Raw genomic sequence first — 55,656 nt, forward strand, 5'->3', positions numbered from 1 at the left:
GGTCGCGGAACGCCTCGCCGCGGACTTGGTCGGCGGTGAGCCGTTGCCCGGTGGCTGGGTCGGTCCACCCGCCGGCTTGGTCGCGGCGTCGGGGTGAGGACTTGGCGTCGATGACGGTCTTGAGGATCGCGCCCTCGACGGGGGGGAGGACCCCGGAGTACTCCAGGGACCCGTCGGGTCTGGTCTTGTAGGTCAACCGCGTCCTGGTTTCGGCTCTGCGTTCGGCGGCCTCCAACGCCTTCAGCTCCTGGGCGTCGGCGACCTGGGGGGCGACGTAGGCGAGGATCCGGTCACCCAGCTTGACCAGCTCACGCGGCCCGAAGTCGTCAGCGAACTCGAGCAGTTGTTCCTCGGCGAGACGGCGGACCTCGGGGCCGATCTGGGGTGGGAGCTGGTCGAGCGCCCTCACGATCACTCGGGCCTGGTCGAGGTGCACCCGCCCGGAGGTCACACCGCCGCCGATGCGTGCCCACCGTGCGTCCAACGCTTCAGCGAGGCTCTGCTGGGCATGGGCGGCGCGTTTGTCGCACCTGGTCTCCCTGGCGACCCAGTCCGCGACCCTCTTGTCGGCGTGCTCGGCGGCCACGTCCTCGGAGGCTGCGACGACGCGGAGGCGTACGCCTTCGGCTTGTGAGACGAGCGGAGTGAGCCGGCGCAGCAGATCTGACTTCTGCTCAGTGGACAGGTAGGCCGGGTCGACATCGACCACTTCCGCGAGCGCCTTCTCCAAGACGTCGGCGAACTCCACCAACGGGTGGCGCGGCGTGGGTGTGGAGTAGCTCATCCCGAACAACGGTAGAGGTGGCCACCGACAACCGAGAGTCTCAGGAACCCCTTGTTCACAGGGCCTCTAAGGTTTTGTTGTGTGACGCTCACCTCACAGATGGCTGCACTGGCCGGCGCGTAGTCACCGTTCGGTGGTCGAGGACGTTGCGCTAGCAACCAACGCCGCTTGCGGCGTGGGGTGTCTGTCGACCGAAGTGTCCACGGCGGTCAGGTTCGGGTCGGCCGGTGTGGCTTGATAGGAGCGTGTGGCGCTCTGCTCGGCTGAGGCGTGTCCACTGGCCAACCCGTGCGGTTCATGTCCCCTCGATCACGGTGCCGGCCACCGCGGCCGGGCAGCTCAATCTGACCCGATGGGCCGCGACCAGGTACCCGCGGCTGCGTTGGGCCGTCGAGGACGACCGGCACGTGTCCGGGCGGCTGTTACGCGTCTTGATCGGCGCCGGAGAAACAGTGACGTGTGTCCCGACCAAGCTGATGGCCGATGCCCGCCGGAGCTGGTCGTGAAGGTCCGCGACGGCGGACACGTACGGACCAAGGCCGCGCACATCGCCGTGGGCGTCGACGTCGAGGGCATCAAGCTCCGTGCGGGATCCTCGACCACCCGGGGTGGTCTCGACTCTCCGCTCGCAAGCTCGCTGCTCGACCACCGGGGACGCTGCGACCTCCTCGACCACCGGGGACGCGGCGCGACCCCCTCGACCACCGGGGACGCTGCGCGGCCTGCTCGACCACCGGGGTCGGCCGCACCTAGAAGCGCACGCCTTCATCGAAGGTCTGCTTGTGGATCTTGAGGTAGCCCATGCTCTCGATGGAGCTCACGCACTCGGTCGAACGAATGCGCTCGAGCGCCTCGATCATGTGGTCGTCGCTCTCGCAGACGACTTCGGCGATCAGGTCGTAGCGACCCGAGACCACGACGACGTAGCAGACGTCCTCCATGACCCGCAGGGCCTCGGCCACGTCGTGGATCCGATGGGTGACCCGCACGCCCACCATGGCCTGGCGGGCGAAGCCCAGCTGAGAAGGATCGGTCACCGCGACGATGTTGATGATGCCGCTGTCCAGCAGGCGCTGCACGCGGTTGCGCACCGCCGCCTCCGAGAGGCCGACCTCCTGCGCGAGGTCACGGTAGGACCGCCGCCCGTCTCGCTGCAGGGCCTCGATCAGGAGCGCGCCGGGTCCGTCGAGCGCGACCTTGTCGACCCCCGGCTTGCTGGACATGGGCGAAACCTACGCGCTGTTCGGAAGGACGGTGCGCGACGGGCTCACGCGGGGCGGAAGGAGTCGTGCTCGGGCGGCGCATCGTGCCGGATCATCACGTGGTGCGTGACGGTGTACTCCGCCAGCGACTCCTGGCTCATGTCCTTGCCGAAGCCACTGGCCTTCACGCCCCCGTGCGGCGCCTCGGACGCGATGGGGAGGTGGTCGTTGACCCAGGTGACCCCGGCGTCGATGCGGTGCGCGACCCGGAGCGCACGCTGCCCGTCACGGGTCCACACCGACGAGGCCAGTCCGTAGGCGGAGTCGTTCGCGAGGGCGACGCCCTCGTCCTCGCCGTCGAACGGCAGCACCACGACCACCGGGCCGAACACCTCCTCCTGCACGATCTCGGAGTCCTGGTTCGCGCCGGTGACGAGGGTGGGTGGGTAGTACGCCCCCGGCCCGTCGGGGACGACCCCGCCGGTGACGACGGTGGCGCCCGCCTCGACGGCGCGCGTCACGAACCCGTGCACGCGGTCCCGGTGCTCGACGCTGACCAGCGGGCCGATCTCGGTGTCCTCGTCGAACGGCTGACCGACCTTGATGGCCGACAGGGTGTCAGCGAGACGGGCGACCAGGTCGTCGTACGCCGGTCGCTCGACGTAGATGCGGGTCAGCGCCGTGCAGTCCTGACCCGAGTTGTATGTCGCCCCCATGGCCAGGCCGCGCACCGCGGTCGACAGATCGCTGTCGGCGAAGACGACCGCGGGCGCCTTGCCGCCGAGCTCGAGGTGCACCCGCTTCGTGGCCGACGCGGCCGAGGCCATCACCTCACGCCCCGCTCGCGACGACCCCGTGATCGACACCATCGCCACCGTGGGATGCGCGACCAGCGCCGCACCGACCTCGGCGCCACCGGTCACCACGTTGAGGACGCCGTCGGGGAGCCCCGCTGCGTGCGCGATCTCGGCGAGCCGCAGCGTCGAGGAGGGCGTGGTCGGCGCGGGTTTGAGCACCACGGTGTTGCCCGCTGCGAGGGCGGGGCCCAGCTTCCAGATCGCCATGATCAGAGGGAAGTTCCACGGCGCGATGCCGGCCACGACACCGACCGGTCGGCGCACGAGTAGCGAGGTGTAGCCGGTGCTGAGCCGGCCCGCCCCCGTCCCCTCCAGGGAGCGCGCGGCCGCGGCGAAGAAGCGCAGGTTGTCGACCGCGAACGGCAGCTCACCGTCGGCGAAGACCGCCCGCGGCTTGCCCGTCTCGCGCACCTCAAGGTCGACGAGGTCGGTGGCCTCGCCGATCTGCTGGGCCAGCGCGTCGGCGACGCGGGACAGGACGAGCGCCCTCTCCCCCGCGGTCCGGGCCGCCCAGGCAGGGAGCGCTGCCGCCGCCGCGGCCACCGCCCTGTCCACGTCGTCGATCGAGGCCTGCACCAGACGGCCCGACACCTCCCCGGTCGCGGGATCGACCAGGTCGAGGGGTTCACCGTGCCCCGGCTCGCGCCTCCCATCGATGAAGGTGCCATCGATGAAGGTGCCATCGATAGAGGTGCCATCGAAGAAGGTGCCGTCGATGAAGGTGCCGTTGCCGTCCATGGGGATCCCGTCTGGTCTCAGGAGTTGAAGCCGATGCCGAAGCGGTCGAGCGTGCGCAGCCACGGGCCTCGGCGCCCCGTGCGGTCCTCGCGCGCCAGGGCTGCGCGGGTCGCCTGGACCCCGAGGAAGCGGACCGGCTCGGGCGGGAAGGGCACCGGCCGATCACCGAGGAAGGCAGGTACCGGCTGTCCCGCGAGGGCATCGAGGAGCGCGCCCGCGGCGAGGCGGCTGTAGGCGACGCCCAGCCCCGTGAACCCCATCGCGTGCCCGACGGTGCGCGTCCGATCGGTGCCGACGAAGGGCGTGAAGCGGCTCGTGGTGTCGATCAGGCCCGCCCAGCGATGCGTGAAGCGCAGGTCCATCAGCTGCGGGAAGGTTTGCCGGAAGTGCTCGGCGAGCAGGCGGTGCGAGGTGTCGCGCTGCTCGCGCGCCGCATCGGTGCGCGAGCCGTAGTAGTAGATGGCGTCGTAGCCGCCCCACAGGATCCGGCCGTCTGCGAGCGGTCGGTAGTAGTGGAACTGGTTCCCGGCGTCGGTCACGCCCTGCCGGTCCTGCCAGCCGAGCCGATCCCACTGCTCGGCCGACAACGGCTCGGTCACGAGCACGTGGTCGTAGACGGGGACGACGTACTTGCGGAGGCTGCGCCGCGGACTGGGGAACGCGTTGGTCGCCAGGGCCACCTGACGGGTCCGCACGACCGCGCGTGGGGTGACGACCCGGCCGCCGTCGAGATCCTGCACGGGCGTCTGCTCGTGGACACGCACTCCCAGCCGCAGCGCCCAGTCGCGCAGCCCGACCACCAGGGCGACCGGGTCCAGCACTCCCCCGCCGCTGCGCACCCGGATGCCGGCGAGGTACGTCGGCGACTCGACGTCGGCGCGCATGCCGGCGGCGTCGAGCAGGGTGACGTCCTCGCCGTACCGGTCCAGCAGCCCGGCCAGCCCGGCGAAGCCCGCGGCCTGGTGCTCGGTCGTCGCCACGATCGACTTGCCGACCAGGGAGAGCCCCGCGTCGATGCCGGCCTCGTCCAGGTCGGCAGCCAGCGCGGCCAGGTTGCGACGCCCGGCCTGCAGCAAGGCAGGGAGGTCGTCGGGCCACAGCGCGAGGCCGTGCGCGAGGCCGTGCGTCACCGAGTCGGAGATGAAGCCGCCGTTGCGACCGGTCGCCCCGAAGCCGACGTGCTCCGCGTCGAGCAGCACCACGTCGCGAGCAGGGTCGCGGCGCTTGGCCTCGATCGCCGTCCAGAGCCCCGTGAACCCGGCGCCCACCACGACCAGGTCGGCCTCGGTGCCCCGCGAGAGGGGCAGCGTCGTCGGGACGAGGTGGTGCACGTCGTGCCAGTAGGACCTGGGCGCGGCCTCGGCGAGCGGGTCCGTCGCCCTTGTCCTCCTGCCAGCAGTGCTCATGCGACGATGCGCGCGGCGTCGGCGCTCCAGGTCAGCTCGACCTCGGCCCCGCGGTGCACCGTCGGGAAGCCGGGCTGGGTGACCAGGACCGGCTGTCCCGCCACGGTGGTCGGGCCCTGCGTCGCCACCGCGATGGCGGTGCTGCCGCCGCTGAACTGCGTCTCGAGGACCTGGCCGCGGAGCACCCCACCTGCTGATCCGCCAGCAGGTCCACCCGAGGACTCGGCGGCGCGCTCCCGGATGTCGATGTCCTCGGGACGGACGACGAGATAGCTGCCGTGACCACGCCCCGGCAGCAGCGCACCGCCGGCGACCTCCAGGCCGTCCGGGCGAGCCGTGCCCTCGAAGACGTTGCTGCGCCCGATGAACTCGGCGACGAACCGGTTGACGGGGTTGCGGTAGAGCTCCTCCGGGCTGGCCACCTGGAGGACCTCGCCGTCGTTCATGACCGCGACCCGGTCGGCCATCGACAGGGCCTCCTCCTGGTCGTGGGTGACGACGACGAACGCGATGCCGACCTCGTGCTGGAGCCGCTTCAGCTCCAGCTGCATCTGGGCGCGGACGTTGCGGTCCAGTGCTGAGAGGGGCTCGTCGAGGAGCAGCAGCCGCGGCTGGTTGACGATCGCGCGGGCCAGCGCGACGCGCTGGCGTTGGCCGCCCGAGAGCTGGCTGGGCCGGCGGCCACCGAGGCCTTCGAGCCCGACGGTGCGGATCACCTCGGCCACCCGGGCCGCGACCTCCGACTTGGCCAGGCCCGCCCGCGACGGCCCGTAGCCGATGTTCTTCTCGACACTGAGGTGCGGGAAGAGCGCGTAGGACTGGAACATCATGTTCACCGGCCGCTTGTGCGCCGGCAGGGCGAGGAGGTCGGCGCCGCCGAGCGTGACGGTCCCGTCGCTCGGGTCCTCGAAGCCGGCGAGCGAGCGCAGCAGGGTGCTCTTGCCGCAGCCGGACGGGCCGAGCAGTGCGAAGAACTCGTTGTCGGCGACGTCGAGGTCGACGCCGCGGAGCGCCCGCACGGCGCCGTACGAAGCGCTCAGGCCCCTGATCTTCAGCAGGGGTGTCTGCAGCGGGGCGTCAGTCATCGTCCTTCTCCGTTCGTCGGAGGATGAGGGCACCGACCAGCACCGCGGCCACACTGACCGCCAGCAGGATCGAGGCCAGCGCGTTGATCTCCGGCGTGACGCCGAAGCGCACACGGGAGTAGATCTCGATCGGCAGGGTCGGGGTGTTCGGGCCGTTGGTGAAGAAGGCGATCACGAACTCGTCGAGCGAGAGCGTGAAGCTGAGCAGCGCCCCAGCCAGCACGGCAGGAGCGATGGAGGGCAGGGTGACCCGGACGAACGTGGCGAACCACCCCGCGCCCAGGTCCTGCGAAGCTTCCTCCAGCGAGCGGTCGAGCTGCACGAGCCGCGCGCGGACGACGGCCACCACGAACGCCGTCCCGAACGCGGCGTGCGCGAGCATCACCGTCGTCAGCCCGAGCGAGAAGCCCACCCAGGTGAAGAAGGACAGCAGCCCGATCGCGAGCACCAGGTCGGGCAGGATCGCGGGTGCCATCACCACCGCGTCCAGCGTCGTCGACCGCGTGTAGCGCACCAGCCCCACCGCGAGCATCGTGCCCAGCACCGTCGAGAACACCATCGCTCCGAAGGCGACGAGCAGCGTGTTGACCAGCGCCTCGCCCAGGTTGGAGTCGGAGAAGAGCTCGGGGTACCACTTCAGCGAGAAGCCCTTGAGGTTCAGCGCGGACCGGCCGCTGTTGAACGACAGGACCACGACCGTGGCGATCGGCACGTAGAGGAAGAAGAGGCAGCCGACCAACGGGATCCAGAGGACACCGAGACCCTGGCGGCGCTGACCCGGCCGCTGACTCGGCCGCTGACGGCTCATCGGGGGGCCTCGACGGAGAAGCGCCGGCTGACGGCGGACTGCAGCGCGAAGAGCAGCAGCAGGAGCACCACCATCACGAGCGCCAGGGTCGCCCCGAAGGGCCAGTCGCGCGCCTTGAGGAACTGGTCGCGCACCAGGTTGCCGACCATGACGGTCTTGCCGCCGCCGAGCAGCTCGGGCACGACGAAGTTCCCCAGGCTGGGCACGAACACGAAGATGCAGCCGGTGACCACGCCCGGCAGCGACAGCGGAAAGGTGATCCGCGCGAAGCCGGCGAAGCGGGACCCGCCGAGGTCGGCCGACGCCTCCGTGAGCTCGTCGTCCATCCGCGCCACCGACGCGTAGATGGGCAGGATCATCAGGGGGAGGTAGACGTAGACGAGACCGGCGATCACCGCGCCCCTCGTGTAGAGCAGGTCGAGGCGGTCGTCGACGATCCCGAGCCGGACCAGCACGTCGTTGAGCACGCCCTGGGTGTTGAGCAGCACGATCCACGCGTAGGTGCGGATCAGGAAGCTGGTCCAGAACGGGATCACGACGAGGACCAACATCAACGAGCGCCAGCGCGCCGGCAGCTTCGCGATGGCGTACGCGACCGGGTAGCCGACCACCAGCGCGACGAGCGTCGCCGCTCCAGCGATCCACAGCGAGCTGACCAGGACCCGGCGGAAGGTCGGCTCGAAGGCCCGGCTGAAGTTGTCGAGGGTGAACTCGTACTCGATGCCGCCGAAGCGCCCCCGGTCGAAGACGGTGTAGCTGAGCACCAGCAGCACGGGGACGACGACGAAGACCGCTGTGAACGCCAGCCCGGGGCCGAGGAAGATCGCGCTGACCGCCGGGCGCCCCCGGCGCCCGCTCGCCGTGTTGCCGGAGGGCCTCCGCGTCACGAGGCCGTGACGTTGGTGGTCAGCTCGGTGTACTTGGTCGACTCCTCGCCGAGGTCCACGAGCACCTCACCCTCCGCGAGCTGCTCGGGGGTGACGTCGAGCTGCGGGAATTGCTCCTTCAGCTCGGCCGGCACCAGCTCCGCGGCGGCCTGGTTCGGCACGTTGTAGTAGACGTTCTCGGTGACCCAGACGTGCATCTCGGGCTCGAGCATCATGTTGATGAAGGCGAAAGCGGCCTCCTTGTTCTTGGAGTCCTTCAGCACGACCATCGTGTCGGCCCAGAGGTCGCTCCCCTCGTCGGGCACCACGAACTTGATGTCGGGGTTCTCGGCCATGCCGTAGCCGCACCAGCCGTCCCAGGCCTCGGTCATCACGGCCTCGCCGGAGACGAGCTTCTCGTAGAAGGTGGTGTCGTCGTAGCCGAGCAGGCTGTCCTTGGCCGAGGTGAGCAGGTCGGCCATCTCGGCGATCTCCTCGTCGTCGGTGGTGTTGACCGAGTAGCCCAACGCCTTCTGCGCGGGCAGCGCGAGCCAGCGCTCGGTCGAGAGCATCGTGATCTTGCCGGCGTACTCGGGGTCGGGCTGGAGGATGTCGTTCCACGACGTCGGCGCCGGGTCGACCAGGTCGGAGCGGTAGCAGATGCCCGTGGTGCCCCAGGTGTAGGGCACGGAGTACTCGTTGCCCTCGTCGAAGGCCAGCTGGGTGGCCTCGGGGTAGAGGTTCTCGAGGTTCGGCACCAGGTCGGCGTGCATCGGCTCGAGGAGGCCGGCGTCGTTGAGCGCTTGCGCGTACTGGCCGGACACGAAGGCGACGTCGATGCCCGAGTCTCCCCCGGCGGTCAGCTTGGCCATCACCTCCTCGTTGGTGGCGTGCTCCGTCACGGTGAGACCGGCGCCGGTGGCGGCCTCGAACTGGTCGGCGATGTCCTCGGCCATGTAGCCGGCCCAGTTGGACACGGTGATCGACTGGCTGCTCAGGTCGGCGCTCGGGTCGAGCTCGTCCGGCTCGGCGCTGCTGCCCTCGTCATCGCTGCCCCCGCAGGCGGCGAGCGCCAGGACGGCCACCACCGATCCGACACTGAGCGCGGCGCGGCGAGGTGCCCGGCGCGTCGATCGGCGAGAGAGGTTGCTGGTGCGGGCCATGACGCCTCCTGAAATACCCGAGAAGGGATGTTGGCGGCCCACTTTGCATTGACCTTCAGATTTCGGCAAGGGGTTCGAGCCGTTGAAATGAGCCTGTAACCAAGATTTTTTGAAGGACTCTTCAACAAAGCTCGCAGTCGTGCCAAGGTTGCCCACGATGACCCGCTCAGCGAAACAAGCACGCCGCGACGCCCTGGTGGGCGCCGCGCAGCGCGCGATGCTGCAGCACGGCGCGGATGCCAAGCTGGTGCACGTCGCCGAGGCGGCCGGCCTCACCTCAGGGGCGGTGCTCTATCACTTCCCCGACGTGCAGGCCCTCCTGCTCGAGGCGAACCGAGCCGGCATGGAGCGCTTCTACGACCAGCGCGTCGCCGCCCTCGACCACCTCGACGACCCGGTCGAGAAGCTCGTCGTCACAGTTCGGACCGGTCTCCCCGTCGACGGCGACGACGCGTCAGTGCGGCTGCTCTGCGAGCTCGGTGGCGCCGCCGGACGGCAGCCGGTGTACGGCGCGCTGCTGACCTCGCTCTACGACCGACAGGTCGCGATGTACGAGGTGATCCTCGCCCAGGGCGCCGCGACCGGCGTCTTCACCCTCAGCCACGACGCGCGCACCATCGGCCGCAACCTGGTGGCACTCGAGGACGCCTACGGCTACCGCATCATGGCCGGGCACCCCAGCATCGACGGCGACACCGCGGCCGAGCTCATCCTCGAGTACGCCCGCGTCGCCACCGGTCACCCCCTCGACACCACGACGAGCAAGGACTCCCGATGACAGATCGACTGACCGTCCTGTTCCTGCCCGAGTCGGCGCACGGCCCGACCAACCAGTGCATCGGCATCGGCAAGGTGCTGCTCGACCGCGGCCACACCGTGGTCTTCGCGGCCGAGCGGTCCTGGGAGGGCAAGCTCGCCCCGCTCGGCTTCGTCGAGGCCCTGGTCGACCTCGCCGAGCCCCCCGCACAGGACGAAGGGTCCGACGCCAGTGACGAGGCCGCCGGCCAGTTCTGGATCGACTTCATCAACGAGACCGCGCCGGAGTTCCGCAAGCCGACCATCGAACAGCTGGCCTCCTTCATCCAGCCGACTTACCAGGCCCTCATCGACGGGGCGAAGTACGCCGAGCCGCACCTCAAGGCGATCATCGCCGAGCACCGGCCCGACGTCCTCGTCGAGGACAACGTCGTGGCCTTCCCGGCCCTGGTGACGTCGGGTGCGCCGTTCGTGCGGATCGTGTCGTGCAACCCCTTGGAGATCCGCGGGAGCGACATCGCGCCGACGTTCTCCGGGTACGCCGCCGCGGACCGCTCCGGCTGGGCAGAGTTCCTCGACGAGTTCGACAGCACCCACCAGGCCACGTGGGAGGACTTCGACGCGTGGGTGCAGGCGCAGGGCGCCCCGCCGCTGCGCCCCCGCGAGTTCATCCACACCTCAGAGGTGGCCAACCTCTACGTCTATCCCGAAGAGCTCGACTACGTCGCCGACCGGCCGCTCGACGCCACCTGGCACCGGATGGACTCGAGCTTGCGGCAGACCGACGGCGAGTTCGAGATGCCCGCCGCCTTCGCCGACCGTCCCGAGGGCTCCGCCGTGATCTACCTGTCGCTCGGCTCTCTCGGCGGGGCCGACATCTCCCTGCTGCAGCGGCTGATCGACGTGCTCGGCACCACGCCGCACAAGGTGGTGGTGAGCATGGGGCCGCGCGCCGACGAGATCCGCCTCGCCGACAACATGGTGGGCGACGCGATCGTGCCGCAGACCAAGGTGATCCCCCAGGTGGACCTGGTGATCACGCACGGCGGCAACAACACCACCACCGAGTCGCTGCACTTCGGCAAGCCGATGATCGTGCTACCGCTCTTCTGGGACCAGTACGACAACGCCCAGCGGGTCGAGGAGTCGGGCTACGGCCGCAGGCTGTCGACGTACGGATTCAGCGACGAGGAGCTGCTCGGCGCGATCGACGAGCTGCTGTCCGACACCGCACTCCGAGCGCGGGCGGAGGCCGCCGGCGAGGCGATCCGGGCGCGCGACGGGCTGCAGGTCGGTGCCGACGTCATCGAGCGGGTCGGCCTGGAGCACGTGGCGACGCGACAGTCGTGACGCCCCCTCGCACCATCGGATTGGCCTTCACCGTCGAGCAGGCGGACGGTTCGTGGTGGTGCCGACCGTCCGGCTCCGGCGCGAGCAGCCTCTTGATGGCCCTGTGGGCCGAGGGTGCGGACCTGCCGGAGGGTTTCCGCTGGGTCCCGGGCACACGCCCGGTGGGGTCGGTGCCTGAGGGAGAGACGTCCATCGACGTCGACCAGACCAACCTCTCGGTCGTCGTGGGCGACCGCGTGGTGGTCAAGTGGTCCACCACTCCGCTGGTCGGGCCGCACCCCGCATCGGAGCGGCTGCGGCGGCTGGTGGACGCGTCGTTCGAGGCGATGCCCGGGGTCTGGTTCCTGCTCGAGTGGTGCCATCCAGACGGCGGCTGGGTGCCCGTGGTGACCGCGACCGACCTGGTGCCGGACTCGAGCGACGGGTGGACGTGGTGCCTGCACGAGGCCCGCGTCGCCGTCGGGGTCGAACCGGGACCCGCGCGACCCTTCGCCGCCGACCTCGGCCGCGTGACCGCCGAGATGCACGTCGCGCTGGCCGACTCCCCCACAGGCCCGGTGGCCACGCACGGCGACTACCACGTCGGCCAGGTCCTGCGCGGCACGGCGGACGACCGGCTGCTCGTGATCGACTTCGACGGCAATCCCATGCTGACTCCCGAAGAGCGCGTCGCGCACCGACCGGCCGCCTACGACGTGGCCGGCATGCTGATGTCGCTGGAGAACGTCGGGCACGTGCTCAGTCACCACGACCCCGCGGTGCCGGCCGAGGCGGTCAGGGAGTGGGTCGAGCAGGTGCAGGCCGAGCTCCTCGACTCCTACCGTGCCGTCGCCGGCGACCTGCTCGACGAGTCCCTGCTGACGCCGTACGTCGACGACCAGATCCAGCGCGAGCTCGAGTACGCCGCGGCGTACCTGCCCCAGTGGCGCTACGTCCCGGAGGCCGCGCTGCGACAGAGGGGAAAGCTGTGACGCCCGACCTGTTCCTGGCGGACCTGTCCGAGAAGCCCGAGCGGCTGCGCGCGCTGCGGCTCGACGGCGCGTGGGACTTCGTGACCGCACCCGCCCGCGTGGTGCTGCTCGGCATGGGCTCCTCCCACTATGCGAACCTCGTGGCCGCCGCGCGGCTGCGGGCCGCCGGCGTCTCGGCGGTCGCCGAGCTCGCGAGCAGCGACCTGCTGCCCGCGCTCGGTCCGGGTGACCTGGTCGTCGCGGTGTCGGCCTCCGCCGGGTCGGTGGAGACCCTCGACGCCGTCGAACGACTGGGTCCCGACGTCGAGGTCGTGGCGCTCGTCAACAAGCCCGGTCCGCTCACCGAGCGTGCCGCACGCGCGGTCTCCATGGACGCGGGCGAGGAACGGGGTGGCGTCGCCTGCCGGTCCTTCCAGCACACCCTCGCGCTGCTCCTCGAGCTCGAGCGGCACCTCACGGGCGGACGTGCGGTCCCGCTCGCCGAGGCCGCCGCGGCCTCCGAGCACCTGCTCGCGACCGAGGCCGACTGGCGACCGCGCCTCGACGAGCTCCTGATGGGTCCGCACGGCACCCACGTCGTCGCGCCGGCGCGACGTGTCTCGTCGGCCTACCAGTCCGCGCTCATGCTGCGGGAGGGTCCGCGCCTGCAGGCCACCGGGTGCGAGACCGGCGACTGGAGCCACGTCGACGTCTACCTCACCAAGACGACCGACTACCGGATGCTGCTGCTCGGCGGCTCGCGCTGGGAGCCGCAGCTGCTCGACTGGACCCGGCAGCGAGGCAGCACCGTCGTCGCCGTGGGGGCACCGCTGGCCGAGGCGGCGTTCGAGCTGCGCTACCCCCACGACGAGGACGACGACGTGCGCCTGCTCACCGAGACGCTGGTGGCCGAGCTCGTGGCAGCGCGCGCCTGGCTCTCCGCCTGAGCCCACCGCTCGCCCTCGTCCGCGGCGGTACGCCGGGGGCCCGCCGAGGGAGCGGGCTAGAGCCGGTCGATGGCGAAGGCCAGCACGAACCCGATGGTGGCCAGCAGACCGGCGTAGAGGTGGGTTCTCTCGAACGCCTCCGGGATCATCGTGTCGGCGACCATGGCGAGGATGGCGCCCGCCGCGACGGCAGTGACGACAGCGATGGACGCGCCCGAGGCGCCGTCGAGGAGCACGACTCCCATCAGGCCGGCGCCGCCGGACGAGAGCGCGACCACCGCCCACACGCCGAAGACGTAGGACGCTCGCCGCCCTGCACGCCGCATTCCGGCCGCGCTGGACAGGCCCTCCGGCACGTTGGAGAGGAAGATGGCCACCAGGACGGGCACGCCGACGCCGTGCCCCGACAGCAAGGTCAGGCCGAGGACCATGGACTCCGGGATGCCGTCGAGGAGCGCACCGATGGCGATCGAGGTGCCGCTGCCGCCGACCTCCGACTCCGTCGGCTGCCCGGACGACCGTTTGCGGTGCCGGGCTCCTGCGGACGCGAGGGCGACATTGGCGCCGACGTAGGCAACGGCACCGCCGAGGAAACCGCCGGTCGTCGCAGCGAGGCCGCCCGCACGCTCCGCCTCGTCGACGAGGTCGAACGCCAACGCCGAGATGAGGACGCCGGCACCGAAGGCCATCACGCCGGCGACGACCGTGCGCGGGATCCGGAGGTACCAACCGAGACCGGCGCCGACCAGCAGTGCCGACCCCGCGAAGAGTCCCCACAGTCCCGCTGCGGCCCAGACGGGCACGTCGACCTCTCTTTCCTGCTTCCCTTCGAAGCGCGAACAGTCAGGCTCCAGCCGGTGCGGACGGCACCAGCACTGCGTCGACGATCGACGCGTCTTCTTCCAGCCGGCGCGCCAGCTCCTCCAGCCTGATCGCGATGCGGGACTCCGGTCGGTCTCCCGCCAGGTCGACGCTGGCGAGGAGGACGAGCTGCCGCGGTCCGACGAACTCCACGCGCAGGTGATCCACTGCAACGACGTCAGGCAGCTCCAGGAGCCGCTGGCGGATCGCGTCGCTGATGGCCGGATCGACGACCTGTCCGAGGAGGAACCTCCGGTTGCGGTCCACCAGCACCGCCGCCACCCCGCACAACAACACCCCGACGACGATCGAGCCGATCGCGTCGTACACCGCGTTGCCGGTGACCTCGTGCAGCGCCAATCCGGCAGCCGCGACGACGATCCCCACGACAGCAGCCGAGTCCTCGGCGAGGACCGCGCGCAACGTGGGATCCGACGTCGCCAGGGCGTGGTCGAGGAGGTCTCGGCCGAGCCCCGACGCCTCCCTGCGGGTCTGGCGCAAGGCCTGGGCGAGCGACACGCTCTCGAAGCACAGCGCGACAGCAAGGACGACGTAACCGACGAGGTAGTCGCCACCAGGCTCGTCGACACGCAGCTGGGTGATCCCGTGGTAGGCGGAGAAGATGCCGCCGGCCACGAAGAGGCCGAGCGCGGCCAGCAGGGACCAGATGTAGGCCTCGCGGCCGTAGCCCCACGGTCGCGACTCGTCAGGGCGTCGCTTGCTGCGCCGGTCTGCGACCAGGAGCAGGATCTGGTTGCCTGCGTCGGCCCACGAGTGCGCGGCCTCGGCCGTGAGGGAGGCCGACCCCGTCATCACGGCCGCGACCGTCTTGGCCACGCCCACGGCGAGGTTGGCCAGGAACGCGATGACGACGGTCACGAGCGACCGGTCCGGCCCACTGCGAGGTGCACGTCTCCGCGTACCCGTTCGGCGGGCAACACAGGCCTGGCTGGCGTTCGCACCTGGGCGTGCAGCCTTGGCGCAGTCGGACTGGACCACTGGAAAACCCCGGAACAGTTGTCAGCGGATGGTGGTTTGCTGTCGACAGTGGTCTCGGGAGCTGCAGCGAGCATCGAACCGAGGAGATCGATCATGAGCGAGCCCATCCCCACGCACGCGGCGTCCAGCAGTCCCGAGGCAACGACTCCCGATCCCGGCAGATGGTGGGCGCTGGTCGTCCTCGCGGCCGCGCAGCTGATGATCATCCTCGACGCCTCGATCGTGAACATCGCGCTCCCGTCGGCGCAGGCCGACCTCGAGATCACCAACGCCGACCGGCAGTGGATGGTCACCGCCTACACCCTGGCCTTCGGTGCGCTGCTCCTGCTGGGCGGGCGCATCGCCGACTACACCGGCCGCAAGCGCACCTTCATCATCGGCCTGCTCGGCTTCGCCGCCGCCTCGGCCATCGGCGGCCTCGCGCCCAACCAGGAGCTCCTCTTCGGCGCTCGCGCACTGCAGGGCGCCTTCGCCGCCCTGATGGCACCCGCCGCGCTGTCCATCGTCACCGTCACGTTCACCGAGCCCAAGGAGCGCGCCAAGGCGTTCGGCGTGTTCGGCGCGCTCGCCGGTGGTGGCGCGGCGATCGGCCTGATCGTGGGCGGACTGCTGACGGAGTACGCATCGTGGCGCTGGTGCCTCGGCGTCAACGTCCCCGTGGCCCTGATCGTGGCCGCGGCCGCCATCCCGCTCGTCCGCGAGAGCAAGGCTCACGGAGACACCAGGTACGACGTCCCCGGCGTCCTGCTCGCCACCGTCGGCCTGTTCGCGCTGGTCTACGGCTTCACCGAGGCCGCGCGCGCCGAGAACCCCGACGACCCACAGTCCCTGGCCGTCAAGGGTTGGCTCGACCCGAGCACGCTGACCTTCCTCATCGTCTCGATCGTGCTCCTGGTCGCGTTCGTCGTCTGGGAGGGTCGCGCCCGCAACCCGATGCTGCCGCTGCGCGTGGTCCTCGACCGCAACCGCGGCGGGTCCTTCCTGGTGTTCCTGCTCGTCGGAGCGGGGCTGTTCGCGATGTTCCTGTTCCTGACCTACTACTTCCAGGTCAACCTCGGCTACACGCCGCTCAAGGCCGGCTTCGCGTTCCTGCCGTTCAGCCTCGGAATCATCCTGACTGCCGGGTTCGTCTCGGCGCTGCTGCCACGGGTCGGCCCACGGGTGCTGATGATCCCCGGCCTCGCCATGGCCGTGGTGGGCATGCTGCTGCTGACGCAGATCGACCAAGGGTCGTCCTACTGGCTGCTGGTCTTCCCCTCGATGGTCATCATGTCCGCCGGCCTCGCCGGCGTCTTCATCCCGGCGGCCAGCACGTCGCTGGTCGGCGTCGGGAGCCACGACGCGGGCGTCGCCTCAGCGGTGCTCAACACCTCGCAGCAGATCGGTGGCTCGCTCGGCACCGCCCTGCTCAACACCCTGTTCGCGGGGGCGGTCACTGCCTACTTCACCGACAACCCACCGACCAGTCCCGGCGAGGCGGACCAGACACTGCCGCTCGCGTTCATCCACGGCTACCACGTGGCGTTCTTCTGGGGCGCGGTGATGTTCGCGGCGGCCCTGCTCGTGTCCCTCGCGTTCATCACCGCACACAAGGAGGACATCCCGAGCGAGCCCGGCGCCGCCGTCTAGCCCGCGAGATCAGGGCACGATCAAGGACGCGCGTTGAGGCGGGCGGCCTGCCGGGTCAGGTGCTCCCGCTCGGCGAGGTTGGGCGCGCGATGGGCCGCCTCGGCGTACAGGCGCGCCGCGAGAGGGAGGTCGCCGTCGCGCTCGTGCAGGTACGCCGCCACGGCGGTGTGGCGCGGCAGGTCCTCGTCGAGCTCGGCCAGCGCGGCCAGACCTGCACGCGGGCCGTCTGCCTCACCGACAGCCACGGCGCGGTTGAGCCGGACGACCGGGTTGTCGGTCAGGGCGCAGAGCTCGTCGTACCACTCGAGGATCTGCACCCAGTCGGTCTGCTCGGCGGAGAGCGCGTCAGCGTGCAGCGCCGCGATCGCCCCCTGCGCCTGGAACTCCCCGAGCTGGTCGCGCGCAAGCGCTGCCTGGAGGATCTCGACGCCCTCGGCGACGGCGGTCGTGTCCCACTGGCTGCGATCCTGCTCGGCGAGCGGGACCAGGCTGCCGTCGGGCCGGGTGCGGGCGGCGCGCCGGGCGTGGTGGAGCAACATCAACGCCAGCAGGCCGCGCACCTCGGGGTGCTCGATCGCGGCGGACAGCTGTCGTGTCAGCCGGATCGCCTCCTCGGCGAGGTCGACCTCTCCGGAGTAGCCCTCGTTGAACACGAGGTAGAGGGTGCGCAACACGGTCGACACGTCGCCCGGCGAGTCGAGGCGGACCTGGGCGACGGTGCGCTTCGCGCGGCTGATCCGCTGGGCCATCGTCGCCTCGGGCACCAGGTAGGCCGCCGCGATCTGACGCGTGGTGAGCCCACCCACCGCGCGGAGCGTGAGCGCGACGGCGGACGCCGGCGTCAACGACGGGTGCGCGCAGAGGAAGTAGAGCTGCAGGGTGTCGTCGACTCCCACCGCGGGCCCCGGGTCCGGAGTCTCCTCGACGAGGTCCTCGCGCCGGCGCCTCGCCGCGTCGGCCCGGGTCGCGTCGAGGAACCGGCGCCACGCCACCGTGACCATCCAGCCCTTCGGGTCGCGCGGCGGGTCGGTCGGCCAGGCGCGCAACGCCTCGACGAGCGCGTCCTGGACGGCGTCCTCGGCCGCCGCGAAGTCGGCTCCACGGCGGACGAGGACGGCCAGGACGCCCGGGGTGAGACTGCGCAGCTCGACACCGTGCACGGGATCCAACCCGCCCGGGCCGAGCGGCTCTGCGGTCATTCCTCGACGGTGGGCGGGTGGGCCAGGAACGGCCGCACCTCGAGCCACTCGTGGATCGGCCGGCCACCGGCACCGGGCGCGGCGGAGAGCTCGCCGGCCAGCGCGTAGGCCCGCTCCTGGCTGTCGACGTCGATGATCATCCAGCCCGCGATCAGGTCCTTCGTCTCGGCGAACGGCCCGTCGGTGACCGGCGGCCGGCCCTCGCCGTCGTACCGGACCCAGGCGCCCTCCGGCGCCAGTGCCTGGCCGTCGACGAACTCGCCGGTGCCCTCGAGCTTCGTCGCGAAGTCCTGCATGTACTTGATGTGCGCCGAGATCTCGTCGGGGGTCCACTTGTCCATCGGCACGTCATTCGTAGCCTCCGGTGCTCCGCGGTAGTGCTTGAGCAACAGGTACTTGGCCATCTCTCGTCTCCTCGATGTCTGCGACCCATTCTGGCCGCGCTCACACCAGGGTCGGAGCCGGGGAGCGGTTCTCGACATCCTGACGCCAGATCGCCGCGTCAAGCGGGTCGAGCTGTTGCAGGCGTCCTACCCGTAGGGCCTCTCGTCTAGCCGCGCAGGAAGTCGAGGGTGCGCGACCAGGCGAGCGTGGCTGCCTCCGCGTCGTGCTCGGTCCGGCTCGGCTCGGCGAACCAGTGGTCGGCGCCGGCGTAGACCTCGAGCCGGGCGTGGACTCCGGCCTTCTCCAGCTCGGACTGCATCGCCTCGGCGTCCTCCAAGGGGTCCATCTGGTCGCGGTCGCCGAAGTGGTGGAGCACGCGCGCCTCGATCGCGGACCAGTCGGCGTCCGAGATGCCGTAGTAGGCCACGACGGCGTCAACCTGCCCGGGTCGGGTCTCGGCGAGGTGGAAGGCCCAGGCCGCGCCCATCGAGGCGCCCACGATCCCGACCGCACCCCCTTCGCTGCGGCGCAGCAGCTCGTCGTGCGCGGACTCGACGATCGACTGGGTCTGCTCGACGCCGAAGTCGCCGCGCATCGCGTCGGCCTCCTCGATCGTCCTCGCCACCCGCCCGGCGCGGTAGTCCGGCGCGAGCGCGACGAACCCGGCAGCGGCGAGCTCGTCGCACCATCGGCGGAAGTCGTCGTTGAGTCCCCACCAGGCGTGCAGCACCAGGACACCGGGCCCGGTCCCGCCGGCCGGGGTGGCGACGTACGCCGCCGCCGGCCCAGCCGCGGTCTCCAGGGTGATCTGGTCGTGGTTCGCGTTCGCGTCGGTGTTCATGTCCATGTCCATGAGTCCATCATGAGCGGCGTTCCCGACATCCTCTGTCGGGAACATCCGCGACAATCGACCCGTGCGAGCTGCCCGGATGATGAGCCTGCTGCTGCAGCTGCAGGTGCGCGGCGAGCTCACCGGCGCTGAGCTCGCAAGGCTGCTGGAGGTCAGCGAGCGGACGGTGCAGCGCGATGCGAAGGCCCTGGCCGACGCGGGGATCCCGGTGCGGTCGACGCGCGGTCCGGCTGGCGGCTACCGGCTGGGCGGCGGTTACCGGACCAGGCTGACCGGCATCGGGCTCGACGAGGCCGGCGCGCTGGCCTTCCTGGGGCTCGGCGCCCCGGCCGAGCAGCTCGGGCTCGGCGACCTGGTCGAGGGTCTCCAGACCAAGATCCGGGCAGCGCTGACCACCGAGGCCAGGGACTCCGCGCAGCGCACCGCGGACCGGTTCCACCTCGACAACGTCAGGTGGTTCGCCCGCCCGGAGCCGGTCCCGTTCCTCGGCCCGCTCGCCGTGGCCGTCTGGCAAGACCGACGTGTGCGCCTGGACTACGAGCGGGACGGAAGGTCCACTCGGCGCACCGTCGACCCCCTCGGCCCGATCCTCGCCTCCGGCGAGTGGTACCTCGTGGCTCTGCGCCGCGGCGCCCGGCGTACCTACCGCGTCTCGCGGGTGCGGGCGGTCCACCCCCTCGACCAGGCCGTGTCCCGGCCGGCCGGCTTCGACCTCGCCGAGGACTGGCGGGCGAGCCGCCGTGAGATCGAGAGCGAGGCGATGGAGGTCGAGGTGACCCTGCGGGCGCGCGCCTCGTCGCTGCCGGCCCTCAGGCGAGTGGTGCCCGCCACCCGGCAGCACCTCGTCCCCACCCTGGTCAACGAGCCGCACATCGAGCTCACCGTGCCCTTCGAGAGCCGGTCCTGGGCCGTCTTCGCCCTCCTCGGGCTGGGCGGCGGCGTCGAGGTGCTCGCCCCGCCCTGGGTGCGCGAGAGGGTCGCGGACCAGAGCCGGTCGGCGGCCGCGCACTATCCGGCCGGCCCGACGCTGCCTGGCTAGCGGGACCGGCGCGCGCAGTCGATGCAGGTGCGCGTGAAGGGCCGCGCTTCCAGCCGCTCGGGAGCGATGACCGAACCACACACCTCGCACACGCCGTACGTCCCGGCGGCCAGGCGCTCGAGTGCGGCGTCGAGCTCGCCGAGGTGGTCGGCGGCCTGCTGGCGCAGCGCGACGACCTGCGCGCGCTCGAAGGCGATGGTGCTGCCCTCCGGGTCGTGCTCGTCGTCGGCGTTGGTGTCGCGCGAAGCGGCCACGATCTCGTCGAAGGACGCCTCGAGATCCGCAAGACGTCCGGCCGCTTCGGCGCGGGCCCGCATCAACGTCTCCCGGTGGTCGCTCATGACGAGGCCTCCGGTTGCGCGGACCAGTCGGGTACGACGGCGCGCAGGTCCGCCGGAAAGATCGGACGGTACTCCGGAGAGCGGTGCCACCAGCTCGCCGTGCCGCTGGAGATCAGCACCTGCTCGGCGTACGCCGCCGCGAGCTGGACCCGCAGGTCGGCCACCTCCTCCTGGCTGATCCGCGACGGGTGCCACCGCAGCACGTAGCGCGAACGCAGCCGCTTGCCCCGGACAGGCAGGACGCTCACGCCGTGCCGCACCGGGTAGGCGGGCGAGCACAGGCAGACGGCGCCGTGGTCTGTCACCCAGGTGAGGTAGAAGTCGAGGTCGGCGGGGCCGGTGGGCGAGCTCGGCTCGAAGCCCTCCTCACGGCAGGCAGCCGTCAGCATCGACATGGTGCCATCGGGGCGGCCGCGCGGGAGCAGCCAAGGGGATGCGCGCAGGTCGCTGAGTGCCACCTCGTCCTGGCCGGCTGCGGGATGGCGGTGGCCGAGGGCGACGAGATAGGGCTGCTCCTCGATGAGCACCGAGTGGCGTGCGCCGGCGACGGGGATGACGTCCCCGAACCCCGGGTGCACCGAGACGACGGCTACGTCGACCTCACCGTCCGCGAACCACTCGTCCACGGTCGCGCTCGAGGAGTCGGTGCGGCTGGAGAGCGGGCGCGGCTGGGTGGCCATCGCCCGCGCCAGGAAGCGGGCGAACCAGTTGCAGGTGATGCCCGCAACCCTGATCGCCGACGCGTCGGGGGCCAGTGTCGCGAGGTCGTCGGCGATGGTCTCGACCTGGCCGAGCACGCTGCGTGCCCGCTCGATGACCAAGCGGCCAGCCGTGGTCGGCTCGACGCCAGAGGGTCGGCGCACGAACAACGCGGTCCCCATGGTGCGCTCGAGTCGCGCCAGCTGCGCGGAGACGCCGGCCTGCGCCAGGCCGAGCGTCCGAGCGGCGGCGCCGATCGAGCCGTGATCGGCCACCGCCACCACGAGGCGGAAGTGCCGTAGCTCGAGGCTCACCCGCCGACGGCCACGCCCGACGTGCCGCCTGAGATCTTGCCCGCGCTGTTGCCTGATTTCTTGCGGGGGCTGCTGCCCGCGGTGTCCACCGTGGTCGGGGCCGAGAGCACAGCCATCATCACGTCCGCGAGGTTGGTGACGAACTGGTCCACGGGCAGCGGCTCGCGCGGGCGATCCTCAAGGTCGAGCAACCGGGCCTGCTCGGACATGCAGCGGATCACGAAGCCCACCATCGAGCTCACCCGCTCGGCGCGTATCGGCTCGGGCAGGTGGTCGACAGCAGGGGCGATCAGCGGCAGGCACCGCACGACGCTCGGGCTCGTGAAGACCGCCTGCCCCGCGTCGGCGACGAAGCGCGGGTGGTTGATCAGCTGCCCGAGCAGTCGCAGGTAGCGCCGTCCGCTCTCGTCGTTCAGCCGCTGGGCCATCGGTCCGATCGTCAGCTCGATGCCCTCGCGCACCCCGAGCGTGCGGCCGGCCAGCTCGGCCTGGTCGAGGAGCGCGTTCCGGTCCGCGTCGACGCCGCCCTTCCCCCGGTCGACCAGGGCGACGATGATCGCGTCGCGCGATCCGAAGTGGTAGGTCACCGCTGAGCGGTTGCGGTTGCCGCTCGCCCGGTTGATCTCGTTGAGCGACACATGGTCGATCCCGTGCTCGTCCATGAGCACGGCCGCGGCGTCCAGGATCGCCTCGCGGCCGCGCACGCCGGTCTGGCCCGCCCGGGGGCTGGATTCTGAGGTCGCCACGGTGCTTGCACTCTAGTAGGCCGATCCCGTGGACGTGCGATTGCCGCTCCATGTCCGTCGCGGAGCCGTGTTCCTGCTTGACCAGCAGCACGTCGCTGAGCACACTCCCCGATGGGACGGCGGCGGCCAGGGTCTATTGGCGTAGGTACTTGACGCAGTCGTCCCTCCCGGGTTCGTCGCGGCGGCGGCGAGCTCGGGGCAGCCCCCGACTGGGCCCCCGAGCGGACCCCCGAGCGGGCCCCCGAGCGGGGCCCGGCCGGCGAACGGTCCCGCCCAGCGTCGCCGAGGCGTATCCTGTGTCAGGACTGACTTGACGCTGGTAGGAGGAGGGCGAGGGTGGGCAGCACATGACGACGACGACTCCGCCGGGACTGGGTCCTGGCCCTGGACTCGGACCTGGATCGGGCATCGACCAGCAGCGCGAGGGCGCCGCCGCGCCGAGGGACGCCGCCTCGATCGAGGAGCTGCTGGCCACGCTCCCCGTGCTGGCCGCCGAGGCCCGACAAGCCGACGAGCGGCTGCGTGAGCGGGTCGCGCTGCTCAAGCAACGGCGAGCCACCTGGGCAGAGATCGGGTCCGCGCTCGACGTCACCCGGCAGGCCGCCTGGGAGAGGTTCGCGGGTCGGGCACGCCGCGCGCGCCTGTAGCGGACACCGGGCTGGATCCGACGCGGTACCGTTTCCCTCGGACGATCGTCCGGGGCGGACGCCACCGCCGCGAAAGAAAGGGCCTCACAGCCACATGGACTTCAGCGCCGGCAACAAGATCTGCTCGTTCTGCGGCAAGCAGGGTGAGCGGCGCAAGATGGCAGGCGGCCTCGGGGCGATGATCTGCATGGAGTGCCTGGAGTACTACCACTCCCTGGCCACGTCGAAGAAGAAGGTCGCGTCGATGTCGCGACCCCCCTGGGAGTCGATGTCGGACGCCGAGCTGCTGTCCCACCTCCCGCTGATCCTCAAGTCGGCCGAGCAGAACATGGGCTTCGCGCGCGAGTGGGTCGACCTGATCCGCGAGCGCAAGATCTCGTGGGCCGAGATCGGCAAGGTCCTCGGCGTGTCGCGACAGGCCGTGTGGGAGCGCTTCGGCAGCAACAAGCAGGCATCGCGCAGCGAGACCGCCTGACCCACCGCCGCGCCCGTGCGCTCGGCTGACGATCCACCCCGTCAGCCGGTGAGCGCGGCCGCCCGCACGCTGGCGGCCGCCACGTCGGCTGCCAGAAAGCCGGGCACCGCCGCGCACACACGGAGCTGCAACCCGCTCGGCAGCAGCGTCGTGCGCGCGTCCGGAGTGACGTCCCCTGCTCTCGTGACGTCGCCGAGCCGGACGATCGAGCGCAGCAGCGCCACCAGCGTGACGGTGGCCAGGTTGCTGCCGGGGCAGCGGTGCCGACCGGCACCGAACGGGACGTAGCCCTCCGGTGACGACTGCTGCGACATCCAGCGCTGCGGCCGGAACGTCGCCGGCTCCTCGAAGACCCGTGGGTCGCGATGCACCACGTAGGGGCTGATCAGGAAGTGGTGTCCCGGCGCGAAGGCGAAGCCGCCCAGCCGCACGTTCCTCGTCGCACGCCGCATGATCACCCACGTGGGCGGATAGAGCCTCAGCGCCTCGAGCACGACGGCCCTGGCCACCGTTTCGTCGTCCCGGGCGCGGGTCTGCCACTCGGGGTGGTCCGCGACGAGCATCGACATCCAGGCCGCCGCTGCCGCCGGCACGCGCTGCGCGGCCAGGAGCGAACCGATCAGCAGGTCTGCCACCCGGTCGAGAGGAAGCCGAGCCTCGTGCGCCGCGGCCCGAGCGGTGACCACACGCGCGGCCAGGTCGGCGTACCTCTCAGGACGGCGCGACCGAGCCTCGAGCCGACTGACGACCTCGCCGCGCAGCTCGAGATGACGCCGCCGGATCCGGCGCCGGGTGGGTGTCGGGAAGGACGCCGGCAGCGCCCACGGATTCCCGATCACCTGCGCCAGCGCATCGAGGAGCCGCCCGGTGAGCTCGGGCAGGCCGGCGCCCTCGTCGCCGAAGAAGTGGCGGGCGACCGCAGCCGAGATCACCCGCTCGAACACGGGTACCGGGTCGAACGCGACTCCTGCCGCCGCGCGCCCGGAGAGCTGCTCGTGAGCAAGCTGCACGACGTGGGGCGCCACGCCGAGCAGCGCAGCCGGCCGGAGACCCGGGTTGAGCAGCGACCGACTCCGGAAGACCTCGTCGACGGCGGCGATGGACAACCGCTGTTGCAGGAAGTTCTCATCGATCTCGAACGACCCGTCCCGGTCGCGCAGCACGGCCGAGACCAGCGCGGGTCCGTGCACGAGCGCCGTACGTCCGTCGAAGCCGACGAGGTCGCCGTGCTCCTCCCTCGTCGCCAGTAGGAACCCCAGCCGGTCGGTCTCGTACGCCGCCAGGTTGCCCACCCATCTCTCCCCCGTCGGGCCGGGCGGCCCCGCTGGGGATCGGCTCCTCATGGGCGGGTCACGGGCTGGACGACCGGGCTGGACGACCGGGCTGGACGACCGGGCTGGGGTCCGGACCGGTCAGTTCCAGAAGTAGCCGGACGGCACGCTTCGCCCCTGCATGGCCTGGAGGGCCCGCGCGACCGTGATCTTGATCCGCATCATGTGCTTCCCCACCTCATCAGAAATAGTCAGGTACTGCCTGACCGTTGCAAGGCTTACCTTGACACGAGAGGCCATAGCGAAGCAACCCGCTCCCACGGGCTGGGACGGCTCAGCCGAAGGCGCCGAGCGGGCCGTGCCGCTCTGGGCGAGCGAGACCGAGCACCACGCCGCGCGCGCCGTGGCGGGCCAGGGCGATCTGCTGCACGACGGGAGCGAGGAGCTCCCAGGCGCCGGAGGGGGCGACAGGTGCCCGCACACCGACGCTGGACGCCAGGTCATCGGTGTGCACCAGCAGCTCGACCAGGCGGGTGACGTAGTAGTCGCGGATGCGGACGACGACGCCGTCGAGCACCGCGATCAACCGGTCGGGGTGGAGATCGAGCGCACGCTGCGCGTCGAGGCTGCGCTCGAGGTCGGCGACCAGAGTGGCGTGCCCCGCCGCCGCGGCGGCCGCTGACCGCTGGCGCACGCCTCGGTGGAGGTCGCTGTCGACGGGGTCGGCGTCGCCGAGGACGGCGGCGTAGTAGCCGGCGGCGTCGAGGACCCCAGCAGCCGGTAGTGACGCCGGGTCCGGCTCCGGCTCGGCGAGGTAGATCTCGAGGGTGAGGACCGCCCGTCCGACGTGGGCGGCGAGCGCGCCCACGTCGTACTCGTCGAGAGCGGAGGGCAGGTCCCATGCGGAAGCGACCGCGTCGGAACGGACCAGCTCGATCGCGGCCGCGGCGGCGTCGAGGTAGTGCTGGCGGGGATCGCTCACGTGCACCGCCGTCAGCACGCGCGGTCGAGGGGCGCGACGGCGCCGTACAAGGTGGTGCGCTGCTGCACGGTCCGGCCCACGGAGGTCGCCAGGGCGCGCAGGTCGTCGACCGTGATCAGCTGGCCGTGGGCAGCACCGGCGGCACGGGAGATGTTCTCGTCCATCAAGGTGCCGCCGAGGTCGTTGACGCCCGCGGTGAGCAGCTGGCGGGCGCCGGACTGTCCGAGCTTGACCCAGGAGGCCTGGATGTTGTCGACCAGGCCGTGGTAGGCGATGCGGGCGACGGCGTGCATGAGCACCGACTCGCGCCAGGTCGGACCCCGGCGGGCACCACGCTTGAGGTACACCGGGGCGGCCATGTGCACGAAAGGCAGCGGCACGAACTCGGTGAACCCGCCGGTCTCCTTCTGCAGGTCGCGGGTGCGGATCAGGTGCCGCGCCCAGTGCAGGGGCCGCTCCACGGAGCCGAACATGATGGTGATGTTGGACCGCAGCCCGACCTGGTGGGCGGTGCGGTGGGCCTCGAGCCACTCCTCGGTGTCGATCTTGTCGGGGCACAGCACCGCACGGACCTCGTCGTCGAGGATCTCCGCGGCGGTCCCGGGCAGCGAGCCGAGGCCCGCGTCCCTGAGCCGGGTCAGGTACGAGGCCAGCGACTCGTCGAGGCGCCGGGCCCCCTCGGTGACCTCGAGCGCGGTGAAGCCGTGCACGTGCATGTCCGGGACCGCCGCCTTCACCGCGCGGGTGACGTCGACGTAGAAGTTGCCGTCGAAAGAGGGGTGGATGCCGCCTTGCAGGCACACCTCGGTCGCGCCGCGCGCCGCGGCCTCGACGGCCCGTTCGGCCACGTCGTCCAACGTCAGCAGGTAGGGCTTGCCGCGCAGGTTGAGCGAGAGCGGGCCCTTGGAGAACCCGCAGAAGGTGCACTTGTAGGTGCACACGTTGGTGTAGTTGATGTTGCGGTTCACGACATAGGTGACGGTGTCACCGACCGCCTCGGCACGCAGCTCGTCGGCCAGGGCGGCGACCGCGGCGACCTCGGGTCCCCGGGCACCGAACAGGGTGACGATCTCGGCCTCGCGGACCTCCTGGCCGAGCCGCACCCCCGCCAGCACCTCGCCGACAGCACCGGCCGCGCGTGCCGCCGTAGGCGCCCCGGCGTCGACCAAGGCCGTGATCAGCTCGGGCGGTGCGAGGTCTGCCCCGGAGTACCACGCCGTCGAACGGCGGCCGATCTGCACGACCTCCGCACCGGTACCGACGTTGGCGGCGGCCTGGTGCCGCTCCGGCCAGGCCGCGCCCGGGTCGTCGCGGCCGAGCCCCTCGGCGTCCGACCGGTCCAGCACCGGGAAGCGGGTGCGCTCGTCGAGCCAGCGCAGCGGGTCCGCGGCGTACGCCGGGTAGACGGTCAGCCGCGGCGCGAGGGCCAACCCCCGTTCCTCGGTGGAGGCGCGCAGCACGTCGATCGCGGGCCAGGGCCGCTCCGGGTTCACGTGGTCCGGGGTCACCGGCGAGACCCCACCCCAGTCGTCGAGACCCGCATCCAGCAACGCCCCCAACCGATCAGGGTCCGAGAGGTTGGGCGGCGCCTGGACGTGCACGTCCTCGGGCAGCACGAGGCGCGCCAGCGCGATCGCGCGCAGGTGGTCCTCGGGCGGACACGGGGCGGCGTCGCGCATCGCCGTGCCCGGCTTGGGCAGGAAGTTCTGCACGATCACCTCCTGCACGTGCCCGTGTCGCCGGTGGGACGCCGCGATCGCCTCCAGCGCCTCGACCCGGTCACCCTCGGACTCGCCGATCCCGACCAGGATCCCCGTGGTGAAGGGGATCGCGAGCTCGCCGGCCCACTCCAGCGTCGCCAGCCGCCGCTGCGGGGTCTTGTCCGGCGCCCCCCGGTGCGCGGCCAGGTCGGGACGCAGCGACTCGATCATCATCCCCTGCGACGGCGCCACCTCACGCAGCCGCGCGAGCTCGTCGCGCCCGATCGCACCCGCGTTCGCGTGCGGGAGGAGGCCGGTCTCCTCCAGCACCAGCGCGCACATCGCGACCAGGTAGTCGACCGTCGAGGAGTAGCCGTGCTCGGTCAGCCACGTCCGCGCCTCGGCGTACCGCTCCTCAGGCGCCTCCCCCAGCGTGAACAACGCCTCGTGACATCCCGCCTCCGCGCCCTGCGACGCGATGCCGAGAACGTCCTCGGGCGAGAGGTACGGCGACGCGACCTGCCGCGGCGCCGTCGCGAACGTGCAATAACCACACCGGTCGCGACACAACCGAGTCAACGGGATGAACACCTTCGGCGAGAAGGTGACCCGGGTGCCGGTGCCCAGCGCCCGTACGTCGCGAGCCGCGCTGGTCAGCCGTTCAGTCGACTGCGTGGTCAACGGGCCGACCAGGGTGTCCTCCACCCGCTCGATCATGCCAGCCGGAGGATCTGGGTCTTTACCGATGAGATGTGGCGCAGACCACACGTCCGGGGCTAGGTTCGCCGGATCGGTCGCGTCGGCGGGGGCCACAGGAGGACGCGGTCACGGTGGCGCCCGACAAGGGTGCACATATAGGGGTGGGACATGGCTCGTCGTCGTCTTCTCGCATCGTTCGCGCTGGCCGGCATGGCCGCCACGGTCGCACTGGCCGGCACGCAGGGCATCGCCTCAGCGAAGCCGAAGCCGACGCCTGCGAAGCCGACGAAGGTCGTGATCATCCTCGTCGACGCGCTGAGCAGGGAGATCGTCGACAAGTACGGGATGAGCAACGTCCAAGCGCTCATGGACGTCGGCGTCGACACCCCGCGCGGCTATCTGGGCCACACCGGCTCGGTCACCGTCGTCACGCACAACGTCATCACGTCCGGGCTGTTGCCCAAGCACATGGGATGGACCAACGAGGGCTACCGCGACAGCCTCGACGTGCTGCCGGACCGCAAGGCGACCAACGCGGGCGACAACCTGTTCATCTCGAGCAACTGGACGAGCGCCGAGATGTTCCCGGTGCAGAACAAGCTCGGCTATCCCAAGCTCGGCGACTACCTCGCCAAGAGCGGCGGGGTCTACACCGTCAGCCCCAAGGCGTACGCCGCCTACGGGTTCAGCGGCGACGTGCCGGGCACCACGACCATCACCTTCGGCGGCACCGTGACGTGCGGGACCGCCCCGAACACCCAGCGCTACCGGATCCCCGTGGGCATCAACCTGCCGTCGTGGCTGGACACGACCTGCGGTTCCCGCTGGCTGGTCGAGCGGGACAAGGGCTACGACACCCTCCAGGAGCCGGCCCGCCTCTACCCGGCGCTGGACGACCGCTACGTCGTCGGCGACGAGGCCGGCCACCAGGGCGGCGACGTCTGGGCAACCGACCTCTCCCTCAGGATCATGCAGGAGGACGAGGACTGGAGCGGCCTGTTCATCAGCCTTCCGGGCGTCGACAAGGCGGCTCACATGTGGGGCGGGGTCAACGACCCGGAGGGTGGAGACCTGGATGGGGATGGCCAGCCCGACGTCATCGGCTACAACGAGCTGACCCACATGGAGTACGCCACGGCGACCGCCGACGCGCAGGTCGGCCGCATCATGGACGCGCTCGAGGAGAGCGGCGACCTCGACGACACCGTGGTCGTCCTCACCGCGGACCACGGATCGGTGGCGGCCGCCGAGGACCACTTCCACGGTGACTTCGAGCCGGTCAACGACTACGGCCTCTGGAACTGGTACTACGGCGACGTCGAGAACGACGTCTACCTCGACCCGCAGGAGGCGTTGAAGCCGCTCGTCGAAGAGGGCAACGTCGGCCTGTCCTACAGCGACTCGTCGATCAACGTCTGGCTGAAGGACCAGTCCCCGGAGGCCGCCGCCGCCACGGCGGAAGTGATGGCCACGCTGCCCGACGTCACGGCCGTCTGGCACCGCAACGGCGACCACTTCGACCGGGTGTCGCCAGTCCGCTGGGAGCGGATGACCTCGCCAGGCGAGAGGGCCTGGTTCGTCCGCAAGGCACAGGAGCTCGTCGACACGCAGGCGGCTGACTACGGACCCGACCTGGTCGCCACCCTGCCGGACGACACGACGTACTCCGTGCACGGTGACCACGGCGGCATCCAGCGGTCCACGCAGCAGATCCCGATCGTCTTCGCGGGCGGCGGACTCTCCAGCAAGGACCTGCACTCCGAGGTGCGCTCGGTCGACATCATGCCGACCCTGCTGCGGACGCTGGGCATCGAGCCCGACGCCCCGATGGACGGGGTCGCGTACAAGCTGCCGATGGGATAGCGGATCGACCGGTGGTCGAGCAGCGCTCGCTGCTCGACCGCCGAGGTGGGGCGCTACGGTGTCGGGCGTGAGTGACGCGCCTTCCACCAGCCACCGCAGCACAGCCCTCCAGAAGGTCCTCATCGCCAACCGTGGCGAGATCGCGGTGCGGGTGGTGCGCGCCTGCAAGGACGCCGGGATCGCGAGCGTCGCGGTGTACGCCGACCCTGACCGGGACGCGCAGTTCGTGCGACTCGCTGACGAGGCCTACAGCCTCGGTGGCGCGACGCCCGCAGAGTCCTACCTCGACATCGCCAAGATCATCGCGGTGGCCAAGGAGGCCCAGGCCGACTCGGTGCACCCCGGCTACGGGTTCCTCGCCGAGAACGCCGACTTCGCGCAGGCCGTGCTGGACGCCGGACTGATCTGGATCGGTCCGCCGCCCGCGGCGATCGAGGCGCTGGGCGACAAGGCGAAGGCCAAGCACATCGCCCAGAAGGCGAACGCACCGCTGGCGCCGGGCACCAAGGACCCGGTCCAGGACGCCGACGAGGTCGTCGCCTTCGCGCAGGCCAACGGCCTGCCGGTCGCGATCAAGGCGGTCTTCGGCGGCGGCGGTCGCGGCCTGAAGGTCGCGCGCACGCTGGAGGAGATCCCCGAGCAGTACGAGTCGGCGGTGCGCGAGGCCGTCGGTGCGTTCGGCCGGGGCGAGTGCCTGGTCGAGAAGTTCCTCGACCGGCCCCGTCACGTCGAGACCCAGTGCCTGGCCGACCGGCACGGCAACGTCGTCGTGGTCTCGACCCGTGACTGTTCCTTGCAGCGCCGGCACCAGAAGCTCGTCGAGGAGGCCCCCGCGCCGTTCCTGACCGACGAGCAGCTCGACCAGCTCTACTCGTCGTCGAAGGCGATCCTGCGCGAGGCGGGCTACGTCGGCGCCGGCACGTGCGAGTTCCTCGTCGGCCGTGACGGCACCATCTCCTTCCTGGAGGTCAACACCCGGCTGCAGGTCGAGCACCCCGTCTCCGAGGAGGTCACCGGCATCGACCTGGTCCGCGAGATGTTCCGCATCGCCGCGGGCGAGGAGCTGGGCTACGACGACCCCGAGATCCGCGGCCACTCGATCGAGTTCCGCATCAACGCCGAGGACGGCGGCCGCAACTTCATGCCCGCACCCGGCACCCTCACCAAGTGGGAGCCGCCGAGCGGACCGGGGGTGCGCGTCGATGGCGGGTACGTCGCCGGCGAGACCATCCCCGGCGCCTTCGACTCCCTGATCGCCAAGCTCATCGTGACCGGCCGTGACCGCACGCAGGCGCTCGAGCGGTCGCGCCGCGCGCTGGCGGAGTTCGGCGTCGACGGCATGCCGACGGTGATCCCCTTCCACGCCGCGGTGGTCGACGACCCGGCGTACGTCGGCGCGTCCAACCCCAGCGGGGAGGGCTCGTTCGACGTCTACACGACGTGGATCGAGACCGACTTCGACAACCAGATCCAGCCCTACGCCGGTCCAGACGGATCCGCCGGCGACGAAGGCGAGCCCGAGGAACGGCAGAAGGTCACCGTCGAGGTCGGCGGGCGTCGCCTCGAGGTCGTGATCCCCGGCGGTCTCGGTGGGCTCGCCAGTGGCGCCCCGGCAGCCGGCGCCAAGAAGCCCAAGCGCAAGGCCGGCGGCAAGGCGGGCGCGGCTGCCAGCGGCGACGCGGTGACCAGCCCCATGCAGGGCACCATCGTCAAGATCGCGGTCAGCGAGGGCGACACCCTCGAGGAGGGCGCCGTCATCGTCGTCATGGAGGCGATGAAGATGGAGCAGCCCCTCAAGGCCCACAAGGCCGGCACCGTCACCGGGCTCACCGCCGAGATCGGCGCCACGGTCTCCAACGGCGCCGTGATCTGCGAGCTGAAGGACTAGTGCCCGAGCGACCCGAGATCGTCTGCATCTGCGGCTCGACGCGGTTCGCGGACCAGATGCGGGTGGCGAATCGCGACTTGACCCTCGCAGGCGCCATCGTCGTCGCGCCCGGTGAAGCGGACGAGGTGCTCAGCGACGAGCAGAGGGTCGCGCTGGACGCCCTCCACCTGCGCAAGATCGACCTGGCCGACCGGGTCCTGGTCGTCAACCCCGGCGGTTACGTCGGCGAGTCCACGAACGGGGAGATCGCCTACGCCCGCGCTCTCGGCAAGCCGGTCTCGTTCACCCATCCCGTTTGACCGGGGCGGCTTCACCGGTCACTGCCTCGTAGACGGCCCCGGCGGCTCCTTCCATCCCTGCCTGGAACGGGTGGTACGCCGCTGCCTTCCCCAGCTGGGTGCGCACGCCGTTGACCCAGGCGTGCTTGCCGGCGCAGATGTCGTGCCCCTCGGAGACCGGGTAGAGGTCGACGTACGTGGCGCCCGCGTCCTCAGCGGCGAGCCGCAACGACCGGTTGAGCAGGCCGGCCACCCTCCGCGCCCAGGCGGCGTCGCCGGCGGTGAAGCCCGCGGCGCGGCACGAGCCCTCGTCGGGCAGCAGCCGCGGGTAGCCGACGACGTAGACGTCCGCGTCCGGCGCCGCCTCGCGCACCGCGTCGAGCGCCTTGCCCAGAGATGCGCGTACGCGCCGGGCGTCTCGTGCTTTGGACGCACCGAAGCGGTCCCGGCACGGTGTCGCCTTCGACAGCCACTGCTTCCCCTCGGCCGGGCCGCCGCAGCCGCCACTGATGGACCCGAAGAGCCCGAAGTCGTTGCCACCCAGCCCGATCGTGACCAGGTCGGTCTCCTCCGAGAGCAGCCGCACCTGCGGGCGGGCGCGGTTGTCGAACATCAGGTCCTGCCGGCCGAGCACGTCCTCGCTCCGGGCCCCCGAGCAGCTCGCGTCGGCGTACGTCGCCACGTCGAGCAGGTCGGCCAGCAGCGCCGGGTAGTTGAGCGTGGAGCGGAAACAGCCCGGTGCGTCGTCGCGCTGCATCGGGATGAGGGGGCCGGCGGTGTAGGAGTCGCCCAGCGCGACGTAGTCGACCGGTTCGGCGACCACCGCCTCGTCGGTCTGGGCGGCGGTGTCGCCGCCGCGCTGGACCGCCCAGCCGCCACCGGCGACGAGGAGAACCCCCGCCGCCACGGCCATCACCCTGGTGCGCATCCGACCAGTCTGCCTGGCGGGGCCAGAGATCCGATCCTCGGAGAGCGCGGCCCGACGGCCTGGTTCAACGGCCCGGAGCCACCGCGAAGGTGAAGTACGTCGAGCGCAGACCGAGGACCGCTCGGACCGTGTCACCGGACACGGTGAGGCTGCGCTGCGAGCCGACCAGCCGCAAGGACGTGACCCGGCCGCCCCAGTCGCCGCCGCCGTCCCGGCCGGCCACGCGGATCTCCTGCAGGTCCCCGATCGACGGCCAGCCGCGCTCGATCGCGTCGTCGCGCAGGGTGCGGGTCCAGTCGTGGTTCGGGTTGCCGTCCCACCCGTCGTAGGGGTCCGCCTGCGAGGCGAGGTAGGGCACACTGCCCGCGGCCGACCAGCCACCGCTGCTGGACGAGAACTGGGTGAAGGCGGGCTCTCCCGTCGAGTCGACGAGGACCTGCCCGCGGGTCGCCTGCAGCGCCTCGGTCGCAGCCGTGACCTCGGAGCCGACGCCGCCGTACACCTGGCAGGAGGTCGTGTCGCAGATCTGGTAGTGCCCCGCCCGCGGGTGCGCGCGCTCGTACGCCGCGTAGGTGCGCGCCGCGATCGCCTGGGCGCGCACGGCCTCGGGGCTCCACGAGGGCGGCATCTCGCGGGGCACGACGCCGCGCAGGTACTTCTCCAGGCTCAGCACGTTGACCGTGTCGCGAGCGGGGCTGCCGGGCTTGACGACGGCCGCGCGCAGTCGCCCGCGGTAGGCGCGATTGCCGGACGGCGTGACCAGGGTGATCGGGCCCTTCGCGCTGAACTGGCCCTCGCCGGAGAGCCGGCGCTCCTTGGTCCACACGCCCCCCGAGAGCGCCTCGAGCCTGGTCACGTTGCGGTTGCTCGTGACGAGCCGCCAGCGGCTCGGACCTTCCCGCAGCAGGACCTTCTCGCGGGAGCTCAGGTCGCGCAGGCTCAGGCCACGGCGGGCCAGCACCTCGAGGTCGTCGGTGGTGTCCGCGGAGATCTGCACGGACACCTGCCCGCCGGTGGTGCCCGCGGTCGAGCCCGGGTAGTAGAACGCCACGATCTGCTGCGCGGTCAGGCCTTGGCGGGCGGCGCCCTCGGCGCCGTACTGCGACATGCCGTGCCCGTGGCCGTAGCCGTGCCCGGTCAGCGTGATGGTCGCCTGCACGGGCACGCTCCACTGGTCCTGGCGCGCTGTCGCGTCGGCGGGCACGGCGCTGACGACCAGCCCCAGGGTGAGCCCCAGGGTGAGCCCCAGGGTGAGCCCGAGCGCCGGGAGCACGGGTGCGCGACGGGCGCGAGGAGGCATGGAAGGGGCTCTCGTGACGGCTGTGACGGATGGGGTTCCCGCCATGGCACCATGCGCCTCGAAGGCCCGACAACAGGTTGTCGTGAACTACGAGTGTGTCATTCACACGCTCCCTTGCGCCCGTCGGCGACACTTCGGCATGGGGATCCTCCGGTGGCGCAGCAACCGCCGCGAGGCCGAGCTCGTGGAGCGCGCGCAGTTCCGCTGGGCGCGCAAGGTTGCGACGGAGGACGTCGTCGCCCTCGGCGAGAGCCTGGCCGCGCTGGACGACGGCGTGGCGAGCTCGGAGACCACGGCTCCGCACTGGCACCAGGCGCTCGACGGCTACGAGCGCGCCCAGGAGACCCTGGACGCTGCCGACGACCTGGCCGCGCTCGACCGGGTCGCGTCGCTGCTCGTCGAGGCCCGATTCCAGCGCGCGTGCCTGGTCGCGCTCCGCGCCGGTGAGCCGTTGCCGGTCCGGCGCGACGACTGCTTCTTCAACCCCCAGCACGGACCCGCCATGACGGACGTCGCCTGGACGCCCGAGGGCGGCGTCGAGCGCTCGATCGAGGTCTGCAACTCATGTGCTCGTCGGCTGGAGGCGGGCGAGCCGGTCGACCAGCGTGTGGTGCGCGTCGGCGATCGCTACGTCGCCTGGTGGGAGGTGGGGCCGGGAAGCGTGCGCGAGAAGCGGATGGCCGGCTACTCGGCGCACGTCAAGGACGGTCACGCCTGGCACAGCTCCGCCCACGCCGCTGAGGCCGCGACCCGCTCCGGCCTCAGCGGCACCAACGGGCTGGGCGGCTGGATCTGACCGGCGGGCTACTTCTGCACGTAGTGCAATTGTCGCGCCGCCTCGGCGATCGAGCCGCTCATCGACGGATAGACCGTGAACGCGTGAGAGAGCTGGTCGGCGGTCAGTGACTCCCCCACGGCCACCGAGACGGCGTGGATGAGCTCCGAGGCCCGTGGCGCGACGACCACGCCACCGATGACGACTCCCGTCACCGGGCGGCAGAAGAGCTTCACGAAGCCGTCGTGGACGCCCTGCATCTTGGCGCGGGGGTTGCTGGCCAGCGGCAACGTGATCGACTCGGCCTGGATCTCACCGGCGTCGACGGCCTGCTGGGAGCAGCCCACGGTGGCGATCTCGGGCGCGGTGAAGACGTTGGAGGACACCTTCTTCAGGTCCAGCGGGCGTACGGCGTCGCCGAGCGCGTGCCACATCGCGATCCGCCCCTGCATCGCCGCGACCGAGGCGAGCATCAGCACGCCGGTGCAGTCGCCGGCGGCGTACACCCCGCGCGCCGAGGTGCGGGAAACCCGGTCGACGGTGATGAACCCACCGTCGCCGAGAGCCACTCCGGCCTCCTCCAGTCCGAGACCCTGGGCATTGGGCACGGACCCGAGCGCCAGGATGCAGTGCGTCGCCTCGACCGTGCGGCCGTCGGTGAGCGTCACCGTCACCTTGTCGCCGTGCCGCTCGACCGACTGCATCCGCGACTTGGACAGGACCTTCATGCCGCGCCGGGTGAGCACGTCCTCGAGGACTGCGGCAGCGTCGGCGTCCTCACCGGGCAGCACGCGGTCGCGGGAGGACACCAGGGTGACGTCGACGCCGAGGGAGAGGTACGCCGACGCGAACTCAGCGCCTGTGACACCCGAACCGACGACGACCAGCTTCTCCGGCACCTCGGTGATGTCGTAGACCTGCTCCCAGGTCAGGATGCGCTCGCCGTCGGGCACGGCCGTCGGCAGCGTGCGGGGTGCCGCGCCGGTGGCGATCAGGATGGCGTCGGCGTCGATGGACACCTCGCCCGAACCGGTCTCCACGATGACGCGTTCGGGACCGTCGAGACGACCACGCCCGTGCACACCCTCGACACCGTCGCGGTCGAGGTGCCCGGAGATGTCGGCCGACTGCTGCATCGCGAGCTTGAGCACCCGACGGTTGATCCGCTCCAGGTCGACGCTGACCGTGGTGGCGACGTCGCCCTCGTGGTCGCGGAAGTTGACGCCCAGCTCGGACGCCCCCTGGAGGTCGGTCATCAGCTCCGCGGTGGCGATCAGCGTCTTGCTCGGCACGCAGTCGGTCAGGACGGCCGAGCCGCCGAGCCGGCTGGAGCTGACCAGCGTGACGTCGGCACCGAGCTGGCGAGCCACCAGGGCGGCCTCGTAGCCGCCGGGGCCACCTCCGATGATGACGACCCGGGTCATGAGACCCCCTTCAGAGCGCTTAGAGGTTGATCATGTGTCCGGCGATGCCGTGCACGGCTTCCTTCACCGACTCGGTCAGGGTCGGGTGGGCGAACACGTTGCGCGCCACCTCGTCCGCGGTCAGGTCCCACCGCTGCGCCAGGGTCAGCACGGGCAGCAGCTCGGTGACGTCCGGGCCGATCATATGGGCGCCCAGGATCTCGTTGTGCTCGGCGTCCGCGACGACCTTGACGAAGCCGACCGGCTCACCGAGGCCCATCGCCTTGCCGTTGGCCGAGAAGGGGAAGGAGGCCGTCTTGACGTCGTACCCCTTCTCCTTGGCCTGCGCCTCGCTGTAGCCGAAGGAGCCGATCTGGGGCTGGCAGTACGTCGCCCGCGGGACCATGTCGAAGTCGATCTCCATCGTCTCCGCGCCGGCGATGGTCTCGGCGGCGACGATGCCCATCGCCTCGGCGACGTGGGCGAGCATGAACTTGCCGGTGACGTCGCCGATCGCGTAGACGCCGTCGACGTTGGTGCGCCCACGCCCGTCGATCTCGATCGCCCCCCGCTCGGAGACCTTCACCCCGGTCGCGTCGAGACCGTAGCCCTGGACGCGCGGGGCGAAGCCGATGGCCTGCAGCACCTTGTCGGCCTCGAGCACCTGCTCCTGGCCGTCGCGGTCGACGGTGACCTTGACCTTGCTGCCAGGGTCGCCCGAGTCGTCGATCCCCAGGACCTTGGTGGAGAGGAGCACGTTGACGCCGAGCTTCTTGTAGTGCTTGAGGAGCTCCTTGGACACGTCGGCGTCCTCGGTCGGGACCATCCGGTCGAGGAACTCCACGATCGTGACGTCGACGCCGAAGTTCTTCATGACGTAGGCGAACTCGACGCCGATCGCGCCGGAGCCGGCGATGATGATCGACCCGGGCAGCTGGTCGTCGAGGATCTGCTCCTCATAGGTCACCACGCGGTCACTGAGCGCCGTGCCCGGGATCAGCCGGGTCGTGGCGCCGGTCGCGATGATGAGGTTGTCGCAGGTGTAGGTCTTGGTGTTTCCCTCGGCGTCCTTGACGTCGATGGACTTCGGTCCGGTGAGCGTCCCCCAGCCGTGGATCTCGGTGATCTTGTTCTTCTTCATCAGGAAGTGGACGCCTTTGACGATGCCGGCGCTCACCTGGCGCGACCGCGCGTGGGTCGGGCCGAACGACATCCGGGCCTCGCCCTCGATGCCGAACTTCTCCTTCTCGTGGGTCAGCGTGTGCGCAAGCTCGGCGTTCCTGAGCAGCGCCTTCGAGGGGATGCAGCCGACGTTGAGGCAGACCCCGCCCCAGTACTTCTCCTCCACCACCGCCACGGACTTGCCGAGCTGCGCTGCGCGAATGGCGGCGACGTACCCACCGGGGCCGGCGCCGAGGACCAGGACATCGAAGTCGCTCACGGGACTCAGCCTAGTGCGGGCTCGACTGGCGTTAGCCTTGGCCCTCGTGACGCTCTACGCCGCCTACGGGACCAATCTCGATCCCGCGCGGATGCGTGAGCGGTGTCCGCACTCCCCCTTCCAGGCGACGGGCTGGCTGCGCGGCTGGCGGCTCACCTTCGGCGGCGAGGACCTCGGCTGGGACGGTGCGATGGCGACCATCGTCGAGGACCCGCTCGACCAGGTCTTCGTGGCGGTGTACGACGTCACCCGCCCCGACGAGGCCCAGCTCGACGAGTGGGAGTCCGCCGACACCGGCCTGTTCCGCAAGACCAAGGTGCGCGTGGACACCCTCAACGGCCAGGTCGTCGCCTGGGCCTACGTCCTCGACGCCTACGAGGGGGGCCTCCCCTCGGCGTCGTACCTCGGCGTCCTCGCCGACGCCGCCGAGGCCGCCGACGCCCCCGACGACTACGTCGCGAGGCTGCGCCGCCGCCCCTGCCGCAGCACCGGCCTCTGACGTCCCCCGGTGGTCGAGGAGGTCGGTCACGGCGGTCACGAAACCCCCGGACCCCGATGAGAACGCCCCCGACAAGGAGTCCACGAGAACATGAGCCTGACGACCGCGCACGTGTCCATGTCCCTCGACGGCTTCATCGCCGGTCCCGACCAGAGCATCGACAACCCGCTCGGGGTCGGTGGTCTCAGGCTGCACACGTGGCACCTGGCGGACGTCTCCGAGCAGCACCCGGTGGATGCCGAGATGACCCGCAAGCTGCTGCGGCCCCGGGGTGCCGTCCTGATGGGGCGCAACATGTTCGGTCCGATCCGTGGTGAGTGGGGTGCAGACGGCCTCACCTGGAACGGGTGGTGGGGCGAGGACCCGCCCTATCACGCTCCCGTCGTGGTGCTCACCCACCACGAGAGGGAGCCGGTCGAGATGGCCGGCGGCACGACGTTCCACTTCGTGACGGACGGCTTCGAGTCCGGACTGAGCCGAGCACGCGAGCTGGGCGACGGCGACGTGCACATCGCAGGCGGCGCCTCGACGGTCCGGCAGGCGCTGGAGGCGGGCGAGGTCGACGAGGTGACCCTGGACATCGCGCCGGTGACCCTGGGTGCCGGAGAGCGGATATTCCCCGCCGGCGCGGTCGACCTCGGCTGGGAGCCGGTCGAGGTGCTGGCGTCGCCGTACGCCACCCACGTGCGCTACCGCATCCCGCGGCCTTGACTTCGAGCACACTCGAAGGCTGACACTGCCTGCATAAATGCCCTCTCGTCCCAGTCCGGATTCACCATCGCCGAGACCGCCGAGCGGACCGGGCTCACCGCTCACCCCCTGCGTTATTACGAGCGCGACGGGCTGATGCTGGCCGTGGACCGGTCGGCGAGCGGGCACCGGCGCTAGACCGAGCGGCTCGACCTCCTTCGCGCCCACCGCGAGCGCGTCCAGGCGGACCTCGACGCCGTCACCCAGCACCTGCGCGCGATCGACCACAAGATCTCGATCTACGAGAAGGCCGAGGCATCCTGAGTCGAGCAGCGCACCGGTGGTCGAGCAGCGAGCGAAGCGAGCGACCAGTCGAGACCACACGACCGAGGTCTCGACTCCGCTCGACCACCGGCAGTCGAGCAGACCACCGGCGGTCGAACAGCGCACCGGCGGTCGAGCAGCGCACCGGTGGTCGAGCAGCGAGCGAAGCGAGCGATCAGTCGAGACCACACGACCGAGGTCTCGACTCCGCTCGACCACCGGCGGTCGAACAGCGCACCGGCGGTCGAACAGCGCACCGGCGGTCGAGCAGCGCACCGGTGGTCGAGCAGCGAGCGAAGCGAGCGATCAGTCGAGACCACACGACCGAGGTCTCGACTGCGCTCGACCCCCGGCAGTCGAGCAGACCACCGGCGGTCGAGCAGACCACCGGCGGTCGAACAGCGCACCGGCGGTCGAACACCGCACCGGTGATCGAACAGCGCACCGGTGGTCGAGCAGCGAGCGAAGCGAGCGATCAGTCGAGACCACACGACCGAGGTCTCGACTGCGCTCGACCACCGATCGCCTACTAACCTGCGGGGATGCCCACCCCGTACGAGCTGGCCGGAGAGGCCGCCACCCGCCTCGCCGAGCTCACCGGCGTCGAGCAGCACGACATCGCCCTGGTCCTCGGATCGGGCTGGCTGCCCGCCGTCGACGCGCTCGGCGAGGCGACGGCCGAGATCAACACGACCGACCTGCCGGGCTTCTCGGCGGCGGCGGTCGTCGGCCACTCGGGCAAGATCCGCAGCGTCCGCTCGGGAGACCGCAACCTGCTGGTCTTCCTGAGCCGCACCCACTACTACGAGGGCAAGGGTGTGGCCGCGGTCGTGCACGGCGTCCGCACGGCGGCGAAGGCCGGCTGCCGGGCCATCGTGCTGACCAACGGCTGCGGCGGCCTCAAGTCCCACTGGACGCCCGGCACGCCGGTGCTGATCTCCGACCACATCAACCTGACGGGCCGCTCGCCGATCGAGGGTGCCCACTTCGTCGACCTGACCGACCTCTACTCCAGCCGCCTGCGCGCGATGTGCCGTGAGGTCGAGCCGAGCCTGGAGGAGGGCGTCTACGTCCAGTTCCCCGGCCCCCACTACGAGACGCCCGCCGAGATCCGCATGGTCGCCGCGATCGGCGGCGACCTGGCCGGCATGAGCACGACGCTCGAGGCGATCGCGGCCCGCGAGGCCGGCATGGAGATCCTCGGCATCAGCCTGGTCACCAACCTCGCCGCGGGCATGTCGGGCGAGCCGCTCAACCACGAGGAGGTCCTGGAGGCCGGCAAGTCCGCCGCGACCCGGATGGGTGAGCTGCTGACCAAGATCGTCCCGAGGATCTAGGCGATGCGGGTCCTGGTCACCGGCGCTGCCGGCAGCATCGGTCGCGTGGTCGCGACCGGCCTCACCGACCGCGGCCACGAGGTCGTCGGCTTCGACGTCCTCCCCGCTCCTGACGGGTACGACGGCCCCTGGCACACCGGCGACTGCGCCGACATCGACGCGGTGATGGCCGTCTTCGCCGAGGCCGGGCCGATCGACGGCGTGGTCCACCTCGCCGGCATCCCCACCGAGTCGTCGCTTCCCGACGCGCTCACCAGCCACGTGGTCACCACCGGCGCCCTGCTGGACGCGATGGTCGCCCACGACGTCGGCCGGATCGTCTACGCCTCGTCCAACCACGCTGTCGGCCGCACCCCGCGTCCGACCGATCCCGACCAGCTCATCGGTGTCGACACGCCGCCGCGTCCCGACACGTCCTACGGCGTCGCGAAGGTGGCCGCCGAGGCGTTGCTCCGGCTGCACGTCGACCGGCACGGCATCGACGCTGTCTCGTGCCGGATCGGGTCTTTCACGGAGTACCCCGAGAACGTCCGCGCGCTCTCGACGTGGCTGTCCCCGGACGACTCCGTGCGCATGGTCGAGGCCGCCCTGACGACCCCGGCTCCAGGCTTCGCGATCCTCTACGGCATCTCCGCCAACACCCGCGCCTGGTGGGACCTCGAGCCAGGTCACGCGCTCGGCTACGACCCGCAGGACGACGCCGAGGAGTTCGCCACGCAGGTGCAGCCCTCGGAGCACGACGGTGCGGATGCCGAGCACGTCGGCGGCCCCTACGCCGGCCCGCGGTTCGAGCGGCCCGCGCTCGATCGTTAGGCCTCGCGAAGGCGCCGGGCCAGTCCCTCCCGACAGCCCGCCATCATCCGCTGGTGGTTCCAGGCGAGCACCGGACGCACCCACCGCGTCGCCGCAGCGAGCCAGCCGCGGACGACGACGTCCTGCTCGAAGTCGACGCGCGTGCCAGCGCCCTCGGGTGCGAGCTGGAACCGCACGACACCCTCCAGGTCGCCGCTGACGGAGGTCTCGAGCAGATCGGCCGAGCGCGACTCGGCGTGCAGGACCAGGTCGAGGGTGTAGGGCAGCACCGACCGGCACAGCACCCTCGCGTCGTCGTCGCCGAGCTTGGCGACGGCGAGCACCTGCGGCCACCAGTCCGGGTAGAGCTCGAGGTCGACCAGCAACGCATGGACGGCCTCTGGCGTCGCCGCGAGGTGCCACCGCTCCCTGAAGGTGTAGGCCGCCGTCCTGGCGGTCAAGGAGGCACGCACGTGCTCACGGTACGGTGCGCGGATGGACCAGCAGACGACCGCCGGGCTGCTCGAGGAGGCCCGGGCGTGGGCCCAGGACGACCCGGACGACGCGACGCGCGCGCAGCTCGAGGAGATCATCGCCGCCGTCGAGGCAGGCCCTCCCGACAGCCCCGCCGCCGCCGACCTGGCCGACCGCTTCCACGGCACGCTGGAGTTCGGCACGGCGGGTCTCCGCGGGGCGCTCGGCGCGGGTCCCAACCGGATGAACAGGGTGGTCGTGCTGCGCGCCGCGGCCGGCCTGGCGGCGTACCTGCGCGACATCGGCTCCCCCGCCGGCAGCCCCGTGGTCATCGGGTACGACGCCCGCCACAACTCCGACGTCTTCGCCACCGACACCGCCGAGGTGATGACCGGCGCCGGCTTCAAGGCCCAGCTGATGCCCCGCCCGTTGCCGACTCCCCTGCTCGCGTACGCGATCCGCGAGCTCGGTTGCGTGGCCGGCGTCATGGTGACCGCGAGCCACAACCCGCCGGAGGACAACGGCTACAAGGTCTACCTCGGAGACGGCAGCCAGATCGTGCCGCCCGCCGACTCGGAGATCGCCGCCCACATCGCGGCGGTCGGGTCCGTGTCGTCGATCCCGCGCGGTGGGCCGGGCAAGGTCCTCGACGAGGCGATCGTCGACCGCTACTACGACACCGTCGCCGACCTCGCCGCTGACGGTCCGCGGAACCTGTCCGTCGTCTACACCCCCCTGCACGGCGTCGGCGGTACGTCGGTGCTGCAGGTGCTCGAGACGGCCGGGTTCGCCGCGCCCACCGTCGTACCCCAGCAGGAGGAGCCGGATCCCGACTTCCCCACCGTCGCCTTCCCCAACCCGGAGGAGGCCGGCGCGATGGACCTCGCGATGACGCTCGCCTCCGAGCAGGGTGCGGACCTGGTCGTCGCGAACGACCCCGACGCCGACCGGTGCGCGGCCGCCGTCCCCGGACCCCACGGGTGGCGGATGCTGCGCGGCGACGAGGTCGGCGCACTGCTCGGTGCGCACCTGGTCGCGCGGGGCCGCCGCGGCGTGTTCGCGTGCTCGATCGTGTCGTCGTCCCTGCTGGGCAAGATCGCGGCCGCGGCTGGGCAGCCCTACGAGGAGACCCTCACCGGCTTCAAGTGGATCGGTCGCGTGGAAGGTCTGGCGTTCGGTTACGAGGAGGCGCTGGGCTACTGCTGCGACCCCGAGCACGTGCGCGACAAGGACGGCGTGTCGGCGCTGCTGCTGATCTGCGAGCTGGCCGCCTCGGCCAAGGCTGCCGGGCGCTCGCTCACCGATCTCCTCGACGACCTCGCGAGGGAGCACGGCCTGCACGCGACGGACCAGCTGTCCGTCCGGGTCACCGACCTCTCGGAGATCGGCGCGGCGATGGCACGGCTGCGCACCTCCCCGCCGTCGTCGCTCGGCGGTCTCTCCGTGCTGTCGGTGGACGACCTGTCGCTGGGCTCGCCGTCGTTGCCGCCCACTGACGGACTCCGCTACCACCTCGCCGACGATGCCCGCGTGATCGTCCGACCCTCCGGCACCGAGCCGAAGCTGAAGGCCTACCTCGAGGTCGTCATCCCGGTGTCCGAAGAGGACGGGGGCGTCGACGCCGCCCGCATCTCCGCCGCCGGCCGCCTCGACGCGATCACCGGCGACCTGAAGGTGGCCCTCGGGCGCTAGCCGCACGAGTCGCGCAGCGCGAACCGGTGGTCGAGGAGGCCACCCAGCGCCCCGGTGGTCGAGCAGCGAGCGAAGCGAGCGGAAAGTCGAGACCACCACCCGGCAGTCGAGGAGGCCACCCAGCGCCCCGGTCGTCGAGGACGTCGCGCCACGCGCCCGGTGGTCGAGCAGCGAGCGAAGCGAGCGGAAAGTCGAGACCACCACCCGGCAGTCGAGGAGCTGACGCAGCGACCGTCACAAGTCCCCGGGACCCTCCAAACCCACCTGTGGAACAAGACCCTGCGACCCGGGGGGCGTTGTCGGTGGCCACTGCTTGGATTGGTGACATGACAGCAGCACGCGACCACGAGCCGGGTCTCGACGACCTCGGCCCCACCGCGCTGCTCGACGCCCTCGCCACTGTGGACCGCAGGTCGCGGCAGGCCGAGGCCGACAAGCTCGCCCTGGCCTACCAATGGGCGATCACCCACCCCGCCACCACCCAGACCGGCACCTCCACCTGGGGTGGTGACTCGTTCCTGCTCACCGACGAATCCTTGGGCGGCGACGGATGCCCCGGCGTGGAGGCGTTCGCCGCCGAACCCCTCGCGGTCACCCTCGAGATCAGCCCCGCCTCCGCCCGGCAGCTGATCGCCGACGCCCTCGACCTACGCCACCGACTCCCCCTGTGCCACGCCATGGTCGAGACCCTCAAGGTCCCCGCCTGGAAAGCACGCCGGGTCGCCACCGCCACCAATGCCCTCTCCCGGGAAGCTGCCGCGGAGGTCGACCGACGCCTCGCCCCCAGGCTCAAGCACGCCGGACCCCGCACCATCGACAAAGCCATCGCGATGGTGATCGCCAAGCACCAACCCGAGCAGCACGCTCAAACCGAGGAAGCCGCGACCGCCGGGTGGGAGGTCACCTTGTTCACCCCCGACACCCCCGCCTACGCCGGGACCAGCGAGCTCCACATCACCGGCGACACCCTCGGACTCACCCGCCTCTACCAACACGCCTGCCAACAAGCCAAGGAGGCCGCGAAGGCCGGCGACGACCGGCCCCTCGGGGCCCGGAAAGCAGAAGCCCTCTGCGGACTCGTCGACACCCCGCCGGGCTCTCCTGACAGTCGCTGCGCGACCACCTCGACCACCAGCGAGACGGTGCTCTACGTGCACGCCGACCTGACCGACCTCCTCGACGAACCCGTCGCCGTCGGCGAGGTCGAGAAGCTTGGCCCCCTCACCACCGCCAAGCTCCACGACTGGGTCGGCCACACCCGCGTGAAGATCCAACCCGTCATCTGGATGAACACCGGCCAAGCAGCCCACCCCGAACCCACCGTCGACCGGCACGACCCACCGGTCTCGACTGCGCTCGACCACCGGTGGGTAGAGCCGACGGTCGACCGGCACGACCCACCGGTCTCGACTGCGCTCGACCACCGATGGTCGAGCAGCGAGCCTGCGAGCGAAAAGTCGAGACCCCCCGGCTGCCAAGTCGACGCCAGACGCTGCGACCTCGACCACATCGAGCCCTACAACCCCCACGGCCCACCCGGACAAACCAGCCCCTCCAAGCTCGCCGCCCTCTGCCGACGACACCACCGCGCCAAGACCGCAGGACTCTGGCGCTACACACGCCTGCCCCACGGCGGCTACGAGTGGACCGGACCCGGCGCCCTCATCGCCCTGCGACCCTGACGTTTGCCGCCCTTCTGAGCGATGGAAGCCTGGGCGCCTCGGTAGCCGACGCTGTGACGAGCGCTGTGGTTCTCCTGCAAGGTCACCCGCCCAGGACGACCGCGTCGCCCACCGACAGCACGCCTGGGGCGACAACGGAGGCGTAGACGGCGACGCACAGGTCGCGCGAGGCGCCGAGCGCCTTGAGCCACGGTGTCGTCGTCGCCACCCCGTCCTGCGCCAGGTTGATGGTGCGGCACCGTTCGACCCGCTCGCTGACGCTGAGCCCGACGGAGCCGATCGTCAGCCCGGAGCCGACCCAGGTCTCCTCGACGAAGGGTTCGGTGGTCTCGACGACGACGTTGGTGCGCAGGCGTCGTACGTCGGCATCCACACCGAGCTCGGTACGGCACCAGTCGAGGGTGGCCGTCCCGATCAGGGAGACCGCCTCGGCGTCGAAGTGCGGCACGTCGCCCTCGGGAAGCACCGCCACCTCGGCGTCGCACGCAGCGGACAGGTGCGCGTCGAGGGCGGGGTCGCCGACCGACCAGGACCCGCCGGGCCCCGTGACCACGACGGACGACGGCGTCGTGTGCGCTGCGTACGAGAACACCGCGTCGCGACGGCGGAAGCGCCTCGTGTCCTTGCCGCAGGCGAAACGACCGTCGCCGTCGACAACGGCGTACCAACGGTCGCCGGCCAGGCCCCGCTCGTCGACGGAGACCGAACCCAACGACTCCCCGCCGAGCGACTTCACGGGATAGCGGCGCAGCGCGACGACCCTCATGAGATCAACTGTCACAGCACGACGAGGGCTACGAACAGCGCCGCGCTGGCCGCCAGGCCGATGATCTCCGGCCACGCCATCGACCGCTCCACCTGCGAGCCGAGCGCAACCTGCTCGGTGGACCCCCGTGTGAGACCGCCCGCAGCACGCGCCCTGTCGACGCGGTGCCGGATCCGATCCTCGACGTACTGCGCATAGTTGGGCGCGGCCACCCGGCTGTTCGGATCGGTGTCGGGGTCGCTGGCGGTCAGGCTGATCGCGCCGGCCTTCGCCTTCATCAGCTGGCGACGGGTCCGGCCGAGGGCTGAGGAGACGTAGCGCCTGTCGCCCGCACGCACGGCGAGGACCTGACGCACGGCGAGCTCCTCGATGCCGGCCAGCGGGATCGCGACCGTGTCGACAGCTCCGCGGAGCTCGAGCCGGTCGCCCACGAGCGAGATGCGCGGGCGCAGCGTCACCGCCCAGGCCACCACGCCGAGGAACAACGCAGCCGCCCCGACCTCGGGGATGACGTGCTCGCGCTGGACGACCGACAGCGAGGCGACGGCGAACGCGGAGACGAGCAGCACGATGCCGGTGAACCGTCCGCTGGTAGGACGGAACCGCTCGACCTCGGCGGATTGCTCGGCTCCAGATTGAGGCGTGCTCACCTCACAACCCTATGCTGGGTCGGTGACGACGACAGTTCATCCGAGCGCCGCAGGATCCACGGCCTTCTCCGATGTCACCTCGTCCGACGCCTCGCTGCGCCGCTTCCTCCATGGCCTTCCCGGTGTCGACCAGGTCGGCTGTGAGGCGCGCGCGGCCGCGCTCGGAACCCGCTCGATCAAGACGACCGCCAAGGACTACGCGATCGACCTCGCGATCCGGATGGTCGACCTGACCACGCTCGAGGGCCAGGACACCGCGGGCAAGGTCCGCGCGCTGGCCAACAAGGCCATGCGCCCCGACCCCGCCGACCCGACCTGCCCGCCGACTGCTGCCGTCTGCGTCTACCCCGACATGGTCCCCGTCGCGAAGGCGACGCTCGGCAGCAGCGGCGTCCACGTCGCCGCCGTCGCCACGGCGTTCCCCTCCGGCCGGGCGGCGCTGGACATCAAGCTCGCCGACACCCAGGACGCGGTCGAGGCGGGCGCCGACGAGATCGACATGGTGATCGACCGCGGCGCGTTCCTCTCGGGCCACTACCTCCAGGTCTTCGAGGAGATCGTCGCCGTCCGCGAGGCCTGCGCCAGGAAGAACGGCGAGGACGCGCACCTGAAGGTCATCTTCGAGACCGGTGAGCTGCAGACCTACGACAACGTACGCCGCGCCTCCTGGCTCGCGATGATGGCCGGCGCCCACTTCATCAAGACCAGCACAGGCAAGGTGCAGCCGGCGGCGACCCTGCCCGTCACGCTGATCATGCTGGAGGCGGTGCGCGACTTCCGCGAGCAGACCGGCCAGATGGTCGGGGTGAAGCCCGCCGGAGGCATCAAGACCACCAAGGACGCGATCAAGTACCTCGTGATGGTCAACGAGACGTGCGGACCCGACTGGCTCGACCCCGACTGGTTCCGCTTCGGTGCGTCGACACTGCTCAACGACCTGCTCATGCAGCGCACCAAGATGCGCGACGGCCGCTACTCCGGGCCCGACTACTTCACCCTCGACTGAGGAGCGAGATGACCTTCGAGTACGCACCTGCCCCCGAGTCGCGGGGCATCGTCGACCTCAAGTCGTCGTACGGACTCTTCGTCAACGGCGAGTTCGTCGACGGCAGCGGCACCAGCTTCAAGACGATCAGCCCGGCGACCGAGGAGGTGCTGGCCGAGGTCGCCGAGGCCAGCGACGCCGACGTCGACGCCGCCGTGAAGGCCGCGCGCCGTGCCTACACCCGCGTGTGGAGCCGGATGCCGGGCAAGGAGCGCGCCAAGTACCTCTACCGGATCGCGCGCATCATCCAGGAGCGCGGGCGCGAGCTCGCGGTGCTGGAGTCCCTCGACAACGGCAAGCCGATCAAGGAGTCGCGCGACGTCGACATCCCGATCGTTGCGGCGCACTTCTTCTACTACGCCGGCTGGGCCGACAAGCTCGAGTACGCAGGGTTCGGCAACGACCCGAAGCCGTTGGGCGTGGCCGGCCAGATCATCCCGTGGAACTTCCCGCTGCTCATGCTCGCGTGGAAGATCGCCCCGGCGCTGGCCGCCGGCAACACCGTCGTGCTCAAGCCCGCCGAGACCACCCCCCTGACGGCGTTGCTCTTCGCCGAGATCTGCCAGCAGGCCGACCTCCCGCCCGGTGTCGTCAACATCGTCACCGGCGCGGGCGCCACCGGACAGGCCCTGGTCGAGCACCCGGACGTCGACAAGGTCGCGTTCACCGGCTCCACCGCCGTCGGCCGCATGATCGCCAAGACGGTCGCGGGCACCGACAAGAAAGTCACCCTGGAGCTCGGCGGCAAGGCGGCCAACATCGTCTTCGACGACGCCGCGGTCGACCAGGCCGTCGAGGGAATCGTCACCGGAATCTTCTTCAACCAGGGCCACGTCTGCTGCGCGGGCTCGCGGCTGCTGGTGCAGGAGTCCATCGCCGACGAGCTGCTCGAGCGGCTCAAGCGCCGGATGGCCACGCTGCGCGTCGGCGACCCGCTCGACAAGAACACCGACGTCGGCGCGATCAACAGCCGTGAGCAGCTCGAGCGGATCCGCGAGCTCGCCGGCATCGGCGACCAGGAGGGCGCCGAGCGCTGGTCGGCACCGTGCGAGCTGCCCGACAAGGGCTTCTGGTTCCCGCCGACCGTCTTCACCGGCGTCAGCCAGGCGCACCGCATCGCGCGTGAGGAGATCTTCGGGCCGGTGCTGTCGGTGCTGACCTTCCGCACCCCGCACGAGGCCGTCGAGAAGGCCAACAACACGCCCTACGGCCTGTCCGCGGGGGTGTGGACCGAGAAGGGCTCGCGCATCCTCTGGACGGCCAACCAGCTCAGGGCCGGCGTGGTGTGGGCCAACACGTTCAACAAGTTCGACCCGACGAGCCCGTTCGGCGGCTACAAGGAGTCGGGCTACGGCCGCGAGGGCGGCCGCCACGGACTGGAGGCCTATCTCAAGGAAGGCGGGCTCAAATGAGTGACCGCGTCGACGTCCGCAAGACCTACAAGCTCTACATCGGCGGCCAGTTCCCCCGGTCTGAGTCGGGCCACTCCTACGTCGTCAGCGACGCGAAGGGCAAGTTCGTGGCGAACGCCGCGCTGGCGTCGCGCAAGGACGCCCGGGACGCCGTGCTCGCGGCCCGGGGGGCCTTCAAGGGCTGGTCGGGCAAGACGGCGTACAACCGTGCCCAGGTCCTCTACCGCGTCGCCGAGGTGATGGAGGACCGCCGCCCGCAGTTCGTCGAGGCGGTCCGCCAGTCGGAGGGCCTCACCGCCGCGCGGGCGAACGCCGTCGTTGACGCCTCGATCGACCGCCTCGTCTGGTACGCCGGCTGGGCCGACAAGATCACCCAGGTGGTCGGCGGCGCCAACCCGGTCGCCGGGCCGTTCTTCAACCTCTCGACGCCCGAGCCGACCGGCGTCGTCGCCGTGCTCGCACCCCAGGAGTCGAGCCTGCTCGGCCTGGTGTCGGTCGTCGCGCCGGTCATCGTCACGGGCAACACCGTGGTCGTGGTGTCGTCCTACGCGCGCCCGCTCCCCGCGATCACCTTCAGCGAGGTGCTCGCGACCAGCGACGTGCCCGGCGGCGTCGTCAACGTGCTCACCGGCGACTACACGGCGCCCGCGCCGTGGCTCGCCTCGCACATGGACGTCAACGCGATCAACCTCGTCGGCGCCGCCGGCGACGCCGACAACGCCACCGCCTACGAGGTGGCCGCCGCCGAGAACCTCAAGCGCGTACACCGCGCCCCGACCGTCGAGCCCGACTGGACCGAGGCGCCCGACCTGTCCGCCATGACCGCCTACCTCGAGACCAAGACGGTCTGGCACCCGATCGGCATCTGACGCAGGACCATGTCCGACAACGGGGCACAGGTCATCGTGTTGGCGGGCCCCTCGGGCGCCGGCAAGTCACGACTCGCCGAACGGGTGGGGCTGCCGGTCCTTCGGCTGGACGACTTCTACAAGGACGGCAGCGACCCGTCGCTCCCCCGGATCACCGACGGCCAGAACGCCGGCATCCCCGACTGGGACGACCCGGCGTCGTGGAACGTCGAGGACGCTCTGGCCGCGGTGGAGTCCTTGTGCCGTGACGGAAAGGCCGACGTGCCGATCTACGAGATCGCGCAGGACGGCCGCTGCGGCTGGCAGGTGCTCGACCTCGACGGCTCGCGGTACTTCCTGGCCGAGGGGATCTTCGCCCAGGAGGTCGTCCCCGCCCTGCGCGCGCGAGGGCTGGTCGCGGCGGCGTACTGCATCACCCAGCACCCGATGATCACCTTCTGGCGCCGCCTCACCCGCGACCTGCGCGAGCACCGCAAGCCACCGCTCGTGCTGCTCCGGCGCGGGTGGTCGCTGCTGGGGGACCAGCGCCGCGTCGTCGCGCACGCCGAGGAGCTGGGCTGCCGGGTCGCGACCCCCGAGACGGCGTACGCCGAGATCGTCCGGCTGGCATGAGCGCCACGCCGTTCGGTGCCTGGGCGACCAGCCTGCTCGCGACCCACCCTCGCCAGCCCGACCAGCGCTCCTGCGGCGCGAGCGTGCTGGTCGTCGAGCGGGCCCTGCGAGACGAGGACTACGCACGCTGGCTCACCGAAGACGCGTCGCGCTTCGGGAGCGAGGCCCTCGGCACGCACGGCCGCACCACCCGCGCCGTCACCGCGGCCGGACGCCTGCAGCTGCCCTGGCCGCGCGCGCTCGGCACGCCCCCCTGGGCCGTCGCGGGCGAGCTCACCGCGTCGACCGGACGCCGATGGGGGTTCCGGACCATCCTGCGCCGCGAGCCCGCCTGGGAGGCCCTGGTGGCCGCCGTCGAGGCCGGCTCGCCGTCGCCGCTGTACGTCGGCAGCCGCTGGATCCCCCGCCACGTCGTGCTCACCGTGGGCGCGTCCGACACCGCGATCCAGTGCTACGAGCCGGGCAGCGGCCGGGTCCTCAGCGTCACTCGGGAGGCGTTCCTCGACGCGACGTTCCGGCTGGCCGGCTGGACCAAGCCGTGGTTCGTGGTCGTCCCCGCATGACCGCGAGTCGGCGTGAAGTCGAGCGCCACGTGGCGCAAGTCGGCGTTCAGGCGCCGAGCTCGGCGTAGCCCGGCTTGATGATCTCGTCGATGAGTGCGAGCCGCTCGTCGAAGGGCAGGAACGCCGACTTCATCGCGTTGAGCGTGAACCAGCGCAGGTCGGCCAGCGAGTAGCCGAACGTCTGCACGAGGTTCCACATCTCGTCGGTCATCGACGTGCCGCTCATCAGCCGGTTGTCGGTGTTGACGGTGACCCGGAAGCGCAGCTCGGTGAGCAGCCCGATCGGGTGCTCGGCCAGCGACGCCGCGGCTCCCGTCTGGAGGTTGGAGGCAGGGCACATCTCCAGGGGGATCCGGCGGTCGCGCACGTACGCCGCCAGCCGGCCCAGCTCGACGGACCCGTCCTCCCCCACCGTGATGTCGTCGATGATCCGGACGCCGTGGCCGAGCCGGTCGGCCCCGCACCACTGGATGGCCTGCCAGATCGAGGGCAACCCGAAGGCCTCGCCTGCGTGGATGGTGAAGTGGGAGTTCTCGCGCTGGAGGTACTCGAACGCGTCGAGGTGCCGGGTCGGCGGGTAGCCCGCCTCCGCGCCCGCGATGTCGAAGCCCGCGACGCCCCGGTCCCGCCAGGCGACGGCCAGCTCGGCGATCTCGCGCGAACGTGCCTGGTGCCGCATGGCGGTGAGGAGTTGGCGGACCACGATCCGGCCGTCCGTGGCGGCCGTGCCCTCGTCGATGCCCTCCTGCACCGCGGCGACCACCTCGTCGAGGGTGAGCCCGTTGGAGACGTGCTGCTCCGGGGCGTAGCGCACCTCGGCGTACACGACCCCGTCGGCCGCGAGGTCCTCGACGCACTCGCGGCCGACCCGGGTCAGACCGTGCGCGGTCTGCATGACGCCGACCGTGTGGTCGAAGGTCTCGAGGTAGCGCTCCAGCGAGCCGCTGTCCGCCGAGTCGGTGAACCAGCGGCCCAGCGAGCCTGCGTCGGACGCCGGCAGGTCGTGACCGCAGTCGGCCGCCAGCTCGAGCACCGTCTGGGGCCGCAGGCCGCCGTCGAGGTGGTCGTGGAGGAGCACCTTGGGGGCCCGGCGGACCTCGTCACGAGTGGGAGTCGTCACGGCAGGCATCCTGTCACGGCCTGCATCCGGGCGGCGCCGTCATAGGGTCTCGGGTCATGCGCACCTTCCACTCCCTCGACGAGGTCTCCGCAGCCGCCGACTCCGAGATCGGCACCAGCGACTGGATCACCGTCGACCAGGCCCGCATCTCCGCGTTCGCCGAGGCCACCAACGACCACCAGTGGATCCACGTCGACGAGGAGCGCGCCGCGGCCGGACCGTTCGGCGGCACCATCGCACACGGGTTCCTCACGCTCAGCCTGCTGCCGTTCTTCGCCTCGCAGGTCTTCGCGTTCGAGACCACCGGAGCGCGGCTCAACTACGGCCTCGAGAAGGTGCGCTTCCCCGCGCCGGTACCGGTCGGCAGCAGGCTGCGCTCCCACGTCCGCTTCGGCGAGGTCACCGACCTGCCCAGCGGCAAGCAGCTGATCGTCCACCACACCGTCGAGCTCGAAGGCAGCGCCAAGCCCGCGTGCGTGGCCGCCCACGTGGTGCTGCTGCTGAGCTGAGTCCTAGCGCAGCCGGTCGTGGATCAGCGGCGCCGGGGTGAAGGGGGTCCCCGTCGGGGCGAGGTCGTAGCCGCCCTCCAGGGATTCGAGCGCACGGTCGAACCGCTCCGGCTCGTCGGTCAGCAGCGTGAAGAGCGGACTGCCTTCGGTCACCTCGTCGCCCGGACGCGCGTGCCAGACCACGCCGGCACCGGCCTGCACGGGGTCCTCCTTGCGCGCCCGGCCGGCGCCGAGCCGCCACGCGGCCAGCCCGACGGCCATCGCGTCCAGCCGGGTCAGCACGCCGGACGACGGGGCGTTGACGACGTGCGACTCCTTGGCCACCGGCAGCTCGGCGTCCGGGTCGCCGTCCTGGGCCCTGATCATCGCCTTCCACGCGTCCATCGCGGACCCGTCGGCGAGCTTGTCGGCCGGGTCGACGCCCTCGCGCCCGGCGCCGGTCAGCATGTCGCGGGCCAGCTGGAGCGTCAGCTCCACCACGTCGGCGGGCCCCCCGCCGGCGAGCACCTCGACCGACTCGGTCACCTCGATCGCGTTGCCCGCGGTGCGGCCGAGCGGCGTGGACATGTCGGTGATGGCGGCGTACGTCTTGACACCCGCGTCGTTGCCGAGCGCGACCATGACCTCGGCGAGCTCGTGGGCGCGGGCGAGGTCCTTCATGAACGCCCCCGTCCCGACCTTGACGTCGAGCACCAGGGCGCCCGTGCCCTCGGCGATCTTCTTGGACATGATCGACGACGCGATCAGCGGGATCGCCTCGACGGTCCCGGTGACGTCGCGCAGCGCGTAGAGCTTCTTGTCGGCGGGCGCCAGCCCGTCGCCAGCGGCGCAGATGACCGCGCCGACCTCTTCGAGCTGGCGCATCATCTCGTCGTTGCTGAGCTGCGCCCGCCAGCCGGGGATCGACTCGAGCTTGTCGAGCGTGCCGCCGGTGTGGCCGAGCCCGCGGCCCGAGAGCTGGGGCACGGCGACCCCGCAGGCCGCCACGAGGGGCGCCAGCGGCAGCGTGACCTTGTCGCCGACCCCGCCGGTCGAGTGCTTGTCAGCAGTCGGTCGCGACAGGCCGGAGAAGTCCATGCGCTCCCCGGAGGCGATCATCGCGTGCGTCCACGTGGTGAGCTCGCGACGGTCCATGCCGTTGAGGAGGATCGCCATCGCCAGCGCCGACATCTGCTCGTCGGCGACAGTGCCCTTCGTGTAGGCGTCGATCACCCACTCGATCTGGCTGTCGCTGAGCTCGTGCTTGTCGCGCTTGGCGCCGATGACCTCGACGGCGTCGTGGCTCCCTGTACTCATTCGGCTGTACTCATTCGGCTGAGCTCATTCGGCTGCACTCATTCGATGGGGGCTCCTTCGCTCACGTGCCGGAGGTCCTCGGGCCCGAACGCGTCGGGCAGCACCTCGGACATGGTCCGAACCCCCGACACCGTCCACAGCAGGAGATCGGGCCCGCCCTGCTCGTAGAGCAGCTGCCGGCACCGGCCGCACGGCATGATGATCTCCTCGTCCTTGTTGACGCAGACGAAGTGCGTCAGCCGCCCGCCACCGGTCGCGTGCAGCGACGACACCACGCCGCACTCGGCGCAGAGCACGACGCCGTACGCCGCGTTCTCGACGTTGCAGCCCACCAGCACCCGCCCGTCGTCGGCCAGCGCCGCTGCGCCGACCGGGAAGTGGCTGTAGGGCACGTAGGCGTGCTTGGACACTTCGACGGCTGCGGCTTTCAACTTTTCCCAGTCGAGCTGGGTGGGCGAGTCCACGCCGCCACTCTGGTCGTCCTTCACGTCAGCTCTTCACGTAGGGCACGCCGTCGGCGGCCGGCGGGCGGACCCGGCCGACGAACCCGGCGACCGCGATGATGGTGGCGAGATAAGGAGACGCGCGCAGCAGCTCGCCCGGGATCTTGTCCAGGACCTGCAGCTGGGCCTGAAGGGTCCAGGTGAAGCCGAAGAACAGCGCGGCGAAGGTCGCCCCTATCGGGTGCCAGCGACCCATGATCACCGCGGCGAGGGCGATGAAGCCGTTGCCGGCCGAGGCGTCGTTGTCGAAGGACCCGGTCGACCCGACGGTGAAGTAGGCACCGCCCAGGCCGGCGAACACGCCACCGAAGAGCACGGCCTGCCAGCGCACCCGGTTGACCTTGATGCCGACGGTGTCGGCTGCCATCGGGTGCTCGCCGACCGCGCGGACCCGCAGGCCCCACTTGGTCTCGAAGAGCAGGAAGGTCACCAGGAACACCGCGACGTACATCAGGTAGACCAGCAGGGTCTGGTTGAAGAGCGGTCCCCCGAGGATCGGGATGTCCGACAGCACCGGCACCGCGATCCGCTCGAGGACCAGCGGCTCGTTGAAGTACTGCTTGTAGTCGTCGGGGATCTGGCTGAGCATGAACGCCGTCAGTCCAGAGGCGAACGCGATCAGCACCACGCCGAGGACCACCTGGTTGACCTGGTAGCGCAACGCGAAGATGCCGAGCATCCAGGCCATCGCGACACCCGCGGCGATGCCGCCGAGCAGGCCCATCTCGGCGCTGTAGAACGCCGACGACGCGACGGAGGCGAAGAACGCCCCCATCAGCAGCTGACCCTCGATGGCGATGTTGATGACGCCGGCGCGCTCGCACAGGCACCCCGCCAGCGCCCCGAACACGAGCGGCGTCGCCAGGCGCATCGTGCCCGGCAGCGGGTTGACCATCGCGAGGGGGCGACCGAGGTCCTGGTCGGCGTAGTTCCACACCAGGAAGCCGGTGAAGAAGGCGAGCCCGACCAGCACGAACACCAGGATCCCGAGGCCGCCGCGGGGCACCTTGTTGACCGCCGCGAGGAGCAGGGCCACCACGGCCACGGCGACCGCACCCCAGGCGAGCGCCTGCCCGTTGACCTCCTTGGCCGGCGTCTCCTTGCTGATGCGCTCGCCCAGCGTGTAGAGGACGGTGGAGTTCTCGATGGTCAGCGCGAACCACACGAGCAGGGCCACGACCAGCCCGAACACCACCAC

General features: G+C 71.1%; 55 protein-coding genes and 1 pseudogene (1 of these 56 only partly in view). 26 read left to right on the forward strand and 30 right to left on the reverse strand.

All coding sequences use genetic code 11. From position 1 onward, the window contains the following. The coding region (locus ABD295_RS14305; RefSeq protein WP_344304443.1) for a DUF222 domain-containing protein at positions 1–784 on the reverse strand (784 nt) is incomplete at its 3' end. Positions 785–1,280: 496 nt separating this feature from the next. Between ABD295_RS14305 and ABD295_RS21225 the strand changes: the two are divergent. Continuing rightward, a pseudogene (locus ABD295_RS21225) lies at positions 1,281–1,364 on the forward strand (transposase); the annotation flags it as partial. Between the two features lie 169 nt (positions 1,365–1,533). Here the strand turns inward: ABD295_RS21225 and ABD295_RS14310 are convergent. Genes ABD295_RS14310 through ABD295_RS14340 form a run of 7 tightly spaced genes read right to left on the reverse strand, consistent with a single transcriptional unit; the run spans position 1,534 to position 8,909 of the window. Further along, complete coding sequence (locus tag ABD295_RS14310; protein ID WP_344304444.1) at positions 1,534–2,007, reverse strand: Lrp/AsnC family transcriptional regulator; 474 nt, start codon at positions 2,005–2,007, stop codon at positions 1,534–1,536. 44 nt (positions 2,008–2,051) lie between these two features. Next, the gene (locus tag ABD295_RS14315) at positions 2,052–3,581 is read right to left on the reverse strand and encodes an aminobutyraldehyde dehydrogenase (RefSeq protein WP_344304445.1); all 1,530 of its coding nucleotides are present in this window, start codon (positions 3,579–3,581) and stop codon (positions 2,052–2,054) included. Positions 3,582–3,598: 17 nt separating this feature from the next. Continuing rightward, positions 3,599–4,987, reverse strand: coding sequence for an NAD(P)/FAD-dependent oxidoreductase (locus ABD295_RS14320; RefSeq protein ID WP_344304446.1), 1,389 nt, complete (start codon positions 4,985–4,987; stop codon positions 3,599–3,601). Then, positions 4,984–6,072 carry an ABC transporter ATP-binding protein gene (locus tag ABD295_RS14325; RefSeq protein WP_344304447.1) on the reverse strand — a complete coding sequence of 363 codons (1,089 nt, stop codon included), beginning with the start codon at positions 6,070–6,072 and terminating at the stop codon, positions 4,984–4,986. The genes ABD295_RS14320 and ABD295_RS14325 overlap by 4 nt, the downstream gene beginning before the upstream one ends. Further along, the gene (locus ABD295_RS14330; RefSeq protein WP_344304448.1) at positions 6,065–6,880 is read right to left on the reverse strand and encodes an ABC transporter permease; all 816 of its coding nucleotides are present in this window, start codon (positions 6,878–6,880) and stop codon (positions 6,065–6,067) included. Before ABD295_RS14330 ends, ABD295_RS14325 begins: the two co-directional genes overlap by 8 nt. Next, positions 6,877–7,767: an ABC transporter permease gene (locus ABD295_RS14335; RefSeq protein WP_344304449.1), complete on the reverse strand. Its 891-nt coding sequence runs from the start codon at positions 7,765–7,767 to the stop codon at positions 6,877–6,879. The genes ABD295_RS14330 and ABD295_RS14335 overlap by 4 nt, the downstream gene beginning before the upstream one ends. Then, positions 7,764–8,909, reverse strand: coding sequence for a polyamine ABC transporter substrate-binding protein (locus ABD295_RS14340; RefSeq protein ID WP_344304450.1), 1,146 nt, complete (start codon positions 8,907–8,909; stop codon positions 7,764–7,766). The genes ABD295_RS14335 and ABD295_RS14340 overlap by 4 nt, the downstream gene beginning before the upstream one ends. Positions 8,910–9,066: 157 nt before the next feature. Here ABD295_RS14340 and ABD295_RS14345 point away from each other — a divergent pair, with 157 nt between their 5' ends. From ABD295_RS14345 to ABD295_RS14360, 4 genes are read left to right on the forward strand one after another with little or no spacing between them, the layout of a single operon-like run. Then, positions 9,067–9,687: a TetR/AcrR family transcriptional regulator gene (locus ABD295_RS14345; protein WP_344304451.1), complete on the forward strand. Its 621-nt coding sequence runs from the start codon at positions 9,067–9,069 to the stop codon at positions 9,685–9,687. Continuing rightward, on the forward strand, positions 9,684–11,015 hold the full coding sequence (locus ABD295_RS14350; protein WP_344304452.1) for a nucleotide disphospho-sugar-binding domain-containing protein: 1,332 nt from the start codon (positions 9,684–9,686) through the stop codon (positions 11,013–11,015). The genes ABD295_RS14345 and ABD295_RS14350 overlap by 4 nt, the downstream gene beginning before the upstream one ends. Then, positions 11,012–11,986, forward strand: coding sequence for a hypothetical protein (locus tag ABD295_RS14355; protein ID WP_344304453.1), 975 nt, complete (start codon positions 11,012–11,014; stop codon positions 11,984–11,986). Before ABD295_RS14350 ends, ABD295_RS14355 begins: the two co-directional genes overlap by 4 nt. After that, entirely contained in the window at positions 11,983–12,912 is a 930-nt protein-coding gene (locus tag ABD295_RS14360) for an SIS domain-containing protein (RefSeq protein ID WP_344304454.1), read from the forward strand. The genes ABD295_RS14355 and ABD295_RS14360 overlap by 4 nt, the downstream gene beginning before the upstream one ends. A gap of 56 nt (positions 12,913–12,968) precedes the next feature. Here the strand turns inward: ABD295_RS14360 and ABD295_RS14365 are convergent, their stop codons facing one another. Both ABD295_RS14365 and ABD295_RS14370 read right to left on the reverse strand, forming a co-directional pair. Further along, positions 12,969–13,715, reverse strand: coding sequence for a ZIP family metal transporter (locus ABD295_RS14365; RefSeq protein ID WP_344304455.1), 747 nt, complete (start codon positions 13,713–13,715; stop codon positions 12,969–12,971). A gap of 40 nt (positions 13,716–13,755) precedes the next feature. Continuing rightward, complete coding sequence (locus ABD295_RS14370; protein WP_344304456.1) at positions 13,756–14,652, reverse strand: cation diffusion facilitator family transporter; 897 nt, start codon at positions 14,650–14,652, stop codon at positions 13,756–13,758. A 213-nt stretch (positions 14,653–14,865) separates the two neighbouring features. On the opposite strand from ABD295_RS14370, the gene ABD295_RS14375 reads away from it, so the two are divergent. Further along, positions 14,866–16,401: an MFS transporter gene (locus tag ABD295_RS14375; protein ID WP_344304457.1), complete on the forward strand. Its 1,536-nt coding sequence runs from the start codon at positions 14,866–14,868 to the stop codon at positions 16,399–16,401. Between the two features lie 20 nt (positions 16,402–16,421). Here the strand turns inward: ABD295_RS14375 and ABD295_RS14380 are convergent, their stop codons facing one another. The 3 genes from ABD295_RS14380 to ABD295_RS14390 all read right to left on the reverse strand — a co-directional run bounded on the left by ABD295_RS14380 (position 16,422) and on the right by ABD295_RS14390 (position 18,837). Further along, positions 16,422–17,600, reverse strand: a complete 1,179-nt coding sequence (locus ABD295_RS14380; RefSeq protein WP_344304458.1) for an RNA polymerase sigma factor — start codon at positions 17,598–17,600, stop codon at positions 16,422–16,424. Next, entirely contained in the window at positions 17,597–18,004 is a 408-nt protein-coding gene (locus ABD295_RS14385) for a YciI family protein (RefSeq protein ID WP_344304459.1), read from the reverse strand. The genes ABD295_RS14380 and ABD295_RS14385 overlap by 4 nt, the downstream gene beginning before the upstream one ends. Positions 18,005–18,150: 146 nt before the next feature. After that, positions 18,151–18,837 (reverse strand): dienelactone hydrolase family protein, encoded by a 687-nt coding sequence (locus tag ABD295_RS14390; protein WP_344304460.1) that lies wholly within the window; start codon positions 18,835–18,837, stop codon positions 18,151–18,153. Between the two features lie 61 nt (positions 18,838–18,898). Between ABD295_RS14390 and ABD295_RS14395 the strand changes: the two genes are divergently transcribed. Next, entirely contained in the window at positions 18,899–19,873 is a 975-nt protein-coding gene (locus tag ABD295_RS14395; RefSeq protein ID WP_344304461.1) for a helix-turn-helix transcriptional regulator, read from the forward strand. Here the strand turns inward: ABD295_RS14395 and ABD295_RS14400 are convergent. From ABD295_RS14400 to ABD295_RS14410, 3 genes are read right to left on the reverse strand one after another with little or no spacing between them, the layout of a single operon-like run. Next, positions 19,870–20,214, reverse strand: coding sequence for a TraR/DksA family transcriptional regulator (locus ABD295_RS14400; RefSeq protein ID WP_344304462.1), 345 nt, complete (start codon positions 20,212–20,214; stop codon positions 19,870–19,872). The two genes, ABD295_RS14395 and ABD295_RS14400, sit on opposite strands and share 4 nt — an antisense overlap. Beyond that, positions 20,211–21,227, reverse strand: coding sequence for a LysR family transcriptional regulator (locus tag ABD295_RS14405; protein WP_344304464.1), 1,017 nt, complete (start codon positions 21,225–21,227; stop codon positions 20,211–20,213). Before ABD295_RS14405 ends, ABD295_RS14400 begins: the two co-directional genes overlap by 4 nt. Beyond that, a complete protein-coding gene (locus ABD295_RS14410; RefSeq protein ID WP_344304465.1) occupies positions 21,224–21,973 on the reverse strand; it encodes a TetR/AcrR family transcriptional regulator in 750 nt (249 codons plus the stop codon). Before ABD295_RS14410 ends, ABD295_RS14405 begins: the two co-directional genes overlap by 4 nt. Positions 21,974–22,320: 347 nt before the next feature. On the opposite strand from ABD295_RS14410, the gene ABD295_RS14415 reads away from it, so the two are divergent. Together ABD295_RS14415 and ABD295_RS14420 are read left to right on the forward strand one after the other, a co-directional pair. Beyond that, the gene (locus ABD295_RS14415) at positions 22,321–22,620 is read left to right on the forward strand and encodes a hypothetical protein (RefSeq protein ID WP_344304466.1); all 300 of its coding nucleotides are present in this window, start codon (positions 22,321–22,323) and stop codon (positions 22,618–22,620) included. Positions 22,621–22,714: 94 nt separating this feature from the next. Next, positions 22,715–23,095, forward strand: a complete 381-nt coding sequence (locus ABD295_RS14420) for a ClpX C4-type zinc finger protein (RefSeq protein ID WP_344304467.1) — start codon at positions 22,715–22,717, stop codon at positions 23,093–23,095. A gap of 41 nt (positions 23,096–23,136) precedes the next feature. Here the strand turns inward: ABD295_RS14420 and ABD295_RS14425 are convergent, their stop codons facing one another. The 3 genes from ABD295_RS14425 to ABD295_RS14435 form a co-directional block, all read right to left on the reverse strand. Beyond that, positions 23,137–24,438: a cytochrome P450 gene (locus tag ABD295_RS14425; protein ID WP_344304468.1), complete on the reverse strand. Its 1,302-nt coding sequence runs from the start codon at positions 24,436–24,438 to the stop codon at positions 23,137–23,139. Between the two features lie 262 nt (positions 24,439–24,700). Then, positions 24,701–25,348 (reverse strand): maleylpyruvate isomerase N-terminal domain-containing protein, encoded by a 648-nt coding sequence (locus tag ABD295_RS14430; RefSeq protein WP_344304469.1) that lies wholly within the window; start codon positions 25,346–25,348, stop codon positions 24,701–24,703. Between the two features lie 11 nt (positions 25,349–25,359). Continuing rightward, entirely contained in the window at positions 25,360–27,765 is a 2,406-nt protein-coding gene (locus ABD295_RS14435; RefSeq protein ID WP_344304470.1) for a bifunctional FO biosynthesis protein CofGH, read from the reverse strand. Positions 27,766–27,915: 150 nt separating this feature from the next. Between ABD295_RS14435 and ABD295_RS14440 the strand changes: the two genes are divergently transcribed. The 3 genes from ABD295_RS14440 to ABD295_RS14450 all read left to right on the forward strand — a co-directional run bounded on the left by ABD295_RS14440 (position 27,916) and on the right by ABD295_RS14450 (position 31,797). Further along, entirely contained in the window at positions 27,916–29,610 is a 1,695-nt protein-coding gene (locus tag ABD295_RS14440) for an alkaline phosphatase family protein (RefSeq protein ID WP_344304471.1), read from the forward strand. 67 nt (positions 29,611–29,677) lie between these two features. Further along, complete coding sequence (locus tag ABD295_RS14445; protein ID WP_344304472.1) at positions 29,678–31,498, forward strand: acetyl/propionyl/methylcrotonyl-CoA carboxylase subunit alpha; 1,821 nt, start codon at positions 29,678–29,680, stop codon at positions 31,496–31,498. Then, complete coding sequence (locus ABD295_RS14450) at positions 31,498–31,797, forward strand: hypothetical protein (protein WP_344304473.1); 300 nt, start codon at positions 31,498–31,500, stop codon at positions 31,795–31,797. Before ABD295_RS14445 ends, ABD295_RS14450 begins: the two co-directional genes overlap by 1 nt. On the opposite strand, the gene ABD295_RS14455 is transcribed toward ABD295_RS14450, so the two are convergent. Next, complete coding sequence (locus ABD295_RS14455; RefSeq protein ID WP_344304475.1) at positions 31,781–32,704, reverse strand: SGNH/GDSL hydrolase family protein; 924 nt, start codon at positions 32,702–32,704, stop codon at positions 31,781–31,783. The two genes, ABD295_RS14450 and ABD295_RS14455, sit on opposite strands and share 17 nt — an antisense overlap. 64 nt (positions 32,705–32,768) lie before the next feature. Beyond that, positions 32,769–34,004 (reverse strand): SpoIID/LytB domain-containing protein, encoded by a 1,236-nt coding sequence (locus tag ABD295_RS14460; protein WP_344304476.1) that lies wholly within the window; start codon positions 34,002–34,004, stop codon positions 32,769–32,771. A 139-nt stretch (positions 34,005–34,143) separates the two neighbouring features. Here ABD295_RS14460 and ABD295_RS14465 point away from each other — a divergent pair, with 139 nt between their 5' ends. Next, entirely contained in the window at positions 34,144–34,800 is a 657-nt protein-coding gene (locus ABD295_RS14465) for a hypothetical protein (RefSeq protein ID WP_344304477.1), read from the forward strand. Between the two features lie 8 nt (positions 34,801–34,808). On the opposite strand, the gene ABD295_RS14470 is transcribed toward ABD295_RS14465, so the two are convergent. Further along, positions 34,809–36,203 carry an NAD(P)H-quinone dehydrogenase gene (locus tag ABD295_RS14470; RefSeq protein WP_344304478.1) on the reverse strand — a complete coding sequence of 465 codons (1,395 nt, stop codon included), beginning with the start codon at positions 36,201–36,203 and terminating at the stop codon, positions 34,809–34,811. Positions 36,204–36,222: 19 nt separating this feature from the next. Next, positions 36,223–37,623, reverse strand: a complete 1,401-nt coding sequence (gene lpdA / locus ABD295_RS14475) for a dihydrolipoyl dehydrogenase (protein WP_344304479.1) — start codon at positions 37,621–37,623, stop codon at positions 36,223–36,225. Between the two features lie 46 nt (positions 37,624–37,669). Between lpdA and ABD295_RS14480 the strand changes: the two genes are divergently transcribed. The 5 genes from ABD295_RS14480 (at position 37,670) to ABD295_RS14495 (ending at position 41,286) form a co-directional block, all read left to right on the forward strand. Continuing rightward, entirely contained in the window at positions 37,670–38,122 is a 453-nt protein-coding gene (locus ABD295_RS14480; protein ID WP_344304480.1) for a gamma-glutamylcyclotransferase family protein, read from the forward strand. A 90-nt stretch (positions 38,123–38,212) separates the two neighbouring features. Next, a complete protein-coding gene (locus tag ABD295_RS14485; RefSeq protein WP_344304481.1) occupies positions 38,213–38,833 on the forward strand; it encodes a dihydrofolate reductase family protein in 621 nt (206 codons plus the stop codon). Positions 38,834–38,899: 66 nt separating this feature from the next. Further along, a complete protein-coding gene (locus ABD295_RS21230) occupies positions 38,900–39,010 on the forward strand; it encodes a MerR family DNA-binding transcriptional regulator (RefSeq protein ID WP_425574134.1) in 111 nt (36 codons plus the stop codon). Between the two features lie 668 nt (positions 39,011–39,678). After that, complete coding sequence (locus ABD295_RS14490; RefSeq protein ID WP_344304482.1) at positions 39,679–40,473, forward strand: purine-nucleoside phosphorylase; 795 nt, start codon at positions 39,679–39,681, stop codon at positions 40,471–40,473. A 3-nt stretch (positions 40,474–40,476) separates the two neighbouring features. Further along, positions 40,477–41,286 carry an NAD-dependent epimerase/dehydratase family protein gene (locus ABD295_RS14495; RefSeq protein ID WP_344304483.1) on the forward strand — a complete coding sequence of 270 codons (810 nt, stop codon included), beginning with the start codon at positions 40,477–40,479 and terminating at the stop codon, positions 41,284–41,286. Here ABD295_RS14495 and ABD295_RS14500 read toward each other — a convergent pair. Next, positions 41,283–41,738 (reverse strand): SRPBCC family protein, encoded by a 456-nt coding sequence (locus tag ABD295_RS14500; RefSeq protein WP_344304484.1) that lies wholly within the window; start codon positions 41,736–41,738, stop codon positions 41,283–41,285. The genes ABD295_RS14495 and ABD295_RS14500 overlap by 4 nt on opposite strands. Before the next feature lie 22 nt (positions 41,739–41,760). Here ABD295_RS14500 and ABD295_RS14505 point away from each other — a divergent pair, with 22 nt between their 5' ends. Further along, a complete protein-coding gene (locus tag ABD295_RS14505) occupies positions 41,761–43,431 on the forward strand; it encodes a phospho-sugar mutase (protein ID WP_344304485.1) in 1,671 nt (556 codons plus the stop codon). A gap of 326 nt (positions 43,432–43,757) precedes the next feature. Then, a complete protein-coding gene (locus ABD295_RS14510; RefSeq protein WP_344304487.1) occupies positions 43,758–45,113 on the forward strand; it encodes an HNH endonuclease signature motif containing protein in 1,356 nt (451 codons plus the stop codon). An 82-nt stretch (positions 45,114–45,195) separates the two neighbouring features. On the opposite strand, the gene ABD295_RS14515 is transcribed toward ABD295_RS14510, so the two are convergent. Continuing rightward, the gene (locus tag ABD295_RS14515) at positions 45,196–45,879 is read right to left on the reverse strand and encodes an MOSC domain-containing protein (protein ID WP_344304488.1); all 684 of its coding nucleotides are present in this window, start codon (positions 45,877–45,879) and stop codon (positions 45,196–45,198) included. Between the two features lie 11 nt (positions 45,880–45,890). After that, positions 45,891–46,529 (reverse strand): hypothetical protein, encoded by a 639-nt coding sequence (locus ABD295_RS14520; protein WP_344304489.1) that lies wholly within the window; start codon positions 46,527–46,529, stop codon positions 45,891–45,893. 22 nt (positions 46,530–46,551) lie between these two features. Here ABD295_RS14520 and deoC point away from each other — a divergent pair, with 22 nt between their 5' ends. The 5 genes from deoC to ABD295_RS14545 are packed head-to-tail and all read left to right on the forward strand — an operon-like array spanning position 46,552 to position 51,030. Beyond that, positions 46,552–47,535 (forward strand): deoxyribose-phosphate aldolase, encoded by a 984-nt coding sequence (gene deoC, locus ABD295_RS14525; RefSeq protein WP_344304491.1) that lies wholly within the window; start codon positions 46,552–46,554, stop codon positions 47,533–47,535. 8 nt (positions 47,536–47,543) lie between these two features. Further along, entirely contained in the window at positions 47,544–48,986 is a 1,443-nt protein-coding gene (locus tag ABD295_RS14530) for an aldehyde dehydrogenase family protein (protein ID WP_344304492.1), read from the forward strand. Beyond that, positions 48,983–49,855 (forward strand): aldehyde dehydrogenase family protein, encoded by an 873-nt coding sequence (locus ABD295_RS14535; protein ID WP_344304493.1) that lies wholly within the window; start codon positions 48,983–48,985, stop codon positions 49,853–49,855. The genes ABD295_RS14530 and ABD295_RS14535 overlap by 4 nt, the downstream gene beginning before the upstream one ends. A gap of 9 nt (positions 49,856–49,864) precedes the next feature. Next, positions 49,865–50,467, forward strand: a complete 603-nt coding sequence (locus ABD295_RS14540; RefSeq protein ID WP_344304494.1) for an ATP-binding protein — start codon at positions 49,865–49,867, stop codon at positions 50,465–50,467. After that, positions 50,464–51,030, forward strand: coding sequence for a hypothetical protein (locus ABD295_RS14545; protein WP_344304495.1), 567 nt, complete (start codon positions 50,464–50,466; stop codon positions 51,028–51,030). The genes ABD295_RS14540 and ABD295_RS14545 overlap by 4 nt, the downstream gene beginning before the upstream one ends. Positions 51,031–51,076: 46 nt before the next feature. On the opposite strand, the gene ABD295_RS14550 is transcribed toward ABD295_RS14545, so the two are convergent. After that, positions 51,077–52,150, reverse strand: coding sequence for an adenosine deaminase (locus ABD295_RS14550; protein ID WP_425574082.1), 1,074 nt, complete (start codon positions 52,148–52,150; stop codon positions 51,077–51,079). 56 nt (positions 52,151–52,206) lie between these two features. Between ABD295_RS14550 and ABD295_RS14555 the strand changes: the two genes are divergently transcribed. Then, positions 52,207–52,659: a MaoC family dehydratase gene (locus tag ABD295_RS14555; protein WP_344304499.1), complete on the forward strand. Its 453-nt coding sequence runs from the start codon at positions 52,207–52,209 to the stop codon at positions 52,657–52,659. Between the two features lie 3 nt (positions 52,660–52,662). Here ABD295_RS14555 and ABD295_RS14560 read toward each other — a convergent pair whose 3' ends face one another. The 3 genes in view from ABD295_RS14560 to ABD295_RS14570 are tightly spaced (at most 38 nt apart) and all read right to left on the reverse strand, a layout consistent with a single transcriptional unit that may run on beyond the window. Next, positions 52,663–53,955: a thymidine phosphorylase gene (locus tag ABD295_RS14560; RefSeq protein WP_344304500.1), complete on the reverse strand. Its 1,293-nt coding sequence runs from the start codon at positions 53,953–53,955 to the stop codon at positions 52,663–52,665. A gap of 38 nt (positions 53,956–53,993) precedes the next feature. Beyond that, a complete protein-coding gene (locus tag ABD295_RS14565; RefSeq protein ID WP_344304501.1) occupies positions 53,994–54,419 on the reverse strand; it encodes a cytidine deaminase in 426 nt (141 codons plus the stop codon). Positions 54,420–54,444: 25 nt separating this feature from the next. Beyond that, positions 54,445–55,656, reverse strand: partial view of an ABC transporter permease gene (locus ABD295_RS14570; protein WP_344304502.1) — the 3' portion only. It continues 81 nt past the right edge of the window; only the last 1,212 of its 1,293 coding nucleotides appear in the window; the start codon falls outside the window, past its right edge; the stop codon is at positions 54,445–54,447.

It is taken from the genome of Nocardioides bigeumensis (assembly GCF_039531755.1).
GTDB classification, from domain to species: domain Bacteria; phylum Actinomycetota; class Actinomycetes; order Propionibacteriales; family Nocardioidaceae; genus Nocardioides; species Nocardioides bigeumensis.

Bases quoted from the DNA above. Each gene is read 5' to 3' on its own strand.
- ABD295_RS14310 (WP_344304444.1), bottom strand. From the start codon at position 2,007: ATGTCCAGCAAGCCGGGGGTCGACAAGGTCGCGCTCGACGGACCCGGC.
- ABD295_RS14315 (WP_344304445.1), bottom strand. From the start codon at position 3,581: ATGGACGGCAACGGCACCTTCATCGACGGCACCTTCTTCGATGGCACC.
- ABD295_RS14320 (WP_344304446.1), bottom strand. From the start codon at position 4,987: ATGAGCACTGCTGGCAGGAGGACAAGGGCGACGGACCCGCTCGCCGAG.
- ABD295_RS14325 (WP_344304447.1), bottom strand. From the start codon at position 6,072: ATGACTGACGCCCCGCTGCAGACACCCCTGCTGAAGATCAGGGGCCTG.
- ABD295_RS14330 (WP_344304448.1), bottom strand. From the start codon at position 6,880: ATGAGCCGTCAGCGGCCGAGTCAGCGGCCGGGTCAGCGCCGCCAGGGT.
- ABD295_RS14340 (WP_344304450.1), bottom strand. From the start codon at position 8,909: ATGGCCCGCACCAGCAACCTCTCTCGCCGATCGACGCGCCGGGCACCT.
- ABD295_RS14345 (WP_344304451.1), top strand. From the start codon at position 9,067: ATGACCCGCTCAGCGAAACAAGCACGCCGCGACGCCCTGGTGGGCGCC.
- ABD295_RS14350 (WP_344304452.1), top strand. From the start codon at position 9,684: ATGACAGATCGACTGACCGTCCTGTTCCTGCCCGAGTCGGCGCACGGC.
- ABD295_RS14375 (WP_344304457.1), top strand. From the start codon at position 14,866: ATGAGCGAGCCCATCCCCACGCACGCGGCGTCCAGCAGTCCCGAGGCA.
- ABD295_RS14380 (WP_344304458.1), bottom strand. From the start codon at position 17,600: ATGACCGCAGAGCCGCTCGGCCCGGGCGGGTTGGATCCCGTGCACGGT.
- ABD295_RS14385 (WP_344304459.1), bottom strand. From the start codon at position 18,004: ATGGCCAAGTACCTGTTGCTCAAGCACTACCGCGGAGCACCGGAGGCT.
- ABD295_RS14390 (WP_344304460.1), bottom strand. From the start codon at position 18,837: ATGGACATGGACATGAACACCGACGCGAACGCGAACCACGACCAGATC.
- ABD295_RS14400 (WP_344304462.1), bottom strand. From the start codon at position 20,214: ATGAGCGACCACCGGGAGACGTTGATGCGGGCCCGCGCCGAAGCGGCC.
- ABD295_RS14415 (WP_344304466.1), top strand. From the start codon at position 22,321: ATGACGACGACGACTCCGCCGGGACTGGGTCCTGGCCCTGGACTCGGA.
- ABD295_RS14420 (WP_344304467.1), top strand. From the start codon at position 22,715: ATGGACTTCAGCGCCGGCAACAAGATCTGCTCGTTCTGCGGCAAGCAG.
- ABD295_RS14425 (WP_344304468.1), bottom strand. From the start codon at position 24,438: ATGAGGAGCCGATCCCCAGCGGGGCCGCCCGGCCCGACGGGGGAGAGA.
- ABD295_RS14435 (WP_344304470.1), bottom strand. From the start codon at position 27,765: ATGATCGAGCGGGTGGAGGACACCCTGGTCGGCCCGTTGACCACGCAG.
- ABD295_RS14440 (WP_344304471.1), top strand. From the start codon at position 27,916: ATGGCTCGTCGTCGTCTTCTCGCATCGTTCGCGCTGGCCGGCATGGCC.
- ABD295_RS14455 (WP_344304475.1), bottom strand. From the start codon at position 32,704: ATGCGCACCAGGGTGATGGCCGTGGCGGCGGGGGTTCTCCTCGTCGCC.
- ABD295_RS14460 (WP_344304476.1), bottom strand. From the start codon at position 34,004: ATGCCTCCTCGCGCCCGTCGCGCACCCGTGCTCCCGGCGCTCGGGCTC.
- ABD295_RS14465 (WP_344304477.1), top strand. From the start codon at position 34,144: ATGGGGATCCTCCGGTGGCGCAGCAACCGCCGCGAGGCCGAGCTCGTG.
- ABD295_RS14470 (WP_344304478.1), bottom strand. From the start codon at position 36,203: ATGACCCGGGTCGTCATCATCGGAGGTGGCCCCGGCGGCTACGAGGCC.
- ABD295_RS14485 (WP_344304481.1), top strand. From the start codon at position 38,213: ATGAGCCTGACGACCGCGCACGTGTCCATGTCCCTCGACGGCTTCATC.
- ABD295_RS14490 (WP_344304482.1), top strand. From the start codon at position 39,679: ATGCCCACCCCGTACGAGCTGGCCGGAGAGGCCGCCACCCGCCTCGCC.
- ABD295_RS14495 (WP_344304483.1), top strand. From the start codon at position 40,477: ATGCGGGTCCTGGTCACCGGCGCTGCCGGCAGCATCGGTCGCGTGGTC.
- ABD295_RS14505 (WP_344304485.1), top strand. From the start codon at position 41,761: ATGGACCAGCAGACGACCGCCGGGCTGCTCGAGGAGGCCCGGGCGTGG.
- ABD295_RS14510 (WP_344304487.1), top strand. From the start codon at position 43,758: ATGACAGCAGCACGCGACCACGAGCCGGGTCTCGACGACCTCGGCCCC.
- ABD295_RS14515 (WP_344304488.1), bottom strand. From the start codon at position 45,879: ATGAGGGTCGTCGCGCTGCGCCGCTATCCCGTGAAGTCGCTCGGCGGG.
- ABD295_RS14530 (WP_344304492.1), top strand. From the start codon at position 47,544: ATGACCTTCGAGTACGCACCTGCCCCCGAGTCGCGGGGCATCGTCGAC.
- ABD295_RS14535 (WP_344304493.1), top strand. From the start codon at position 48,983: ATGAGTGACCGCGTCGACGTCCGCAAGACCTACAAGCTCTACATCGGC.
- ABD295_RS14540 (WP_344304494.1), top strand. From the start codon at position 49,865: ATGTCCGACAACGGGGCACAGGTCATCGTGTTGGCGGGCCCCTCGGGC.
- ABD295_RS14545 (WP_344304495.1), top strand. From the start codon at position 50,464: ATGAGCGCCACGCCGTTCGGTGCCTGGGCGACCAGCCTGCTCGCGACC.
- ABD295_RS14555 (WP_344304499.1), top strand. From the start codon at position 52,207: ATGCGCACCTTCCACTCCCTCGACGAGGTCTCCGCAGCCGCCGACTCC.
- ABD295_RS14560 (WP_344304500.1), bottom strand. From the start codon at position 53,955: ATGAGTACAGGGAGCCACGACGCCGTCGAGGTCATCGGCGCCAAGCGC.